Source organism: Paenibacillus turicensis (genome assembly GCF_050461185.1).
GTDB lineage: Bacteria > Bacillota > Bacilli > Paenibacillales > Paenibacillaceae > Fontibacillus > Fontibacillus turicensis_A.
Map to the genome: position 1 here is coordinate 57,672 of NZ_JBCMOR010000007.1, position 57,671 is coordinate 115,342.

General features: G+C 39.9%; 53 protein-coding genes and 1 pseudogene (2 of these 54 cut by a window edge). 16 read left to right on the top strand and 38 right to left on the bottom strand.

The genetic code is table 11. The features are described 5' to 3' along the window. The 7 genes from ABE099_RS12750 to bcp form a co-directional block, all read right to left on the bottom strand. Positions 1-2,158: the 5' portion of a transglutaminase-like domain-containing protein gene (locus tag ABE099_RS12750; RefSeq protein ID WP_430031217.1), read on the bottom strand. The gene continues 326 nt to the left of window position 1, outside the view; the window shows 2,158 of its 2,484 coding nt (coding positions 1-2,158); it begins with the start codon at positions 2,156-2,158; the stop codon falls past the left edge of the window. After that, a complete protein-coding gene (locus ABE099_RS12755; protein ID WP_430031220.1) occupies positions 2,142-3,431 on the bottom strand; it encodes a DUF58 domain-containing protein in 1,290 nt (429 codons plus the stop codon). Before ABE099_RS12755 ends, ABE099_RS12750 begins: the two co-directional genes overlap by 17 nt. Further along, on the bottom strand, positions 3,428-4,396 hold the full coding sequence (locus tag ABE099_RS12760) for an AAA family ATPase (protein WP_430031222.1): 969 nt from the start codon (positions 4,394-4,396) through the stop codon (positions 3,428-3,430). The genes ABE099_RS12755 and ABE099_RS12760 overlap by 4 nt, the downstream gene beginning before the upstream one ends. A gap of 75 nt (positions 4,397-4,471) precedes the next feature. After that, positions 4,472-5,671, bottom strand: a complete 1,200-nt coding sequence (locus ABE099_RS12765) for a polysaccharide deacetylase family protein (RefSeq protein WP_430031224.1) — start codon at positions 5,669-5,671, stop codon at positions 4,472-4,474. 76 nt (positions 5,672-5,747) lie between these two features. Next, positions 5,748-6,170, bottom strand: a complete 423-nt coding sequence (locus ABE099_RS12770; RefSeq protein WP_430031226.1) for an N-acetyltransferase — start codon at positions 6,168-6,170, stop codon at positions 5,748-5,750. A 412-nt stretch (positions 6,171-6,582) separates the two neighbouring features. Continuing rightward, positions 6,583-6,843, bottom strand: coding sequence for a CD3324 family protein (locus ABE099_RS12775; RefSeq protein WP_430031228.1), 261 nt, complete (start codon positions 6,841-6,843; stop codon positions 6,583-6,585). Positions 6,844-7,068: 225 nt separating this feature from the next. Beyond that, positions 7,069-7,557, bottom strand: a complete 489-nt coding sequence (bcp, locus tag ABE099_RS12780; protein WP_430031231.1) for a thioredoxin-dependent thiol peroxidase — start codon at positions 7,555-7,557, stop codon at positions 7,069-7,071. 109 nt (positions 7,558-7,666) lie between these two features. Here bcp and ABE099_RS12785 point away from each other — a divergent pair, with 109 nt between their 5' ends. Next, complete coding sequence (locus ABE099_RS12785; protein WP_430031234.1) at positions 7,667-8,782, top strand: LCP family protein; 1,116 nt, start codon at positions 7,667-7,669, stop codon at positions 8,780-8,782. Positions 8,783-8,869: 87 nt separating this feature from the next. Continuing rightward, complete coding sequence (locus ABE099_RS12790) at positions 8,870-10,186, top strand: glutamate-1-semialdehyde 2,1-aminomutase (protein WP_430031236.1); 1,317 nt, start codon at positions 8,870-8,872, stop codon at positions 10,184-10,186. A gap of 150 nt (positions 10,187-10,336) precedes the next feature. Here ABE099_RS12790 and ABE099_RS12795 read toward each other — a convergent pair whose 3' ends face one another. The 9 genes from ABE099_RS12795 to ABE099_RS12835 form a co-directional block, all read right to left on the bottom strand. Beyond that, on the bottom strand, positions 10,337-10,867 hold the full coding sequence (locus ABE099_RS12795; RefSeq protein ID WP_430031239.1) for a hypothetical protein: 531 nt from the start codon (positions 10,865-10,867) through the stop codon (positions 10,337-10,339). A gap of 185 nt (positions 10,868-11,052) precedes the next feature. After that, on the bottom strand, positions 11,053-12,969 hold the full coding sequence (locus tag ABE099_RS12800; RefSeq protein ID WP_430031241.1) for an S-layer homology domain-containing protein: 1,917 nt from the start codon (positions 12,967-12,969) through the stop codon (positions 11,053-11,055). A 111-nt stretch (positions 12,970-13,080) separates the two neighbouring features. Continuing rightward, the gene (locus tag ABE099_RS12805; protein ID WP_430031243.1) at positions 13,081-14,361 is read right to left on the bottom strand and encodes a GDSL-type esterase/lipase family protein; all 1,281 of its coding nucleotides are present in this window, start codon (positions 14,359-14,361) and stop codon (positions 13,081-13,083) included. Positions 14,362-14,539: 178 nt separating this feature from the next. Beyond that, entirely contained in the window at positions 14,540-15,400 is an 861-nt protein-coding gene (locus tag ABE099_RS12810) for an inositol monophosphatase family protein (RefSeq protein WP_430031245.1), read from the bottom strand. A gap of 674 nt (positions 15,401-16,074) precedes the next feature. Next, a complete protein-coding gene (gene fabI, locus ABE099_RS12815; protein WP_430031247.1) occupies positions 16,075-16,845 on the bottom strand; it encodes an enoyl-ACP reductase FabI in 771 nt (256 codons plus the stop codon). 71 nt (positions 16,846-16,916) lie between these two features. Further along, complete coding sequence (gene uvsE, locus ABE099_RS12820) at positions 16,917-17,918, bottom strand: UV DNA damage repair endonuclease UvsE (RefSeq protein ID WP_430031250.1); 1,002 nt, start codon at positions 17,916-17,918, stop codon at positions 16,917-16,919. A gap of 3 nt (positions 17,919-17,921) precedes the next feature. Further along, positions 17,922-18,239 (bottom strand): hypothetical protein, encoded by a 318-nt coding sequence (locus tag ABE099_RS12825; protein WP_210089762.1) that lies wholly within the window; start codon positions 18,237-18,239, stop codon positions 17,922-17,924. Positions 18,240-18,379: 140 nt separating this feature from the next. Further along, positions 18,380-19,495, bottom strand: a complete 1,116-nt coding sequence (locus ABE099_RS12830) for a D-alanine--D-alanine ligase (RefSeq protein ID WP_430031252.1) — start codon at positions 19,493-19,495, stop codon at positions 18,380-18,382. A 30-nt stretch (positions 19,496-19,525) separates the two neighbouring features. Then, positions 19,526-20,521, bottom strand: coding sequence for an amidase domain-containing protein (locus tag ABE099_RS12835; protein WP_430031254.1), 996 nt, complete (start codon positions 20,519-20,521; stop codon positions 19,526-19,528). A 168-nt stretch (positions 20,522-20,689) separates the two neighbouring features. Between ABE099_RS12835 and acnA the strand changes: the two genes are divergently transcribed. Both acnA and ABE099_RS12845 read left to right on the top strand, forming a co-directional pair. Next, positions 20,690-23,401, top strand: coding sequence for an aconitate hydratase AcnA (gene acnA / locus ABE099_RS12840; RefSeq protein WP_430031257.1), 2,712 nt, complete (start codon positions 20,690-20,692; stop codon positions 23,399-23,401). Positions 23,402-23,786: 385 nt separating this feature from the next. Next, a complete protein-coding gene (locus ABE099_RS12845; RefSeq protein WP_430031260.1) occupies positions 23,787-24,434 on the top strand; it encodes a hypothetical protein in 648 nt (215 codons plus the stop codon). 22 nt (positions 24,435-24,456) lie between these two features. Here ABE099_RS12845 and ABE099_RS12850 read toward each other — a convergent pair whose 3' ends face one another. After that, entirely contained in the window at positions 24,457-25,530 is a 1,074-nt protein-coding gene (locus ABE099_RS12850) for a pectinesterase family protein (protein ID WP_430031262.1), read from the bottom strand. A gap of 175 nt (positions 25,531-25,705) precedes the next feature. On the opposite strand from ABE099_RS12850, the gene ABE099_RS12855 reads away from it, so the two are divergent. After that, a complete protein-coding gene (locus ABE099_RS12855; protein WP_430031264.1) occupies positions 25,706-26,608 on the top strand; it encodes a helix-turn-helix domain-containing protein in 903 nt (300 codons plus the stop codon). 5 nt (positions 26,609-26,613) lie between these two features. On the opposite strand, the gene ABE099_RS12860 is transcribed toward ABE099_RS12855, so the two are convergent. From ABE099_RS12860 to ABE099_RS12870, 3 genes are all read right to left on the bottom strand, one after another. After that, on the bottom strand, positions 26,614-27,045 hold the full coding sequence (locus ABE099_RS12860; protein WP_430031266.1) for a hypothetical protein: 432 nt from the start codon (positions 27,043-27,045) through the stop codon (positions 26,614-26,616). An 18-nt stretch (positions 27,046-27,063) separates the two neighbouring features. After that, positions 27,064-28,164, bottom strand: coding sequence for a ribosome small subunit-dependent GTPase A (gene rsgA / locus ABE099_RS12865; RefSeq protein ID WP_430031268.1), 1,101 nt, complete (start codon positions 28,162-28,164; stop codon positions 27,064-27,066). 424 nt (positions 28,165-28,588) lie between these two features. Then, a complete protein-coding gene (locus ABE099_RS12870; protein WP_430031271.1) occupies positions 28,589-29,113 on the bottom strand; it encodes an NAD(P)H-dependent oxidoreductase in 525 nt (174 codons plus the stop codon). 380 nt (positions 29,114-29,493) lie between these two features. Here ABE099_RS12870 and ABE099_RS12875 point away from each other — a divergent pair, with 380 nt between their 5' ends. The 3 genes from ABE099_RS12875 to ABE099_RS12885 are packed head-to-tail and all read left to right on the top strand — an operon-like array spanning position 29,494 to position 32,641. After that, complete coding sequence (locus ABE099_RS12875; RefSeq protein WP_430031274.1) at positions 29,494-29,880, top strand: GntR family transcriptional regulator; 387 nt, start codon at positions 29,494-29,496, stop codon at positions 29,878-29,880. A gap of 11 nt (positions 29,881-29,891) precedes the next feature. Continuing rightward, positions 29,892-30,995, top strand: coding sequence for a DUF1648 domain-containing protein (locus tag ABE099_RS12880; protein WP_430031276.1), 1,104 nt, complete (start codon positions 29,892-29,894; stop codon positions 30,993-30,995). Between the two features lie 59 nt (positions 30,996-31,054). Then, a complete protein-coding gene (locus ABE099_RS12885; protein ID WP_430031278.1) occupies positions 31,055-32,641 on the top strand; it encodes a stalk domain-containing protein in 1,587 nt (528 codons plus the stop codon). Between the two features lie 4 nt (positions 32,642-32,645). On the opposite strand, the gene ABE099_RS12890 is transcribed toward ABE099_RS12885, so the two are convergent. From ABE099_RS12890 to ABE099_RS12900, 3 genes are all read right to left on the bottom strand, one after another. Further along, the gene (locus ABE099_RS12890; RefSeq protein ID WP_430031280.1) at positions 32,646-33,299 is read right to left on the bottom strand and encodes a GGDEF domain-containing protein; all 654 of its coding nucleotides are present in this window, start codon (positions 33,297-33,299) and stop codon (positions 32,646-32,648) included. Positions 33,300-33,370: 71 nt separating this feature from the next. Beyond that, positions 33,371-34,036 (bottom strand): uracil-DNA glycosylase, encoded by a 666-nt coding sequence (locus ABE099_RS12895; protein ID WP_430031282.1) that lies wholly within the window; start codon positions 34,034-34,036, stop codon positions 33,371-33,373. A gap of 80 nt (positions 34,037-34,116) precedes the next feature. Further along, a complete protein-coding gene (locus tag ABE099_RS12900) occupies positions 34,117-34,872 on the bottom strand; it encodes an IclR family transcriptional regulator (protein WP_430031284.1) in 756 nt (251 codons plus the stop codon). A 557-nt stretch (positions 34,873-35,429) separates the two neighbouring features. Between ABE099_RS12900 and ABE099_RS12905 the strand changes: the two genes are divergently transcribed. After that, positions 35,430-36,440, top strand: a complete 1,011-nt coding sequence (locus ABE099_RS12905; protein WP_430031286.1) for an alpha/beta hydrolase — start codon at positions 35,430-35,432, stop codon at positions 36,438-36,440. A gap of 65 nt (positions 36,441-36,505) precedes the next feature. Beyond that, positions 36,506-37,624 carry a Fe-Mn family superoxide dismutase gene (locus ABE099_RS12910; protein WP_430031288.1) on the top strand — a complete coding sequence of 373 codons (1,119 nt, stop codon included), beginning with the start codon at positions 36,506-36,508 and terminating at the stop codon, positions 37,622-37,624. A gap of 569 nt (positions 37,625-38,193) precedes the next feature. Here the strand turns inward: ABE099_RS12910 and folE are convergent. From folE to ABE099_RS12940, 6 genes and pseudogenes are all read right to left on the bottom strand, one after another. Beyond that, positions 38,194-38,787, bottom strand: a complete 594-nt coding sequence (folE, locus tag ABE099_RS12915; RefSeq protein WP_430031290.1) for a GTP cyclohydrolase I FolE — start codon at positions 38,785-38,787, stop codon at positions 38,194-38,196. Positions 38,788-38,897: 110 nt separating this feature from the next. Beyond that, positions 38,898-39,131 (bottom strand): YneF family protein, encoded by a 234-nt coding sequence (locus ABE099_RS12920; protein ID WP_430031292.1) that lies wholly within the window; start codon positions 39,129-39,131, stop codon positions 38,898-38,900. Positions 39,132-39,256: 125 nt separating this feature from the next. After that, positions 39,257-40,294: an HD-GYP domain-containing protein gene (locus tag ABE099_RS12925; protein WP_430031294.1), complete on the bottom strand. Its 1,038-nt coding sequence runs from the start codon at positions 40,292-40,294 to the stop codon at positions 39,257-39,259. A 25-nt stretch (positions 40,295-40,319) separates the two neighbouring features. Further along, positions 40,320-41,507 (bottom strand): annotated as a pseudogene (queG, locus tag ABE099_RS12930) (tRNA epoxyqueuosine(34) reductase QueG); the annotation flags it as partial. A gap of 152 nt (positions 41,508-41,659) precedes the next feature. Beyond that, positions 41,660-42,220 (bottom strand): signal peptidase I, encoded by a 561-nt coding sequence (gene lepB, locus ABE099_RS12935; RefSeq protein ID WP_430031296.1) that lies wholly within the window; start codon positions 42,218-42,220, stop codon positions 41,660-41,662. 138 nt (positions 42,221-42,358) lie between these two features. After that, on the bottom strand, positions 42,359-42,793 hold the full coding sequence (locus tag ABE099_RS12940) for a GNAT family N-acetyltransferase (RefSeq protein WP_210089785.1): 435 nt from the start codon (positions 42,791-42,793) through the stop codon (positions 42,359-42,361). A 534-nt stretch (positions 42,794-43,327) separates the two neighbouring features. Here ABE099_RS12940 and ABE099_RS12945 point away from each other — a divergent pair. Both ABE099_RS12945 and ABE099_RS12950 read left to right on the top strand, forming a co-directional pair. Next, complete coding sequence (locus ABE099_RS12945; protein WP_430031572.1) at positions 43,328-43,942, top strand: superoxide dismutase; 615 nt, start codon at positions 43,328-43,330, stop codon at positions 43,940-43,942. Positions 43,943-43,970: 28 nt separating this feature from the next. Beyond that, on the top strand, positions 43,971-44,162 hold the full coding sequence (locus ABE099_RS12950) for a hypothetical protein (RefSeq protein ID WP_210089786.1): 192 nt from the start codon (positions 43,971-43,973) through the stop codon (positions 44,160-44,162). A 103-nt stretch (positions 44,163-44,265) separates the two neighbouring features. On the opposite strand, the gene ppdK is transcribed toward ABE099_RS12950, so the two are convergent. The 5 genes from ppdK to ABE099_RS12975 form a co-directional block, all read right to left on the bottom strand. Continuing rightward, a complete protein-coding gene (ppdK, locus tag ABE099_RS12955) occupies positions 44,266-46,956 on the bottom strand; it encodes a pyruvate, phosphate dikinase (protein WP_430031298.1) in 2,691 nt (896 codons plus the stop codon). Positions 46,957-47,020: 64 nt separating this feature from the next. After that, positions 47,021-48,022 carry a class II fructose-bisphosphatase gene (glpX, locus tag ABE099_RS12960; protein WP_430031300.1) on the bottom strand — a complete coding sequence of 334 codons (1,002 nt, stop codon included), beginning with the start codon at positions 48,020-48,022 and terminating at the stop codon, positions 47,021-47,023. Between the two features lie 41 nt (positions 48,023-48,063). Beyond that, positions 48,064-48,864, bottom strand: a complete 801-nt coding sequence (locus tag ABE099_RS12965) for a pyruvate, water dikinase regulatory protein (protein ID WP_430031302.1) — start codon at positions 48,862-48,864, stop codon at positions 48,064-48,066. A gap of 16 nt (positions 48,865-48,880) precedes the next feature. Then, on the bottom strand, positions 48,881-49,552 hold the full coding sequence (locus tag ABE099_RS12970; protein ID WP_430031304.1) for a helix-turn-helix transcriptional regulator: 672 nt from the start codon (positions 49,550-49,552) through the stop codon (positions 48,881-48,883). Between the two features lie 76 nt (positions 49,553-49,628). Continuing rightward, entirely contained in the window at positions 49,629-50,819 is a 1,191-nt protein-coding gene (locus tag ABE099_RS12975) for an MFS transporter (protein ID WP_430031306.1), read from the bottom strand. A 167-nt stretch (positions 50,820-50,986) separates the two neighbouring features. Between ABE099_RS12975 and ABE099_RS12980 the strand changes: the two genes are divergently transcribed. Beyond that, positions 50,987-51,562 (top strand): TetR/AcrR family transcriptional regulator, encoded by a 576-nt coding sequence (locus ABE099_RS12980; RefSeq protein WP_430031308.1) that lies wholly within the window; start codon positions 50,987-50,989, stop codon positions 51,560-51,562. 112 nt (positions 51,563-51,674) lie between these two features. On the opposite strand, the gene ABE099_RS12985 is transcribed toward ABE099_RS12980, so the two are convergent. After that, entirely contained in the window at positions 51,675-52,832 is a 1,158-nt protein-coding gene (locus ABE099_RS12985; protein ID WP_430031310.1) for an MFS transporter, read from the bottom strand. 138 nt (positions 52,833-52,970) lie between these two features. Here ABE099_RS12985 and ABE099_RS12990 point away from each other — a divergent pair, with 138 nt between their 5' ends. Further along, on the top strand, positions 52,971-53,522 hold the full coding sequence (locus ABE099_RS12990) for a hypothetical protein (RefSeq protein WP_430031312.1): 552 nt from the start codon (positions 52,971-52,973) through the stop codon (positions 53,520-53,522). A gap of 33 nt (positions 53,523-53,555) precedes the next feature. Here ABE099_RS12990 and ABE099_RS12995 read toward each other — a convergent pair whose 3' ends face one another. Both ABE099_RS12995 and ABE099_RS13000 read right to left on the bottom strand, forming a co-directional pair. Next, positions 53,556-54,230 carry a 4'-phosphopantetheinyl transferase family protein gene (locus ABE099_RS12995; RefSeq protein WP_430031315.1) on the bottom strand — a complete coding sequence of 225 codons (675 nt, stop codon included), beginning with the start codon at positions 54,228-54,230 and terminating at the stop codon, positions 53,556-53,558. 19 nt (positions 54,231-54,249) lie between these two features. After that, positions 54,250-54,462 (bottom strand): hypothetical protein, encoded by a 213-nt coding sequence (locus ABE099_RS13000; protein ID WP_430031317.1) that lies wholly within the window; start codon positions 54,460-54,462, stop codon positions 54,250-54,252. 354 nt (positions 54,463-54,816) lie between these two features. On the opposite strand from ABE099_RS13000, the gene ABE099_RS13005 reads away from it, so the two are divergent. Both ABE099_RS13005 and ABE099_RS13010 read left to right on the top strand, forming a co-directional pair. Next, positions 54,817-55,383: a papain-like cysteine protease family protein gene (locus ABE099_RS13005; RefSeq protein WP_430031319.1), complete on the top strand. Its 567-nt coding sequence runs from the start codon at positions 54,817-54,819 to the stop codon at positions 55,381-55,383. A gap of 49 nt (positions 55,384-55,432) precedes the next feature. Then, positions 55,433-56,197, top strand: coding sequence for a hypothetical protein (locus ABE099_RS13010; RefSeq protein ID WP_430031321.1), 765 nt, complete (start codon positions 55,433-55,435; stop codon positions 56,195-56,197). Positions 56,198-56,293: 96 nt separating this feature from the next. Here the strand turns inward: ABE099_RS13010 and ABE099_RS13015 are convergent, their stop codons facing one another. Further along, positions 56,294-57,671 carry the 3' portion of a glycoside hydrolase family 1 protein gene (locus ABE099_RS13015; protein ID WP_430031323.1) on the bottom strand. It continues 83 nt past the right edge of the window, so only the last 1,378 of its 1,461 coding nucleotides appear in the window; the start codon falls outside the window, past its right edge — the gene reads right to left on this strand; its stop codon occupies positions 56,294-56,296.

Sequence of the window (57,671 nt, forward strand, 5' to 3'; positions counted from 1 at the left end):
GCATGCCTCCGTACAGCGTCATTCCAGCCATGACTAACCACAACATTATAGGTATAGCAACAACAAAAGTTACCGCTATAGGGTGACGCAAAATATACGCTAACATCGCTTCACTCATATCTGTTATTTTTTTCAACGCCGCTTGGAATCCTCCACTTCCACTTTCCCACCAAGAGGTTAAGCTAGTCCATATGTTACCAAGGCTTGTCCCCTTCCACTTTTCCCTTGTCTTGCTAATCCCACTCATTAACTCATCCCTGTTCATCACTGATGTTTTTCCATCATAACCAGGTGTGGGGTCAAAAGGAACAAAACCAACTCCTTCAAAATAAACCTCCACCCATGAATGTGCATCAGCATAGGAAACTAAATAACGATTGTCGAAGCTATCTCCACTTATTGGCTCGTGAGTCCCCTCGTTTTTTTCCGAGGATGAGGTTATTAAGGAACCAGGTGCAAATCCTTTAACCCACCTTGCTGGAATTCCGCTACTTCTTAGCAATACAACCATTGAGGTCGAGAAGTGATCGCAATAACCAACCTTTTGTTCAAATAAAAAATGATCAACAAAATCCTGTTTAGCGGAAGGGGGTGTTGTTTTTAGTTCATAACGGTAGTTTTTCTCTAAATAGTGTTTAATCGCCATTACTGCATCATATCTGTTTGTTGTATTAGAGGTCAGTTGCTCAGCTAAGCTTAAGACACGTTTAGGCAATGCCTCAGGGAGCTGTAAATAATGCTGCTTCACCCACGCAGGATCTTCCCCTGTCTTTTGCTGATCTTGCTCTTTTTGCTCAATTCTCTCATTTCGCCTCAAATCCTCACTCACAATCGGTTGCGGTGCAACAGCGATATCATACGATTGATACGACTTCACCATACTGCTGGGCTGTGCTGAAATTAAGGACTGACCCATGGCATCATATCGAATGGAAACATTAAGATGCTCACGACTAGACTGACCACTATATAATGTAGGAACGCGAAGCGGAATCCCTCCAGTAAATAAAACTTGCTCCTGCTGAATTGGATTTATAAAAAAAATACGTTGCACAATTTCTGGTTGCTTTATAGCGCCTTCTGTCCCTAAGCCTAACTCTGCTTGTGCATCATTATTTGTAACTAACGTCGAGGTGGTCATAGATTGCCAGCCTTGGCCGTTATAGTAGTCCTTGCTTTCCCCCCGCCAATAGGTGGGCATAGGAGAACTGGCTATAAAATAAGGCTCATGACGTAAAGTTAGGGGTGCACCAAGCACGCGATCATTTTGACTGTAACCTGATTCACGTTTTGCATGGCTTGAATTAGATTGCAGGTTTTTTGACTCACTCCATGTACTAAAAGCTTGCATCGTTTCCTGCCATGAATAGGGTACCGATTTAGTAACATGAAGCTGCTTGCTCATATAAATTGCACCTGTAACACAACACAATACAATGATCATACTACCAAGAAGCCAACGTCTAGCTTGTAAGGGATACTCTGAAGGCATGGATGAGGCTTTATTTTCTTCTAGTGACATCCCAAAAACAAACAACCAAGCCTGTATTAACAATCCCTCTGCGACTGCACGATACAAGCTACCTAATATGAGAGCTTCGGTATAGGTCTGCAATAAAATGAGATAAAAAATTGTAATAAAAAGAAACAATACAATACTCTTTTTTCCAGAGACTAGCTTTTGTACAGATAAAACAAGCATACTCCAGCCGATAAGCAACACTAACGCCCTGCTCTCCGCACTCAGATTATGCCAATCTCCTGTATTTACAATATTTAATATGTCTTGCTCTACAGTCGTAAAGAAATCCCAATACCACGCAAGCGAAATTCCATGACCATAGATCATCATCAACACAATGGCTACATAGGTTAAAGGCAAAATACTATTTAATGCAATGGGTAGCTTAAAGGAGCCGGTTAGTAACAAGCAAGCGGTCAAAACCATAAACCACCTAACAATAACGACCTCTCCACCATCTGCTAGATTAGTAAGAGGAATTAGCCACTCCAGAAATATAGCACATAGCAGCATTGTTATAATGAGGCGGTTTAAGATTTCATTAAGCGATAAATTGAAACCCTTCGATTCAAGAAACTTAGGTGGTTTTGATGACTCAGGCGACTTAGGTGACTTAGCTCTAGGCACTACTGACATCCCCAGCACCTCCTGCATCAATACTGAGAATCGACAATTCTGTCACTTGAATAGGGGTAATTAAAACGCCCGCTTGCTCCAATATTAATCGATAGTTGCTCTCATTTATGTCCTCGTTAGCTGACTCATATTCTTGTTGGTCGCACCACAAGTTTACTTTAGCGCCTAGCGCTATAAAATGAAGAAGCTGCTTTACAACACTTTCTGTCACATGCCCGGTGATCATCGTAATTTGCTTTAAGCCTATCCCATTAAATGAAGGTAAAGCTTGCTGAGACATTGTAACCCCAGCTAGATGCACCAATACTTGTTGAAGCTCTGCCCGATGATTCACTGAACAAGGCTGCTTCATATTGTTATCCATATAATAGATCGACTTGTTGTCCTCTTCGATTTCACCTCGGAGCCAAGCCGTAGCGACAGAAACAAAAAACTCAAATTGTTCTTCAGCAGTAATCCCTTCATGTGTATCCCTATAAGCCAATTGATCGCGATTTAACCATATTAATTTTTCACTAAAGTAACTAAATTCACTTTGACGTGTCAAAAGGCTCCCTCGCTTAGCAGAGCTTTTCCAGTGTATATTTTTGATCGGGTCACCTGCTTCATAGTGACGTAATCGTTCCTGTGCTACTGCTTGTACAGGTAACATGGAGCGAATACGTACCGTGGATTGGTCACTACCAATCCCCCGATAAGAAATACTTTCAATACCAACCATCGCTGGCTGAACTATACAGGTGTCTTCCATCCTAATAGCTAATTTGCGTGTAAACCATCCAAAGGCATCGCCCCAGCCGAGCAGGACATATCCTCCCTGATACACGCCTCGTTTCGCATCTTTAATGACATATTGACCTCTATAATGACGGCGAAACCCACTCCATCTTAGCTTACCTTCCGGTTTTAACTCCGTATGCGGCTGTACCTGAACCATTTCTGACTCAGGATAATCCTCAAGCTCTAGCCATAAAGGAACTAGTCCACCTGACAATGTGATCTCAAAAGTAACAATGATATCCTGCCCCGCCATAGGCAGTTGTGGTGTCCATTGACGCAACACCTTAGCAGACCTTGGACCAAGCCACTTCATGAAAAAACCTTGTAATAACACAAGCATACCTACAGAAAGTAAAAATAAAAATGCCATTCCACCTTGCCAGCCATATAAAAAAGCCATACTGGTCACCCAAAGCGAAGCGATACACATCGTCTTCAAACCGCTGTTCATCATCTTAATGCTACTTCTCGTACTTTTACTGTTACGTTTCACAGTCCGCCCCCTCCAACCTTGCGAAAGAGAGGGATCGTTGCTTTCTCCAGCAGTTGCTGTAGCACATCTCCTTGACTCATTCCGCTTAATCTGGCTTGAGGATGTAATACTAAGCGATGTGTTAATACAGACGGCGCCACCGCCTTCACATCATCTGGAATTACAAACATTCTTCCTTTTAAATAAGCGGAAGCCTGTGCGGCTCTCATCCATGCTAATGTTCCACGAGGGCTAATGCCCAATGCGATCTGAGAATGTGTACGAGAGGCCTGAGCAATTTCTACTAAGTAACTCTTAATGACATCTTCTACAAACACGATCGAAGCCTGACGCTGCATACTCACTAATTCTTCTGGTAATAGCGCAGGCTTGATATTTACAATGGCCTCATCTGAAGGAGGTAATCCGAGCAAGCTCATTTCTTGCTCCTTTTGCGGATATCCTAACGTCATTTTCATCATAAAACGGTCTAGCTGTGCCTCTGGCAAAGGATAAGTTCCATCATGTTCAATCGGATTTTGGGTTGCTAACAGCATAAATGGTCGCGGTAAGGCATACGTTCGTCCATCTACTGTAGCCTTGCGTTCCTCCATCGCTTCTAAAAGCGCAGATTGCGTTCTTGGTGTGCCACGATTAATTTCATCAGCTAGTAAAATCGTTTTAAAAATAGGACCCGCACGGAACTCAAATTGTCCATTATGTGGATGATACACAGAAACTCCCGTTACATCCGAGGGCATTAAATCAGCTGTAAATTGAATTCTACCAAAATCACCACCAATACAAGCTGCCAAGGCACGAATGAGCATCGTTTTCCCAACGCCAGGGACATCCTCTAGCAATACATGTCCACCTGCAAGCATGGCGGTGAGCAGTAGTTCAACTCTGCTTCTTTGACCAACTACAACGGCATCTATTTTAGAAATCATTCGCTCTAATAAAATACAATAGTCCTCTTGTCTCATAGTCTATCTCCTCCATTCTACGAATCACACTATTAAGTAGTGTTACCAATGGTAGAAGGAAATAGACACACGATTTTAAAACGCCTTAACTATCGTTTCCTGTGGGTTAACTTTAACAGATTTGATATCATGTCCACTTGCCGCAAGTAAAACACGTAGAGATACCCAATGTGTATCGTTTTTATTATCGACGGTGGTTGAATACGTTACTCTTCCTTTATTATGTGACTCTGCAACAAGGCTACCCTGCTCAGGATAAAGGGTTAGCTTCGAGTCTCCCCACATTACAGTCACCGTCTTCGTGATGCTATCCCACATTACCTCTCCCCCTAAACGCTCCATCATCGCACGGATCGGCACTTGATAACGACCACCTTCAAATTCATATTCTCCTGCCGCCAGCTTAGTTTGAATCCCTCCTGCCTCAACATGTAATGGATTAGAAGTCGTAAACAACGCTGCGTTAGGAATAATGTTACGCGTAATCCATTCCTGCGATGGGGAAGTGGAATCACTATACTTTTGAGTGGAGGAAACGGTAAACTGAACAGGCTTCATCCCTGCATTTAGCGTCCCAAAGGAATAACCTTGCTGTTTATAGTATTTAATAATGGCAGGTAATGCCTTTACCGTCTCTTGATGACCTGCACCATCATGCATAAGTACAACCATTTCATTTTTCAACTGGGAAGAAGTAATGTTTTTGATAATTTCAGCAGCGGGGACACCTCTTCGCTTAGAATCACCACTATCTACATCCCAGTCAAACACCTTATAACCTGCTTGGGCTAGTAAGGAAAAAGTTTGCTTATTGAAATGACCATACGTTCCACCTGGGGCTCGAAGTAAAGCAGGCCGTTTATCGGTAATCTCCCTAACAATTTCTTCTGTCTGTTTAATCTGCTTCCAAAATTGTCCGAAATGCTTATATAGCTCACTATAATTATGGTTAAACGTATGATTGCCGATGACATGACCACCGTCTGCAATTTGTCTAATGATTTCTGGAGAGGTTTTGGCTTGACTACCTAATACAAAAAAGGTCGCTTGGATTTTGTGCTGAGCTAAAATAGTTAACACATCTGGAGTTAGCTTACTTGGTCCATCGTCAAACGTTAAGTAGACGATTTTGGGATTGCTTTTTGTATTTGAAGCTGCTTGCGCCTTGGCAAACAGCTTGTCTGCTTGAGAGGAAAAAACGAGGATGGAAATGATCATAACGATGACACTTTTTACGATGAACGACTTCGACTGTTTATTCATATTTTTATTCATATATTCTACCTCCGCTCTTTTGATAGAGTATATGAATTGTGCTAGAGAAATAGACTATATGAAATTACGTCGTTTTCTACTTTTCCCATACCATGAAATATTCCTGTTGCTGCGTATCTTCATTTTGTTTTGTTTGCTTAATTTGAAAACCATTTTTTTCATAAAACTTCACAGCACTTTCATTTTCCACATACACATCTAACGCTAAGGAACAATATTTCTGTTTACACGCTTCAATCAGAGCACGACCAATCCCTTGACCTTGATATTGCTTATCTACAAATAAACCTGCGATATAAGATTGCTCTACAATCCCGATAAATCCCTTCACAACCTCTTCCTCATAAATCAATATCTCTGCATCAAACAATGCACCTTTTACGGCCTCAAAGTTGTCCTTCCAAAAGGACGCAGGCACAAATGGATGCGCATCTATATTCGTCTCAAGCCAAATTGACATAACCTGATCTAGTTTCGAGTGCTCAAATGGTTTAATCATAATTATTAACCTCCTACTTTCATAAATATTAACCCTATAACTAGGTGAGTCCCCAATATAACAAATCCGAGGAATCATTCTCAAGCTACAAGTTAATTCTGTGTTAATTAGGCTCTATTTAGAAATTAGCACTTGATAACGACTGGAGGCATGTAGCTACGCTCCAGAGCGTTCTTGCGATTGTTGTTAAAATGAACTTCCTTTTATTGAAGTATATTTAATGGATGGAAGTTAATTTTAAGAGACAATCTTAAGAATCGCTCTGTCTCTTCGCTCATTCGGTTAGCGTCAAGCACTAATTATCCTTTATGTAATATTCAATTTGATTATAAAGAAAGGAGACTCTACCTTTGGAACAACGTTCCGTTTGCAGAATCCCCTTTAGGTTAATAATACTTATACCATTCCCAATCTAACGATATATTATTTTCTTCACCGCATAGATGGAGATAAAATATGTCTCTGCTAATTGTTCAATAGTAGCGCCTTGCTGATAGGCGGCGATAATCTTTTGATTTCTCAGATCAAGCTCTTTTCTAATCCCCGATCGCTCTCCCCAGCCTTTGCGTTTTTCCTTCTTCACTGGAATATATAAATACCCACCATGCATATAGTTTTGTATTTCCTCGATCAAGCTTTCGGGGAGAATAAGCTTTGCGTTTGTATATTTCATTGTTTGGCTTCCTTCCTTGATTAAATTCATCAAGTTGCAAAGCCAGTAATGAGTTAAAAGCGACTTCATTACTCCATGCAGATGTCGCTACCTCTATGGCCTTGCATGGAGCCTTACCAATCTAAAATGGACTACCATACCGTTCACCACCTTTATGATATTTCAAACAACACTTTGGATTGTGGCATGTGCTCTCTAAGCATCGTTAAAGTTTTTTTATTAGAGTCATTTATTAGAGTGATTTAGTTCCTTTACTGCTTCTACCACTTCTTCTACGTGTCCTTTGACAGATACTTTACGCCATTCCTTAACTAGCACACCTGCTTCGTCGATAAGAAAGGTAGAGCGAACAATGCCCTCATATTCACGTCCATACATCTTTTTAAGCTGCCACACTCCAAATTGCTCACTTACGACATGCTCTTCATCAGATAACAACGGAAAGGTGAGCGTATGCTTTGCTACAAATTTATCATGACTGCTTACTTTATCTCCACTAATTCCAAGCACGACAGTGTTAAGCTCAGCAAAGATTGCACTTTGATCTCTAAAATCACATGCCTCTTGTGTACAACCTGGTGTAGCATCCTTTGGATAAAAATAAATCACTACATTTTTTCCTTTAAAGCTGTATAGTGAAATGGATTCTCCACCTGATGCTGGCAGGGTAAAATCAGGAACAACTTGTCCAATCGTAATTTGATGGTCTGACATAAACGCAAACACTCCTTCATAGTTATTTTTAAAATTGCTTGTAAGTGTAAAAAAAATTATACTAACATAGTAGTATTTTATCGTTTTTATGCGAAAGGAACGAATTTTAATGACAAAACGCTCGAAAAAAGTCATAATCTGGTCCATTGCTGGTGTACTTACAGTAATTTTGGCTGGGTTAGCCTACTATTTTATCGCAATTTATAACCAAGTAGATAATTTCAAAAAAGAAGGTAAAGATTCCCCCTTCTATAAAGTTCAGCCAACCGATGTCAAAGTGCCTGAGCCACCAAAATGGGAAGGTACAGAACGTGTTAACATTTTGTTAATGGGTGTAGATGCGCGTGGACTGCAAAAAGGCGAGATCCCTCGCTCTGATACGATGCTAGTTGCCTCCATTGATCCTGTTACAAAACGTGGTTCCCTCTTCTCTATTATGCGTGATACGTACACCAAAATACCAGAGCATGGCACAGAAAGAATAAATGCTGCGATTACACATGGCCCTAACACGGCGATGCAAGCGGTATCTGATTTATTAGGCATCCCGATTCAGTACTATGTTTATACTGACTTCCAAGGCTTTATTGCGTTAGTTGATGCTGTTGATGGCGTTGATTTTTATGTTGAAAAAAATATGAAATATACAAGTAAAGCAGATAAACATGAATATGATATTGATCTTAAAAAGGGCATGCAGCATTTAGATGGTAAAACAGCGCTACAATATGTACGCTTCCGTCACGATAGGATGAGTGACTATAGTCGAACTGAACGTCAACGTAACTTCCTACAAGCCATAACGAAAAAGCTAAAATCAACGACGACGATTATGAATTTACCTAACATATTAGAAAAAGTAAATCCTTATATCGATACAAACTTATCTGTTAATGATATGTGGAAGCTTGCTACAATTGCCTATGATGGTACAATGACTGCAAGTGAACAAATTCCACCGATGTCCCTTTTAGTAGAAAAAACAGTAGGTGGCGCACAAGTGTTAGGCGTCCGAGATGAGGAAGAACTGAAAGCCTTTGTTCAAGAACAGCTAAATAAAACAGAGGATATTAACAAGCAGGAAGAACAGTCTGAGGACAGCAACGGTACAGTAAATAAGATGACCGATAATAATAACGCAAATCAAACAAAGGGTAGTGGCTCAAATGGCAGCTCATCCCCCGACTCATCGAAGTCAGGAACAGCCCCCTCCTCTTCACCTTAATGTATTAGTGTGTTAAGTATAGACAGAGGCAGGTGTCACTTTAGCAATTTTGTTCGTAAACCCAAGTGAGAAAGGAAGTTTTTTGAAATGAATCGCAGTCAATCAGAACATCTTCACGCTGAAGCATTGAAGCATATTGTAGGAGGTGTCAATAGTCCTTCTCGATCCTTCAAGGCGGTGGGTGGCGGAGCACCTGTATTTATGAGCAAGGCTCAAGGTGCTCATTTCTGGGACGTGGATGGCAATCGTTATGTAGACTACTTAGCAGCATATGGTCCAATTATTACTGGACATGCTCACCCTCATATTACCGAAGCGATTACAAAGGCAGCCGCTAACGGTGTATTGTATGGCACACCAACTGAGCTTGAAATCAAGCTGGCGATGATGCTTAAAGAGGCGATCCCTTCTATGGACAAGGTTCGTTTCGTGAACTCAGGCACAGAAGCTGTCATGACCACAATTCGTGTGGCTCGTGCTTTTACGAAGCGGAATAAAATTATTAAATTTGCTGGCTGCTACCATGGTCATTCTGACCTTGTATTGGTTGCCGCTGGTTCTGGACCCTCTACGTTAGGCATTCCTGATAGTGCAGGAATTCCAGCAAGCTTAGCACAAGAGGTCATTACTGTTCCATTTAACGATGCAGATGCCCTACAAGCTGCATTAAGCAAATGGAGTGATGATGTCGCAGCAGTGATGGTTGAACCGATTGTAGGCAATTTTGGCATGGTCATGCCTAAGGCGGGCTTCTTAGAGGATGTGTGTCGTCTAGCTCATGCTAACGGATCTTTAGTCATTTACGATGAGGTGATTACCGCCTTCCGTTTCCATTATGGATCTACACAGACTTACGCTGGACTTGCTAATCATAAAGAAATCACCCCTGATCTAACTGCATTAGGTAAAATTATTGGTGGTGGATTACCGATTGGTGCTTACGGTGGTAGCAAGGAAATTATGGAGCAGGTTGCCCCACTAGGCCCAACCTATCAAGCAGGTACGATGGCAGGAAACCCTGCTTCGATCTCATCAGGGATTGCTTGCTTAGAAGTGTTACAGCAGCCAGGTGTATACGATGAAATGGAACGTTTAGCTACTCGCTTAACGACAGGTTTAGCAGAATCAGCAGGTCGTCATAACATTGATTTAACCATTAACCAAATTCGTGGTGCTTTCTCTACGCATTTCTGCAATCATCCTGTTACAAACTACGATGAAGCACAAGATACAAGCAGCGAGCAATTTGCTTCCTTCTTCCGTCATATGTTAGACCGAGGTGTCAACCTAGCCCCTTCTAAGTATGAAGCGTGGTTCCTAACTACGGCGCATACTGATGAAGATATTGATTTCACGCTTGAGGCAGCTGAGGCTTCCTTTAAGGCGATGAAGTCGGAGTTTTAATGCCGTTTAAGGAATAACATAAAATTTGAGACTAACTATTATAAGTCGCCAAAAAACTAGATTGTATCAGATATTCACGTCAGGAGAGCTGCTCGTTAGGAGCAATCCACGTGTAATCGTGTGTAATCTGGTTTTAAAGGCGATCTTTTTTTATTCATTTGGCACAAAATAACGACCAAACCTATTTCGCATCATTTTTTGTGTCTCCAGTGCCTCATCGTAAGAAGATCCCGATACGATATAATAGATCAAATCTTTATTTTCTGCCAATCTGGTTCCAATATTAATATGCTCAAAGGAGTCATCAAACCAGATAAGTCCTAAATTATCATAAGAATCGAAAAGCTTTACTTGCTTGTAGTAAGTTAGGCTACTCACATTAATCCCTTTTATTTTTTCTGTAATGTAAATATCAAATGTCTCTTTCTCTTTAGTAAACTCCAAATTATCTATAATGATTTTGCCCTTAAATTTGTGTTGTTTGAACAATGGCTGGTACAGCACCCCTGAAACTTTAATTGAGGTTTGTTGTGTGGAAGTAGAGTCATTTTCATAAAAGCTTACTGCTGAGACTATGATGTCTATTTTTTTAGGAAATTGATAAAAGCTAAGGAAAATTATCGTTATGATTGCTAAAACAATAATGAAAGGAATTGATTTTTTAAGTATCCTTAATTTCATTACCCACCTTCCATCCCTTCAGCACTTTTAGTAAAAACTTTTCAATGAATCACTCAACTTGAGAAATCTATATTGTTATCGTATCCCAGATATTGGTTTTATTCAACGACATCTCTTTATATAACGCTTTTTATTTTATGTAAAAAAGACAGATCACAGTTATACTGGAATCTGTCTTTTCACCCCTACTCCAATGGCGTAGTTTCGGCTTGTGTAGATGGAGTAGTATAGTTTACTTTGTATACGACTTCGGTAGACTTACCGTATTTATTTGTCGCAACAAATTTAAAAATATTTTCGCCTTGTGTTAAGTTGGCAGTGTAGGATTTGCTGTAAGTAGATAATTTCTCGTCATTCAAATAAAGATTTACGCTGGGATCATTAGCATCTGATAAATTCCAGCTAATTGTAATTCTCTGAGATGTGGTGGTCTCTGGGGCATGCGTTAGTGCAAAAGTAGGCGCTGGCGGCTCAAACGTAATACTTTTTGTTACTTCTGTCGTTTTACCGAGCTTATTTACACTTTTCACCTTAATCGTATTGATCCCAGGTTGCAGATTAATGAACGTAGATTTACTATAGCTGCTCTGTTCCTCTTCATTAACATAAACTGTTGGAGAAATATCGTTAGCATCCTTAACTGACCACGTGAGTTTAATAGACTCTTTAGTACTTATTTCAGGTACGTCCCCTACAACTAAAGCTGAACCGCCTACATTAAAGGTAACAGATTTGACTACTGTTGTTGTCTTCCCTGAATTATTAGTGGCTTTAACTGTAATTTGATTGAGTCCTTCCTTCAATTGAACTGAAGTCGAATTCCTATAAGTGGACTGCTTCTCACCATTCACATACACGACTGGAGAAATATCGTTTTTATCCTTGACTGTCCAGTTCACAGTGATTGATTCTTTATCTGTTGTTTCAGGTACATTTTCAACCGACAATGTTGGGCCACCTGTTGTTAATATAACTTGCTTTTTCACTTCAACAAATTTTCCGTCTGAATTTTCCGCACGAACAATAATCGTGTTGCTACCTTCCTGAAGCTGAACCGTGGTGGATGAAGCACTACCCCACTGCTTATCTCCATTTACATACACAGTTATATTACCGTTATTAGCGTCCTTGGCGGTCCAAGATACCTTGACCGATTTATTATCAGTTTGCTCTGGAACCCCTTTAACCTCTAATGTTGGTCCACCCTTTTCAAATACTACCTTTTTCGTTACTGTTTCCGTTTTACCACCAGGGATACGGGCAACGATAGTGAACGTATATGTTCCTTCTTGCTCTAGCTTAACCGCCCAGCGGAATTGACCTTGGACAACCTCAACTGGTTTGTTGTTGATAGATACGGACGCGCCCTTATTTACGTCACCAGTGACATACACCGTAGATGTAGAGGTTTTCTCATGTACATCCACATTTAATTCCAATGTAGCTTTGCTGTCTCCAGAAGCGCCTTTAAGTACACGATAAATGAGAGCGGCTGCTTCTGCACGGCTAACAGGAGCATTTGGCTTTAAGGTAAAGTCCTCATAACCAGTCAAAAGCTTCTTTTCAACCGCAATACCCATATAGGTTTCCAAATTAGGAGACACTTCATTACCGTCGTAATAATAATCTAAAATATTTGGATTCTTTAGATCATCTGGCTGATAGTTCATCGTTTTCACCAGCGCAACGGCAACATCCTCACGTGTTGCTTTAGCAGTTGGATCAAAAAAGGCTTGGCCATTTGGCGGATAATATCCAGTCAAGAAATCCTTGGATGCCTCAATTGCGGAAAAAGACCAACGGGATTTGCCCACATCACGATACGATTGTTCAATATCCTCTGCTGGAATATCAAGATAAAATGCCAACATAAGTAGCTGAGCGAACTGTTCACGCGTCACTGGCTCAGCAGGCTTAAATGTTTTATCCTCAAAGCCTTTAATTACACCTAGCTGAACTAAACTATGAATTTCATCCTTAGCCCAATATGTATAACTTACATCTCTAAAAATATAATAGCTTTTCGCGTAAGCTGAGACACTTGGAATCATAAGTGAAAATACTAATACCATTAGTAATATTTTTATTTTGGATTTTTTCATTCCTTCTCCTCCATTTTCTTTAATAGGGACTATTTTACTATAAACTACTCTATTCGTCGATAAAAATAGGAGGATCGGATCATCTAGCAATGATTAAAGCTCTTAATTTATTTAAAATATAAACACCGTTTTCATATGGTCACTATATTTCATTTTTAAGCCTAATTGCTCTGTAATCCATTGTAACGAGATATAGGTTATTGCACCTTGCTTTACTTGCCTGCCTTGCTCTCCTTTGTTGCCTTGTTTGCTATTTTTGCTATCGATTAATAACGCATGATCTTGCTCTTCAATATGATTCGTACGTTCCATTGTTGTTACCTCTTGAAGCAGCTCTTTGCCTTCAAATTGTATGCTGATGCTTTTAGTCGTATTTTTCCAACCTACACTTCCACCTAATCCGTTTATTAGCTCTGACACAGGCACATAAATAACTCCATTAGCAAATAAAGGAGATAACACAGGGGTTAATTTCAACTCATGTCCCCTAAAAACGATAGCTAGTGGTGATTTTCCTTTACTCCCAGCCGTATCTAAATAGTTCCCCCAGATTAACGAGCTTATCTCCTTAGCAATAAGCTGATATCCCTCTTGATTCGGATGAATATCACGATGGGTATCAATATGTGTATAAACAGACTCCTTCCCTTTAAACAGGTTAGCTAAATGCACGACCTTCACCTGCCTATTGTTTTTGCGAAATTGGCTTGCTACCGTTTCCGTTGATTCGCTAAATTGCTTCATGCTGTCCTGTAAAAATGGATATAAGAAGCCTACTGTCTTTTGAGGAATTGGCTGATATTGATCCGCAACAACAATTTTGGCTGTAGGATTTATGGCATAAATAGTTTCAATTATTTTTTGTAAGTTTTGTTTATAAGCAGCTATGGCAGCATTTACGTCTGACTTGAATTGTGTAAGGTTAGATAATTTAAGCCTTGTTATTACCTGAACTAAATCATTTCCACCAATCGTAATTGTGATTACATCTGCGTCTATTAATTTTTGTCTGTTTGTACTAATCCCCTTGGCAAGCTCAACTATACGATCATCATTCAGATTTGCCTGAATAGATTCCGCAGTAACCACCTTACCATTCTGCAATGCGGTCACGTAATTTAATAGACCATTGCTTGTTAAACCAACTACACCTAAATTAATTGCCTTTGTCTCATTATGGAACCAGCCTTGTTCCTCCAGCCGCTCCACAAAGCCATAAGTATCAAAGCCAAGCTCACGATCAGGTTCAAAACCCGCAGTTATGGAATCTCCTAAGGCTACAATGGTGTATGGTTTTAAGTCCGATGCAAGTATAGCTGATGGGATCATCATGTTTGTTACTATTACAATGACTATAATGAGCGAAAATAGCTTTCTTTTTAAATTTAGCAAAATTAGACCCGCTCCTTTTGAACAGAGTTTTGAGTATAAACACTAAAAATAAACGCCCCATAGCAACTACAGGACGTTTACTTTGGTTTTAACAATGATCGGAAGAACCCTCTGTCTTGTAGCCTTCCACCTCTATTATTGTCAACCCCCTAATTTTGATTAGATCCTTTTAAAATAATTACAAACCAGTCGCACCCGCGGCTTCAATTTTCTGCACCAGTTCATCATGAATTTTGCCATTGGTTGCAATCAAGTTACGAACACCTAGATGAAAATCGTTGCCTAACGTATCAGTTACTTTACCGCCAGATTCTTGAACGAGCAACACACCTGCTGCAATATCCCAAGAGTTTAAACCTACCTCGTAATAGCCACTTAGCCTTCCAGCAGCCACATAAGCTAAATGCATCGCCGCAGAGCCCATCGCCCGCAAGCTACGCGTCTGATCCGCTAAAGCATTAATCGCCTTCATATTCAAAGGCAATGCATAATCACGATCGGGATTGAAGCCAATCGCTAGTACGCTGTCGCTTACCTTTTGCTCAACAGAGACTTCAGACTTTACGCCATGGATATAAGCACCTTTGCCCTTTTCAGCGACAAACAATTCATCACGCATCGGGTCATAAATGACACCAACAATTAACTCGCCTTTATACGCAAGGGCAATCGATACACAAAAATAAGGAAAACCTTGCACAAAGTTGGTCGTTCCATCAATCGGATCAACAATCCATAAATATTCTGCATCAAGTGCATTTTGTAACGCCTCAATGGATGCTGCTGAACCTGGCTCTACACCTTCTTCACCAAGAATCGTATGATCGGGAAAATGGGTTAGAATTAAATTACGGATCATTGTTTCCGCACCTTTGTCCACATCTGTAACTAAATCCTGTGACGAAAACTTCGTAGATAATTCCTTCACTGCGCCTAAACGACTCTTAATCCATTCTCCTGTTTTAGCTGCACTATTAATCGCCACAGCAGTTGGACTTTTACTTCCTACTACATAAGGAACCTTATCAATTAAATCCAATGCTCTCACTCTACTTTCTATAGTAAACTTGAATTTCAAAACAATATTTTGGCTCTATTTAAAAATTAGTACTTGACTACGATAGGAGTCTGATAGCTACGCTCCAGAGCGTTCTTGCGATTGTGTTAAAATCATATTCCTTTTTATTAAAGTCTATTTATGGATGGAATTTGATTTTAAGAGACAATCTTCAGAATCGCTCTGTCTCTTCGCTAGTTTGGGTTAGCGATCAAGAACTAATTTCAAGATTGAGCCAATATTTTTAAGAAAATAATAACATTAAATTTCTAACACTCTTAAATTTTTCAAAAATTTCTAGGTCATTTTAAAATCAGAACTAGACAATAAGCTAACTTAGCAAGGAGCAGGTCACTTGAGGTCCAATTTCATCAGCTCAACACATTTTTAAAAAACGTGGAACCTTAGCAGCGGTTGATACTCTCTGCTACGTAGCCTCTTACCTCTTAGATTGTCTAGTATTGATTATAGTATTGAGCCAATTTCCAATCATAATCTCTCTATTAAATATACGTTAAAAGAGTTTCAAAGTTGACGTCCTTTGTCTGTACTACGACATAAAAAAGGCGTTCTGGCTCTATTTGCACAAAAAGCCCGTACCCTTTCATAAGCAATGCCTACCTTGGGACGAACTTTTAATGTGCTAGTATGGGGTATTAAGCCCCTACAATATTATATCCACCATCTACAAAAATAACTTCACCAGTAATCCCTCTGGAAAGCTGACTCATTAGGAACATCGCTGTATCTCCAACCTCAGCCACCTCTGTTGTACGACGAAGTGGTGCTTTTTCTTCCACCTGCTTCAAAATAGAATTGAAGTCGCTAATTCCTTTAGCGGCAAGGGTACGAATTGGTCCAGCGGAAATCGCATTAACACGAATATTTTGAGGACCAAGGTCATTTGCTAAATAACGGACAGACGATTCAAGTGCTGCTTTTGCCACACCCATCACGTTATAGTTACGCATTACACGTTCAGCACCCATATACGTCATTGTTAAGATGCTGCCGCCTTCGGTCATTAATGGAGCCAATTTTGCAGCGACTGCCACTAATGAATATACGCTAATGTTTTGGGCAAGGGCAAAGCCATCACGAGATGTCTCCACGAAACCACCTGCTAAATCCTCTGCTTTAGCAAAGGCAATGCTGTGTACAAGACCATGTAACACACCAAATTCATCCTTGAGCTTCGCTGCTAACGTATCAATTTCGCTATCCTCTGCCACGTTACAAGGTAAAATAACAGACCCTGGAATAGTGTCGGCTAGTTTACGTACACGACCTTCTACACGTTCACTCTCGTATGTAAAGGCAAGACGTGCTCCTTGAGCAGCTAAGCTTTGAGCAATCGCCCATGCGATACTGCGATCGTTGGCAACACCCATTACAATAATATTTTTTCCAGCTAATAAGTTACTCATCAAAACGCCTCCTCTTTTGCTTTATTTCAAAGCAATGCTTGTGTCCAACTTACCGTATTTACAGCTTATTTTCAACCTTTAATCACTATGGTTGCCTCATCTATAATCTCAACGCCCTCATTATGAAATTCCGCCAAATCCGCCATTAGAGTAAATAAAGCCCCATCCTTAAGCTTCGCCTCTAACATTACATCCACCTGCTTCGTAGTAGGTGCAATTTTGCGCAAAAAATCAAGCAAGGGAGTTACGATTACATGATCAGCATGTCCTCTAGGATCGCTTACACTTTTAGGGCTAGATGTATGAATTTTAGGAGGCAAAGGTTGATCAGGACTTGAACCAGCCTGAGCATAGGGGGTTGTCCATGTCTTAGCGATATCTTTCCATAGATCAGCTGGAGATTCCCCGTCATTGTTTACCCATTGATGGTGAATATCAAGCACCATAGGGATACCTAGCTTTTTACATATATCCAACGTTTCAACAGCGTTAAAGGTTTTATCATCATTTTCAAAGGTAAGCCTTTCCTTAATCTCATCAGGTAGTGCGGTGACATTCTCAATAAAACGCGACGCCGCCGAAGGCTTGTCTCCATAAGCGCCACCAACATGGATATTATTTTTAGCTTGTCCACTTAGACCCATCGCTTGGAGCATAGCGACATGATGCTCTAAGTCACGAATTGAGTTACGAAGCACCTCTGGTCTTGGTGTGCTTAGCACTGTGAAATGATCTGGATGAAAGGAAACTCGCATCTCATGCTTTTTTACGAAATCGCCAATCTCTTCAAAGGCGTCCTGCAGCACAGGATATGGATTCCAGTCCCCAAGCTCACCGTGTGTTGCAAGTGGAATAAGCTTCGAGGAAAATCGATACACCTGAATTCCATGTGCTGCATTATGCCTAAGCAAACGTAAGGTGTTATGCAGGTTCTCACGCGCAATTGACTCTAAACGTCGCAAAGCAGCGGCGCGATCCTCAATACCTTGAAACGTCTTGAACGTCATCGTTCTGGAGGGTGATGCATGCTGAACCGTAGTAGACATAGCGACATAACCAAATCGGACAATCACCTTTTACTCTGCCTCGCCAAAAAACATTTCATAAGCTAAAGCAGTTTGAATCGCTGCCTCTTCCTCCGTAAGCTTACGCACAAGCTGTAGCTCCACAGATGTAACCTCTTCGCCATTAAAATTAATTTCAGCAACACTCGCTGTAATTTTAACAATAGCAACTGCTTGATTATCTAGTGAATATGCAATCACCTTTTGGCCGGTTGGGTACACACGTAGACCTTTTTTGAGCATTTTTCCACGACCATACTCCAAAAGCTCATATAACTCTTGTTCATTTTTAAATTTACATACTGAATTAAACTCTGTGGCAAATCCCATGGATACTGCCTCCTTTTTGGTTTCTAGTGATGTGAATGAAGTGTGTCTACTATATTATCAGCAAATTTACGGCTACACTTGCCACGCTAGCTGGTATTACCCTAAAAATCTTAAGCAATCCCAAGAGTTTGCTTGTGTTCCTATGCAAGTAACTCCTTTTCAAAATGAAGCTCCTTACGAACGTTATAACGCTCCATCGCTAACGAAATAAGGCGATCGATTAATGCAGAATAACCTACCCCTGTCTCTCTCCATAGCAGTGGATACATACTATATGAGGTAAAGCCTGGCATTGTATTTACTTCGTTAATCCAAATTTGCCCAGTTGACTTCGTAATAAAGAAATCCGCTCGACAAAGCCCAGTACATGCCACTGCTTTAAAAGCGGCTACTGCCAAATCACGTACTGCATCAGCAACCTCAGTATCTAGTGGAGCGGGGATCAGCATTTGTGATTTCCCATCAATATATTTTGCTTGATAATCGTAGTATTCGCCCGAAGAAACAATTTCACCAGGTACAGAGGCTAATGGTTCATCATTCCCTAATACGCCAACTTCAACCTCTCGCGCATCAACAAATTCCTCAACGATGACCTTCAAGTCATATTTAAACGCATATAAAACCGCTTGCTCTAATTGCTCACGATTATTTGCTTTAGAGATACCTACGCTAGAACCAAGATTGGCTGGCTTGACAAAGCAAGGATAACCAAGCTCATCTTCCACCTGCTGGATGTAAGTATAACTGTTCGCTTGCCATTCTGAAGCGGTAAAATAACAATATTTACATTGCTCTAAGCCTGCTTCTGCAAAAAGCTTTTTCATGATTACTTTATCCATTCCTGCCGCAGATGCAAGCACACTTGCCCCAACATAAGGTAGGTCAGCCATTTCAAATAAGCCTTGAATTGTGCCATCCTCACCAAATGTACCATGTACCAATGGGAAAGCAACGTCAATCGCACCTTGACCTGTAGCTAGTTTGCTAAAAAGAAGCTCAATCGCTGTTGAGGTCTGATCTGAGCTCCCCTGATCCCCTTGATTCTCAAGCTTTAACTCCCCTAACTCATCAAAAGCTCTATTGCGTGGTTCCCCTACACGCCATTGTCCTTCCTTGGTCACATAAAATGGACGTAGCTCATATTTATCGTAATCAAATGCTGCGGCTACCGAAAATGCCGTTTGCAATGATACTTCATGTTCACCAGACTTACCACCGTAAATCAATCCAACCTTTAATTTATCCAAACCCATGTTTTTAACATCTCTCTTCTATGTTTTTAATTAGAACCAATCCGCAATATGGAAAAAGCGATATACTGTTTGTTCTGTCCAGGCGTAGGAATCTTTATAATCCCAGTAACGATGCCTGCTAGGTACAGTATTGGCATTCACAAGTGGCATTCCGCCAGCGTCAAAGGCAGTCACAATTGTACTATGCTGGTACCGTCCGTCACCATCCCAATCATAAAAAATGACGTCACCAAGCTCTAACTGCTCTGCACGTTCAACTACGGTAGCTCTTAGTCCTGTCGTGCTCGTGGACAAATACCGCTCTAAAGCGGCGGATACAGCCCAGCTAAAGCTCCACTGCTCTTGCCCATTTACATAACCTTTGTACCACCAACCTGTTTCCCTTTTTCCAGTATAATTTATTGGGGCTCCACCTGCAAAGAGGCATTGAGAGACATAGTTCGTACAATTGACTTCAAATTCCGCAAATTCAGGATTAAAGCTATCCCACCATCGATCTGCATACGCTACCGCATCCTGACGACGATATGCGATGCTTCTACCACTGTAGCCTAATAGCCCTGTATTTAAAAATGGCGCGGGGATACGTGTTGGCGTTTCTTCATTTAAGGGTTGCACAGGTGGTTGAGGCACACTTTTCGCTTCTGGTACAAAAATAAATACCTTTGTAATTAACCAATCTTGCCCATCTCGTTGCAAAATAAGCTGGTGATGCTCAACAATTTGCTCCTGATGCGATATGCCTCCTTTTTCATAGGAAGTATTTCTCGCCAACTGCAAATCAATTTCGACCTCCCCTTCCCCTCGCTTCGACTGAGAGAGCAGCTTCGCCTTCGTCTCATTGCGTAAAGGGGTTGCACCACGAGCCTCATACCATGAAGATAATCTAGCCTTACGATCCCCACTTTTAAGCAAATAATTAAGGTCCGTAATCTTTGTTTCATTTTGTCTTGTTTCATAATTAACCTGATCCCGATTATATTGATTCACGTACATCGATAACGTTTGTCTCCAGCCTTCATTCATCAATATGCCCTCCTCCCTAATTCCTTCCATGTATATGAAAAAAGCAGAGTCAGTATGAAGAACTGGCAGTAAAAAGTTCTTTACTAAACCATTGAAACGACATTATACTAATTATAGTGTGTTTTTTGGAATTGTGTTTCACAGAATGAAACTTAGGAGGTTTTTTGAATGTCCAACACTTCTTTTTTTTCCATATCCCGTCCCCTTGAGGTAAACGGGAAACAATACCATTATTACGATTTACAAGCTCTGGAAGAGCAAGGATTCGGAAGTATTTCTAAATTGCCTTTCTCCATTAAAGTGTTATTAGAAGCCGCAGTCCGTCAATTTGATGGTAGAGCGATTACAGAAGAACATGTAAAGCAAATCGCCACTTGGGGTGATGCAAAGGATCATAACAAGGAGATTCCGTTTATTCCTGCGCGTATCGTTCTTCAGGATTTTACAGGCGTACCGGTTGTTGTTGATCTTGCTGCCATGCGTGATACAGTCAAAAAAGCAGGTGGCGATCCGAAACAAATTAATCCACTTGTCCCTGTAGACCTTGTTATTGACCATTCTGTCATGGTTGATGCCTTCGGAACACCAGATGCGCTTGAATATAATATGAACGTTGAGTTTGAACGGAATGAAGAGCGTTACCGTTTCTTGCGTTGGGCGCAAACGGCGTTTGATAATTTCCGTGCAGTTCCACCCGCTACAGGAATTGTTCACCAAGTTAACCTTGAATACTTAGCATCCGTAGCAGCTACAAAAACGGTAGATGGCAAAACGTTAGTATTCCCTGATTCCCTTGTTGGAACAGATTCCCATACTACGATGATCAACGGACTTGGTGTCGTTGGTTGGGGTGTTGGTGGAATTGAAGCCGAAGCAGGTATGTTAGGTCAGCCATTATACTTTGTAACACCAGAGGTTATTGGCTTTAAGCTTAAAGGCTCCTTGGCAGAAGGCGCTACTGCTACTGACTTAGCCTTAACTGTTACGCAAATTTTGCGTAAAAAAGGTGTTGTTGGTAAATTTGTTGAGTTCTTTGGACCGGGATTAGCAAATATTAGCTTGGCAGACCGTGCGACAGTGGCTAACATGGCACCTGAGTATGGTGCAACAGTAGGTTACTTCCCAGTAGATGATGAAACACTAAACTATTTAAGCAGCACAGGTCGCTCTGAGGAGCAGGTTGAGCTTGTGAAGCAATATTACAAAGCCCAAGGCATGTTCCGAACAGCGGCAACACCTGATCCAACCTTTACAGATATTATTGAATTGGATTTAGCTACGGTTGTACCGAGTCTTGCAGGACCTAAACGTCCGCAGGATCGGATCGAGCTTACAAACATGAAGCAAGAATTTAATGATATTATTCGTACCCCGATTGACAAGGGTGGTTATGGATTAAGTGAAGATAAATTAAATGAAGAGATTCAGATTACGCACACAGATGGCAACACAAGCAAGCTAAAAGCTGGCGCTGTCGTGATCGCTGCAATCACAAGCTGTACAAACACATCGAACCCAAGTGTAATGGTCGGTGCAGGCCTTCTTGCGAAAAAAGCAGTACAGCGTGGTTTAACCAAACCTGGTTATGTAAAAAGTAGCTTAACGCCTGGTTCACTTGTTGTTACTGAATACTTGCAAAAAGCTGGCCTAATTGAACCGCTTGAGAAGCTTGGATTTAACGTGGCTGGTTACGGCTGTGCAACTTGTATCGGTAACTCTGGCCCTCTTCCTGAAGAGGTAAGTGCTGCAATTACTGACAATGATCTAACTGTAGCCGCAGTCTTGTCTGGTAACCGTAACTTTGAAGGACGTGTACACGCACAGGTAAAAGCAAACTATCTTGCTTCACCACCGCTTGTTGTGGCTTATGCGTTAGCAGGAACAGTAAACATCGACTTGCAAACAGAGCCGTTAGGTTATGATCAGCAAGGTGAACCTGTATATTTGAAGGACATTTGGCCTTCTTCCCAAGAAATTAAGGAAACGATTAACGCTGCGTTAGATGCTAATATGTTCCGTAGCAAATACGAAAAAGTGTTTACCCAAAATGAGCGTTGGAATGCGATTGATGTGCCTAAAGGTGAATTGTATGAGTGGGATAATAAATCAACGTATATTCAAAACCCACCATTCTTTGAGAAAATTACAGATGGCTTGCAGGATATTTGTAATATTAAAGAAGCAAAAGTACTTGCTCTACTAGGCGATTCTGTAACGACAGACCACATCTCTCCAGCAGGTAGCATTGCACCATCAAGTCCAGCAGGCGAATACTTGAAGGATAACGGTGTAGAACGTAAGGACTTCAATTCCTACGGTTCCCGCCGTGGTAATCATGAGGTGATGATGCGTGGTACTTTTGCCAACATCCGTATACGTAACTCTGTAGCTCCTGGGACAGAAGGTGGCGTAACGAAATATTTGCCTAAAGACGAGGTTATGTCGATCTATGACGCTTCCATGTTGTATCAAAAGCATGGTCAAAACTTAGTCGTAATTGCAGGCAAAGAATACGGTACAGGAAGCTCACGTGACTGGGCAGCCAAAGGAACCTACCTGCTTGGTGTAAAAGCGGTTATCGCAGAAAGCTTCGAGCGTATTCACCGCAGTAATCTTGTTGGTATGGGTGTGTTGCCACTTCAATTCCAAGAAGGTCAAAGCTGGAAGCAGCTTGGTATTGATGGCACAGAAACGTTCCACATCCATGGCTTGAATAACGAAGTACAGCCAGGTCAAAAGCTTAGTGTCACCGCAGTACGTCAAGATGGCAGTGGCTTTGATTTCACTGTTGTGGCTAGATTAGACAGTATGGTCGATGTAGATTACTATCATAACGGTGGTATTTTGCAAACTGTATTGCGTCAAATGATCGGGCAATAAGCTACTAACAAAAATTAGTGGTTGAAATGATGTAGATGGTAGCTACGAGACAGAGGGTTCTTCCGATCATTGTTAAAACCAGATTCCTTATTATTCATAAACCTTGATGGTTGAAATCCGGTTTTAAGAGATGAACGTTCCTCTTCTCCAGAATCCCTCTGTCCCTTCGCTAGGTTAGGGTATTATCAACCAATAATTTTAATGATGAACCTTATTTAATAGAATTAAATAATAATTTAAAAGGCGATGCATTCCACTGTAATCTTACAGGGCGCATCGCCTTTTTCACGCAATTTTCAACCTTTTTTTAGTTTATAGGGTGTTTATTGGAAATTTTTCAATGAATCTCTCGTTTATATACTTGTAACGCATAGGAGGGAAACATATGAAAAATAGAAAAAATAGATATAGGAGAAACGTTACTGTTATTGCAGCTACACTACTCATCATTTCGTTATTCAAATTTGCAAGTGATAAAGGAGAGACAGAGGCAAACGGCGTAAAATATATTAATTCTTCGGCAAAAGTGATCAATTACTTTGATTTTAATGACCTAGAAACCTCCACAGAATTGATTGTAATTGGCACTAAGGATCGTATTGAGAATGAGTATATTGAACGAGATGATATGGGAGATGTTATTGGTTATGGTACAAAATCGGCAATAAAAATTAATAAAATTTTTAAATCTAAAAACAAAGAGATTACGATTGGTAGTTATATTACTGTCCTTGAAAATGGTGCAACAGAACAAACGAACAAAGGGACTATAGTTTATGGGGTCGAAGGCTACCAGTTAATGAATGAAAAGGAAGAGTATCTTCTTTTCCTAGATAAAAGCCTTACCGACCCCAATCTCTATTTTATAAAAGGTGTTTATTATGGAAAGATACCTTTGAAGCAACCAAGCAAGAGTAAACTACAAAGTAAAGATGATGCTAGCCCTTATGATTTTCAATATAAAGGTGAAGTCACAGAGAAGTTAGAACAAATCTTCACGGATGCATTAATCAAATATAAAAATGAATTATGAAATGTAAGACTGGCCAATACCATCATTTGTATGGATTCCAGCCATCATTCCCAGCCAGAACGGAATACACATTAATGCCTGATGCCTGTTGCGGCGATAATGTACTAGCCCATCTCACACGTGCTCTTTTATTCCAGCCTGGACCACTATTGTTAAACTCAGCATAACGTGCTGTTTTTTCATTCGCTGCATCGTTCCAGTTGTTCCAGCCTTCAGGTCTGATATGGCCATCCATCCAAGTCGTCATAAATATCACTGCACTATACGGACGCCATGGACGACCTAAATAAACCTGATAACCTGCTCCAGGGGTTTGTGTTAGTCTACAATCAATAAATACGTAGCCGTATTTTGCGCCTGCATCGGTGGAAGCCGCTGTTATATACCCATTTCCAACACTTCTAATCTCACTATTTTTAAATACAGCGGTAGCACCACCAAAAATAAAGTCAACGGTCCCTTCAATGTAGCAGTTTTCATACAACTGTCTGCCGCTATGAGCATATAACGTATCTTGATACCCTAACATACGAACATTACGGAACGTTGCACGGTCACTAGCGACATAAATGGCAACGGCTTGACCTGCGTTTCGACCAGCAGTGTTGCTGAAGGTTATATTTTCAGCATGAAAATCCTTGGAGCGAACCGTTGTGCTTGCACTTTTTGTTGTTCCCCCTGCGCTACTATTTGTATCATTAAAGGTCAATATTGTGTTGCTAGCTGATTCACCTATAAGCCGAATACTTGGTTTGGAGGAAGGAATATTAATTTTCTCATAATAGGTTCCCTTTTTAATTTGAATTTTGTATTGGGTGTTGCCCCCCGATGGAATGGAATTGATGGCAGATTGCACGGTTTTAAATTGACCCGAGCCATTACGATCCACAACTATTGTTTTTTGAGTAGCATTTATTGTGGCTGCATTAAATACTATTGCTTCCGATGGCTCTAGTGAGGGTACTGGCCCCATCGCCTCCACTGCCTCCATAGGTAAAACTAGGCTGCATAACATAATCAAAAGTGCTTGTGTAACTAACCTTCTTTTCCAACTTGATTTTTTACTTGTAGGCAACTTGTCCGTTTTCAACCTCATCATATACACCCTTTCAATTTACATAATTAGATTTAATTTACATTTACCTTCGTTTTTAAGTATAGTACAGATAGGTAGATTAAATTTTGTATATCTTGTTATGAACACGTTTTCATTTTGCTTTTTTTGTCATGTTAAGAAAGACAATGTTGAGCCTCAAAAGGAGAATTGCGATATGATTACGTTAAATATGCCCGCGCCTGACATTTCTATTAATACACATACCTTCTCTATTAAACATCTTCAAACTCACCAAACTCTTCATACTAGGCCGCAGCAAGGGGAACATTTCGTCCCAACTTCCCCCTCCTATGAAATTAATTATGTACTTCGTGGAACAACAACCTGTTGGATTCCCAATAAGGCGGTCACCTTAAAGCAAGGAGATCTATTACTTATACCTCCTTTCCACCTAAATCACACTAAAAAGCAACCCCATTTCGAATCTCCCCAACCTGACCTCTGTGAGCAAATACATATTAACTTTGCCGCTGCTTTTATAGAAAATGATCTATCACGTTCATCTCTACCTTTATTGGAAGACACAAAAAAACCATCTATCGTTCACTTTAACTTAAACGAACAGATGGCTATAGAAGAGTTATTTTTTAAAATATTAAATGAAACGAACACTTCCGAAATTGGAAGGATTGATATGATTAGAGTGTTACTTATTGCGCTTCTTATTCATATTTACCGTATACAACAACAACAATTACAAGCTAGTAAAGAGAGAACTAACCAACATCCTCTATATTCAGTCATTACTGAAATAACTTCCTATTTAAATTTGTATTTTTATGAGCAACATACATTGGACAGTTTAGCACAAGCTTTTTATGTTAGTCCCTCTCATTTGAGCCGAGTATTTAAGCAAATTACTGGATATCGTTTTTGTGATTACCTGCAAAATATCCGAATTCGTGAGGCAAAAAAACTACTGCGAGAAACAAATTTACCGATTCATGTCATTAGTGACCTCGTTGGTTATACACATACTTCAAACTTTAATGTTAGCTTCAAAAGAATATTAGGACACACTCCAAGGAACTATCGGAGAGGGTACAAGAAGCTATAGAACCATTACAGGTCAAAATACCACACCAAAAATGCATTAAAGCTATCCCATTGTGGCTTTAGCTCACCCTTTTGAAATCGATACCACTCTTCGCCTAAGCTAAGCCGTAAAACCGCACCACTTTGACGATGATAGAAAAAGCCGTATTCTCCTTCAAAGCTATCTAGTGGAATATAAGCTTCAGGTAAGTGTAAAGTCTCATGCGCACTTGTCACATTAAGCGTATAATTTGTGTTTACCATAAACCAGCCAATATGATATAGCTCTTTATTTCTACTTAAAAAGGTAGGTCCATCCTCTACATGCAAATAAAACTTAGCAAAGTCAGAATCAGGCGGAATATTTAGCTTCATTAAAGCTTGCTCATACTCCTGTGAAGCGTCCTCATACCACCAGTTTTTACTTTTACAAAAATCAATTAGTTGTTGAGATAACATCAATACGCTCCCTTCACTTTATTCCCAGTCCTGTGGAGTGAGTTTACGAGATTTATTAGGCTTTTTCTTAGTTCCTTTTGCCTTCATCATCTCCTGCTGACGTTGCTTATTAGCCTGAAATTTGAGCTCGCGTGAGGTACGATGATAATTTGCTAACCGAGAGGGTTCAAGCTCTCCTTGTTGAATAGCATTTTGAACCGCACAACCAAGCTCCTGTTCATGCTTACAGTCACGAAACCTACACAGCTTAGCTAACTCATCAATTTCTGTAAATACATTTGATACCCCAGTTCCCCCATCATCCCATAAATGTAGCTCACGCATTCCAGGTGTGTCAATCAAAGCTGCACCACTTGGTAAAGTGAAGATTTCGCGATGTGTTGTTGTATGTCTACCTTTACTATCCTGCTCCCGTATATCCTGTGTCAGCTGGATTTCACTGCCAGACAATCGATTTAACAAGGTTGATTTACCACAACCCGACGAGCCAGTTAAAGCACAAGTAACTCCCGATGTTAAATAGGAGTCAAGCTGCTCCATCCCTTCATTTTGCAAGGCACTAACCGCAATAACATCTACACCAACCGCTGTTTGCTTCACTTCTGCAATATAGTCTTCAAGTTGATCACATAAATCTGTTTTACTAAGTAAAACAACAGGTGTAACTCCACTATTCCAAGCCATAATTAAATAACGTTCTAATCTTCGTAAATTAAAATCATGGTTTAAAGCCATTACCAGAAATAACACATCTACATTTGAAGCAACGATCTGCTCCTTAATTTCGTTACCAGCCGCTTGTCTAGAAACCTGACTATAACGTGGTAAAATATGATGAATGCTTGCGGCTCCATCTCCTTTTCTAATTTCCACCGCTACCCAATCACCTACAACAGGCAACTCTTGCGCTCCTCCCTCTTGAATCCCATATCTGAATTTACCCGTTACTTCTCCCCACAACTCGCCTTCAGAAGTAATTAACGTATATTTCTGACCATAATCCGCAAGTACGCGTGCAGGCGACAATGTAGCGCTACTACCGTAATGCTCCTTCCAACTACTACTTACATGTAAATTCCAACCATAACGTTCTAATGTTTCCTCTGTAAATTTATCCATAAATCCTCCCTTTTTTTGCAACACAAAAAGACCGCGAAAATCACACCTCGCAGTCTACTCTCATTGTTACACACATAAAAAAGACCGCAAAAGCGTTAGCTCTCCCGGTCTCATTGACATTTAGAATTTAGCAAATCGTAATTACTAAATAGTAATTTAGTAAATTAACTCACTTTAAATCAACATTTAAATGAATTGGGCTTGAGCTATTTAATGAAATTGTATAGGCTACCGACATTGTAACAATCACGTTCATTTTCACCTTTTTCATTTCACACAGCTCCTTCCTAAATTCATTTATAGTGTTAGTTTATTCAGTACAAGAAATAAAGTCAACACATCTGCGCCCAACTAAATGATTATAGCCATTTTTTACTGGAACTAGCCCAAACGAGCGTATCGTAGCTTCCAGCTTCAATTGTTGTCAAATACTGATTATCTTACCCACATATGGCTTTACCGCAACCTCCAGCTCTTCATCTGTAATAACAGAAGCTCCGTATAATACGTTGTGTGGTAATAATTTCATTTCGATTAAGTTACTTGTTGCCTCGTAAGGTCTTAAAAGCTCTTCGATTGTAAATTTGTTACGTCCTTCTGGTGTATAGTTTTCCTTCACGCTACCAGTAGTGATCGAAATTAGCAGCTCCTTGCCCCGAAGTGCAACCGCTTCTGGAGAACCATATGCCCAGCCATAAACAATGACCTCATCAATCCACTTTTTCAAAAGGGGTGGTGAGCTATACCAATAAAAGGGGAATTGAAACACAATACGATCATGAGCTTCAACAAGGGCTTGCTCTCTTGCAACATCAAGCTGCTCATTTGGATAAGCTTCATACAGATTGTGAATCGTCACATCTTCTTTTCCTTGTAATTCGTTTACTACTCTACTGTTCAAGCGGGATTGCTCAAAATGTGGGTGAGCCAAAATAACTAGTGTACGCATACATAATCCATCCTTTCTAATATCACTATTATATCGCAATTTAATCTACAACAAACGGTTTTACTCGCAAGCATCAATAAAATCAAATTGATTCACAGTAGGTCTGGTGATAATGTGTATAAATTGTTAACATCATTATCAATATTTAAGTAAATTAAATAAAAAATTTCATTTCTGTGGATAATTTCAATTTTACACTTTTTATTATCCACAAAAATGACATAGAAGAAGTTACTTTAATTTATTTATCCACAACACCTTTTAATAAAGGTTATGGAATGCCTTTTATTCATTATCTTTGTATAAACTTCAAAATTATATTGTATTTTCCCCTCTATCTGTTATAGTTGATATATAACAGTTAACATGGAGGCTTAAAAATGATTATTAACTTAGATATGCAATCCGAGCTTCCTATTTACTCTCAGCTTGTTTATCAAATTATAGAGGGTGTCGCGAGTGGGGAATTACAGCTTGGGGAAGCATTACCGTCTGTCCGAAACTTAGCGGCAGACATAGGTGTAAACCTGCACACCGTAAATAAGGCTTATACCCTGCTTAAACAAGACGGTTACATTCAGATTCATCGACAAAAAGGGGTTGTTGTTAACCCTGAGGGCATGCCACCAATCACTGATGATTTCCTAAATAAGCAACGTCAGGAATTAAGACCAATCATTGCCGAAGCATTGTGCCGGGGGATGAGTAAGGAAGAGTTAGGCACCGTATTGAGTGATATATATGAGGAAATTAAACATCCCTATTAGGAGTGATTTTGATGCAACTATTTATTTTATTACCCATTCTATTTATTATTGTTCCTTTAGTGCTGATGCTCTCCTTTATCCCTTATATGACAAGAGAAACCGTCAGCTTTGGTGTTACGGTTAGTGAATTTCATTATTTTAGTCCAACCTTACGTGCACTTCGGCGCAAGTATGCTGCTTATAGTCTTATTGGAGCTAGTGTGATTATACTGTCCTGTCTTTACTTTCTAATCTCACAAAGTGAGCAATCAAGATCCATTATTAGTATAATTGGTGTAGTCGTCTTTACTGCTTATTATGTTACATTAAATATTTTATTTAATTATAAAATGAAGTTAATCAAGCAATCCCTTCCGGTTCAAGCAACAACGACGCAAAAAATAATGGTAGATACTTCTTTTCGACAGCAGAAATTAACGCATTCTAATTATTGGTTTGCTATTCCTTTTACGATTGTCATCATTATGGCAATCATTACGCTTCTTAACTATGATGCCTTACCTAATGTCATCCCAATGAAATATGATTTACAAGGTAACGTAACCTCAAGCACATCCAAAACCTATTTATCTGTAATGGGATTAAGCTTGGTGCAGCTTGCAACAATTGGGTTAATGATGTTTGTGAATTGGAGTATTAAAAAAAGTAAACAACAGTTATCTGTAACTGACCCTACTACGTTTGCGGTAAAAAACATAAAATTCCGTAGAAGATGGTCATTATTTACGATTGTTACTAGCTTTTTACTCACCCTTTTATTCGCGATGATTCAAATTAATATGATAGTTCCAAATCCGTTACTTTTAAAGTTGGTAAGCTTCACCATACCAGTTCTCATTATATTAGGTGCCTTACTTATTTCTCTACTAAGTAGACAAGGTGGAGGAGACCTCCGTAAGCCTAACAACGAAAAGGAGTTATCCCAATCACCCCCAGTTAATGATGATATCCATTGGAAGCTAGGATACATTTATTTTAATCGTAACGATCCTTCCTTTTCGATCGAAAAACGGAATGGAATTGGTTGGACTCTTAACTTCGCACATCCATTAAGTTGGGTAATTCTAATTGCAATTATTGCGTTCATCATAATAAGCTCACTTCTTAGTAAGTAACTTATTTTGAGATATATTATTCATAGTATTTAGATTTTTAAATTTGGGGAGGTAACAAAATGAATTCTTGGAAAAAGCTATTCGTATCTGTAATGTCTGTCTGTATGCTAATACCTATCTCTTCGCTATCAGCGGCAGAGCTAGGTGAGCAACCAGCAAAATCACTTGTCCCTATTCGTGCATTTGCGCAGGACAATGGAGCAAAGCTGTCATGGGAAGCATCAACTAAGAAAATTACATTAGAAAAAAACAAAACTACACTGGTACTAACCATTGGAAAGAAAGATGCAGTTTTAAATGGTAAAACATTATCACTTGAGCAACCTATCCAAGTTACGAAAGGAACAGCTTATGTGGACGAGGACTTTATGAAGCAAGCATTAGCAGAAGCACCTGAGGATATTTTTATTGATTTGTTAAGTAAAGGTGAGGGTACTGAGGCAGCAAAATATGTTAACACTAATGCAGCAGAGGCACTTCCTACCCCTTTACTTAATCAGTTATGGAAATCGTTAGAGCAGCAATTAGGACCAATAACAAAGCAACCTACTTCAAAAAAAGTGGCACAAGATAGCGTTCATCGCAATATTACTTATACCTTTACTTCCAAAGCTAGTCCGCTAACTGTAATCGTTAGAATGGATGCAAATGGGCTTATAGATGATTTATTTGTATCCCCTGCAACACCTGATGTTTATCAAAAGCCAAGCTATGATCACCCTGATGCTTATACAGAAGAGGCAATTACGGTTGGGGAAGGTAAATTTGCTTTACCAGGTACTTTAACGTTACCGAAGGGCGACGGACCTTTTCCTGTTGTCATTCTTGTACATGGTTCAGGGACCAATGATCGGGACGAATCCATCGGTGGAGGAAAACCTTTCCGTGATATTGCAGTAGGTCTTGCTTCTCAAGGCATTGCAACAGTAAGGTACGATAAATTAACTTATACGCACAGTTATAAGGTTGCAGCACAACCTAAGTTTACTTTAAAGCAAGAAACAGTAGATGATGCAAACCGAGCGGTACAATTTATAAAATCCAATAAAAAAATTGATCCTAAGGCGATTTTCGTAGCGGGGCATAGTCAAGGTGGATTTGCATTACCTTTAATTATTGCAAACGATACAGAGCATGATATTGCTGGTGGAATATCAATAGCAGGTCCAAGCACCTCCTTTGCAGATGTTCTTATCGAGCAGACAGATGGTTTAGTCGCTAGAGCGAAGGAGCTTGGCATTGACGCAAAGCCATATGAACAACAAGCTAAATTTTACCAAGGAATCGCAACGATGGTGAAGGATACGAAATATTCAAAAGATAATCTACCTAAAGATTTCCCAATTCCATCCTCATATTGGTGGTTTGAGCAAAGAGATTATGTGCCAACAGAGTTAGCTAAAACACAAAATACACCATTACTCATTCTTCAAGGGGAAAATGATATACAGGTGTCCATGAATCAATTTAAAGGTTGGAAAACAGCATTACAAACTCATACGAATGTAAGCTTCAAAAGTTATCCTAACGTCAATCATATTTTAGCAAGCTATGGCAAGCCATCAATCGGTCAAGAATATTTACAGCCTTCAAATGTGTTTGAGCCAATCATTCAGGACATTGCTAAATGGGTATTACGCAAGTAGTGATTTAAAGGTCGAGCCGCTTTTTATTCATCTTATGGAAGTACATGTTTTGATCTGCAATATGAACCAGCTTCTCTAAGCTTGGTTTATCGCTAGAATACACCGCAGTTCCAATAGATAAAGACGCATTTGACCAATTATGAGCCTGAAAAGTACTCTGGATATCATCTTCAATGCGTTTCACTAATAGCTCTAATTCTTGTGAGCCAGAAGTTAAGCCTAAGATGAGAAATTCATCGCCACCCCATCTGGCTCCAAGATCTCTTTTACCAATATTCCGTAAAATAATGTCAGCCACCGTTTTAAGCAAGGCATCCCCTGTCTCATGCCCCAATTCATCATTTACACATTTAAAATTATCACAATCCATCACGACAACAAAAGGCGTTTTTTTGTTCCATTTATGTGATGCAATTAACTTTTTAAACGCCTCCATTATATATCTCCGATTAAACAGCTCTGTAAGTGGGTCCCTTATAGAGAAAAATACAGCTTTATCATATAGCTGGCCACACCAATAAGCTAAGCCTAAAAAGATTGGATAGCCGATTAGCCTTAAATAATCAAATTGATTTGTTCGTACATAGCTGTAAAAAACAGAACAACTATAGCAAATAACGGCAATCACGACCGCAATCCATCTACCTTTATGTCGCATAGGCTCATCCTTATTGTCATATTCGATTAAATCTATTTAATTATGTAGTATAGCAACAAATAATATGGTTGTTAACAAAAAATATTCCAGTCAATCGGTTCAATATGATGCTCCACTAAAAATTGATTAGCCTTAGAAAATGGACGGCTCCCAAAAAAGCCCCGATCCGCCGAATATGGACTTGGGTGTGGAGAAGTAATAATTTTATGTCTAGTCCCATCCAAAAAAGAACCTTTGGCTATCGCATAGCTCCCCCATAAAATAAATACAAGTGGCTCCTTACGCTCGTTTAGTTTTTTCATAATCGCATCCGTAAACGTCTCCCAGCCTAATCCTCGATGTGACGCTGGTTTGCCTTGTCTCACCGTCAGCACGGCATTGAGCATAAGTACGCCTTGCTGTGCCCAAGGTAATAAATAACCTGTGTTCGCGACAGGGACGCCCAGATCGTCTGCTAGCTCTTGATATATGTTCTTAAGTGAAGGAGGTACGCTCACTCCTGGCTTCACTGAGAAGCTCAGTCCATGTGCTTGCCCCATGCCATGATAAGGATCTTGCCCTAAAATAACGACTTTAGTTTCGCTGTAGGGCGTTAGCTTTAATGCAGAAAAGATATATTCCTTAGGTGGAAAGACAGTAAACTGCTTATATTCTCTAGCTAATGTATACCTTAAGTTTTGAAAATAGTCCTTTTGTGTTTCTTCATATAATATATCATCCCAATCGTTGCCAAACACGATATGTCCTCCTAATTTCACAGTATATTTGGTAGCCTAAGGATAACTGTAGTCTTTGAAATTTTTAAAACTGTACTCCTTTACACACGCCAATTTGGTACCATCATGCCCATTTGACGTGCAACCTTAACAACAGGTTCACCGAGCTCCACTAATTTCTCCTCTGTTAGGCGACTGACAGGACCAGAGATGGATAAAGCAGCGACAATTTTACCCTCGCGGTCAAAAATTGGCGCGGATACGGATGCAGCTCCCAGTTCACGCTCCTCATAACTTGTAGCGAAACCTTGCTTACGGATCTGGCTTAATTGACTAGTAAACTCATCTCGATCCAGAGAGACAGGCCAATCTGGTGACAATAGCACTCTATTTTGGATTGCTTCTTCTGCATAGGCCACCAGTACTTTACTAGAGGCACCAACATATAAAGGAAGTCTAGCACCAACTGGAGCTACTCGACGGATCGCTTGATCACTTTGTACTGCACCAATACGCAAGCGCTCCATACCATCTCTTACATATAAGCTGACCGTTTCTCCTAATTGATCACGAAGCATTTCCATTTGGGGCTTCAATAACACTGCTGGATCATCCTCTTGGGATAAATGCTGGGATAACTCCCATATTTTAAGACCAAGACTATATTTCTCAGTGGCATCGTCCCTAGTGACGAAGCCCTTTTCCTCTAGTGTCGTTAGCAAACGATGCACCGTACTTTTATGTAAACCAATTTGTGAAGAAATTTCAGTTAAGCCCAGCTTTCTTGTTTGCGTAAAGCATAATAATATATCAAGCGCCCGTTCCACAGCACGAACAGTCAGTTTCCGATCTTCCATAATAACCTTATTAACCTCCTCTTGTTTCATTACATGAAACTTGGTTACATAAATTATAGAGGAGAAGTGTTTTATTCGTCAATCCACTTTAATATGCTTAACTAAACATCAATATCCGTTGCTCCAAAATTGGCTCAATCTTAAAATAGGTACTTGACAATAAGCTAACGAAGCGAAGGAGCAGGGAGATGGTGGAGAAGCGAACGCGGCCGCCTTTAAGGTCACAATTTCATCCATTCAACACATGTGATAAAGAAAATGGGATCTTAACAGCGGTTGAAGCCACTCCCTGCTACGTAGCCTCTTACTTCATGATTGGCAAGAACCGATTTTTGTTTTGATCCATTAAAAGGAAGTTGATTTTAACATCAATCGCAAGAACGCTCTGGAGCGTAGCTAATTTATTGACCAATGGACATTGACTCCATGTTCAATTTGCTGTAACTTCGTATTATTATAGTTCGACACATTATGACTAAATCCTCATGTTCCTTGGATTGCCCTAGGAAAAAGGACTAGTCTATCCCAATCTTATTTTTATCGTTAGGAGGGAGCGTATGAATCAGATCTCACCCCAAGATCTTCCTTTATCGGCTGGATCTAGAGACGCAAGCTCTCCTGTGCAATTATCAACTCGGCGAATTTCACTGAAGCATATTGTGGTTGCTTTATTGCTATCCATTTTATTTTTCTTAATTTTTTGCTTCATCTCGTTACATGGATATATTGCATGGGTGTTGTCTAACCCTACTGTTGCCCCAATTTATTCCAATCCGAAGTTATCCAAAAACTTGGATTATGAAGATGTTCGTTTCTCTGCGGCTGATGGTAGTCGTTATATGAACGGCTGGTATATTCCTGCTGAAAATGCAACTAAAACGATTGTATTCAGTCATGGTTATGGTGCAAATCGGGAAGAGTCCTGGATACCAATGTATGATTTAGCCCACTATGCCCACAGTCTAAAGTTTAATGTTTTAATGTTTGATTACGGGTTTGCTGACCATAGCAATAGTGAGGTCGCTACAGGTGGGAAAAAGGAATCGCAGCAGTTGCTTGGAGCAATTGAATTAGCGAAGCAAAAAGGAGCAAAAGAAATCGTTGTGTGGGGCTTCTCCATGGGGGCAGGTACTGCACTACAAACAGCGTTGATCAGCCCTGACATTGATGCGATGATTTTAGATAGTACTTTTCTGCTTGAGCCAGATACGATGTACCATAACATTAGGCAAAACATTGCTCTACCCCGTCATCCTTCACTTGAGATTATCGGGATGCTACTCCCAGTATTAAATGGTACCAGCTTAGGGCAAATTCCTTATCAGGAAGTAAAGTCAAAGGACTATCCATTTCCAACCTTATTTATTCATGGCACACAGGATGTAAAAGCACCTTATCCGATCGCTGAGCAATTAGCAGCTAATCAAACCAATCCGAAGTCAGGAGTTTGGATCGTAGAGGGCTCTCATCATGAACTTATTTTCCGTGAACATCCAAAAGAATATTTACGTAAAGTCTCTTCCTTTCTTGGTAGTATTAATCCAAGTACAGAATCACAAAAGGAATAGACATAAAGTGGGCCTCCCTTCGAATAAGTTGATAGAAACAACTTTTTCTTGAGGAGGCTTATTTTATGTCTTATAGGAACGAACCCGACCATTGGGTTCGCATTCTGGAGGAAATAAATTTCTGGAAGATCCAAGAAACGGAACATGCAAGATTAATCCAATCCTCCACCCCTGATTTAGAAGAGCCCTTTGTCAATTTATTAAAGGAATGGGAACAGTTATTTACGACAACATCGCGTGCTGCTGCCACTTTACTGCAAACTACAGGCACTACCGCGGTAAGAGAAACTGAATCGCTTTGGGTTGAAAATGCCAAACATTTGTTACAGGTTGCGCTGGAGCAATCCGATCAATTTGCAAGACAGCTGCATAACTTAACGAATCATAGCACAGCTGTGCAAAACCAACCGCTTGGTCAATCCTTGATTGGACACGTCATTTCAGAATCACAATACTTTATTACTTCTGCGGACTCAATTTCAAGGACAAATGAGGCGCAGCAAGTAAACGCATTCCAAACTTTAGAGACTCCTTTAACAGAAACTAGAAGCCCACAGCCTGTTCCAATTGGCGGGCACACCCTTCCACCACTTCCTTACGCTTATAACGCTTTAGAGCCTTATATTGATGAGGAAACGATGAGAATTCACCATGATAAACATCATCAATCGTATGTCGATGGACTAAATAAAGCAGAAATTAAACTACAGGAAGCAAGGAAAAGTGGGAATTTCGACTTAGTGAAGCATTGGGAGCGCGAGCTTGCCTTTAATGGTGCCGGTCATTATTTGCATACGATATTCTGGACAATTATGAGTCCAAATGGAGGCGGTAAGCCAGAAGGTGATTTGCTTAAAGCGATCGAACGTGATTTCGGAAGCTACGATGCCTTTAAGAAGCAGTTTTCTAAAGCGGCGGAAAATGTTGAGGGTGGAGGTTGGGCAATCTTAGTATGGAGCCCACGAAGCCATCGACTAGAAATTCTAACTGCCGAGAAGCATCAAAATTTGTCCCAGTGGGATGTCGTTCCGTTGCTTGCACTTGATGTATGGGAGCACGCTTATTATTTGAAGCATCAAAATGAGCGCGCAAAATACATTGAGGATTGGTGGAACGTAGTCAATTGGCCTGAGGTTAGCTACCGTTATGATTATGCTAAGCAGCTGATGTGGACACCGTATTGAAAAATCAGTGGTAGACAATGATGGGGTGGTAGCTACGAGACAGAGGGTTCTTCCGATCATTGTTAAAACCAGATTCCTTATTATTTCATGATAACTTGAGGGTTGAAATCTGGTTTTAAGAGATGAACGTTCCACTTCTCCAGAATCCCCCTGTCCCTCCGCTAGTCTGGGATGTTGTCTACCACTAATTTATATGATGAGTCAAACAATCTAAATCAGTACCACCTGCTTAACAGGGGTTTTATATTCGGCGCGTTAAATCACTCGACTAGCTAGAGTTTAAACGAAATAAAGGACGGCTGTTCATACGTAGCCGTCCTCCTTTTTCTTCTTCCCCAATTCAGGTTCATGAATTTAAAATTAGTAGTTGATAAACACCCCAGTCTAGCGAAGAAGCAGAGAGGTTCTGGACAAGTGTAACGTTCGTATTTAAAACCGGATTTCAACAATCACCGTCATATAGACAGAAATCTGATTTTAATAACGATCGGAAGAACTCTCTGTTCGTAGCCCTCCATCTCCAATGTTATCAACTACTAATTTTTTAATTGCACCTGAATCCCTTATGTCTACTCTTTAATTAGAGATAAGAACTCTGCTCTGGAGGCTGCATGGGAACGGAAGCTCCCGCGAACCGCAGACGTAATCGTCTTACTGCCAGGCTTCTTCACACCTCGCGAGCACATACATAGGTGTTCACCTTCTACAACCACCATTACGCCATTTGGTTTTAAGGCATCATCCAAAATATCGGCGATCTGTGAAGTAATTCGCTCCTGTACCTGCAAGCGGCGTGTAACGACTTCAACTAATCGGGCTAACTTGCTTAAGCCAACAATTTGTCCACTCGGAATATATCCAATATGCACTTTGCCAAAAAAAGGAGCCATATGATGCTCACATTGACTGTAATACACAATGTCCTTTACAATGACTAGCTCCTGATGATTTTCCTCAAAAGTAACACCTAATACTTCAACGGGATCAATGCCATACCCGCCAAATATTTCCTCATACATTCGAGTAACTCTGGCAGGCGTTTCAATTAAACCTTCACGTTCAACATCTTCCCCTACGAGCCTCAGAATCTCTCTAATATGATGTTCAATCTGAGCACGATTTTCACCCACGTGCTTATTGGTATAATCCTTTAGTCCTGACATTAGAGGTCACTCCTATTCCTTAGGAAAACATGTTGTAAAAATCAAGATAATTACAAAACACTTTATCTGAGATAGTTTAGTTTGCCATTATTCGCCATTGCTTGTTATTTTTATTTTTTACGGTTTTTTGCACCTTGTGGCATATTCTTTTGGTTTTTCATCATCTGCTGCGCTTGCTGCATTTGCCTGTTATTGAGGTTATACCCCATTTGCTTCGCCATTTGTTGCAGCATTTGTGGATCACTTTGCATTTTGGTAAGCTGACGCTTCAAATAGAATACGCCAATTGCAAAACCAGCAATCAACCCTACAATTAGAGCAACAATTCCTACTACATAAATCATCACTTCATCCACCCTTAAGCTTAATTTAGATATGCTAAAACAAGCTTATCATATCATTCCTAATATAAGACAAGCAATTGCTCTTTTTTTATTTTAAGTCACTCTTTTTTCACTTTAAGTCAAATTCAGGCTAAGACGGCATCAATAAATACCGTAGTCTCTACCGCAAGATCCACTTCCTTGACGTCCATCTCTTCGCCCACACCACGAATAATACGGACAACCGGTCTACCTGGCAACCCACGGTGCTGGCGGACGACAACGCCATTTTCCTTTGTAGACAACCTGACTCCAGTCCCATTTGGATATACAGAAATAATTCTAGTAAATTCAATTAACACATCTCGATCCAATTCCTTTTCCGAGAGCGCCATTAATTCCTCACAAGCCTCGTGTGGCATAAGTGGACGTCTACCTGTTTCACCACTACCTCCTATTAAATTATCATAGAGGTTAGCAACAGCCACAATTTTAGCGTATAAATGGATTTCATCTCCACTTAATCCTCGTGGTATACCACTCCCATTTAAGCGTTCATGATGTTGGAGGGCAATATGCGCAATCATTAAGCTGAGATCACGCTTTTTCTTAATCATTTCAAATCCTCTCCACGTATGATGCTCCTTCACACCTGCTATGTTTAGATCGTCTGGATGCTCCACCGACTTACCGATATCATGGAGAAGTGCGCCAATTGCTAAATCCTTTAGCTGAGAAAAATTAAGCCCCATATTAATCCCCATCATAACGGATAAGAGGCATACGTTCATAGCATGTAAATAATGAGCATTATCTACGGTTCGAATATCTGTGAGCTGAAGCAATACTCCCTTTTGATTCAGCACTTCATTTAACAATGTATCCATACTGCTAAATATTTTTTTAGTGCTCCACTCTTTTCCTGACCTTACTGCTCCTTGAAGCTCGTTCATTTCTTTATAGACCTGAACCTTCGTTGTCTCATTAACAACATCTTCAAGCTCCACATCTGGCAAATCGTTATCTTTGACATAAATCATCGTGACACCGATTCGTTTTAGCGTATTAATCATGTAGACAGTGAGCTGTATACCTGCGGATAGCAACACCGTTCCATTAGCAGAGTACACTGTTTTCCCTAAATATTGCCCCGGCTCAATATCATCAACATTTAAAAATCTCATGGTCTTATCCCCCTGCGACCTATTCTTGTTGATCGTTCATGGCTTGCGTTTCTAAACGCTGTTTTGCGATATGCAAACGCCCAAGCACTAATTCATCTTGCTCTACCTCAAGTGCTTGCTCCACTGCTTCCAGCGCTTCTTGCCCACCAATTCGACTTAACGACCAAGCCGCTGTGCCACGCATAAATGCTCTTGGCTCCTTTGTCATAATTTCGATAAGCTTAGGCACGGCTGCCTTCTCCTTAAAGTTACCAAGGGCGATTACAGCATTACGCTGAATTGGATTTTTGCCTCTCCATGCTGCAGCACTAATGCCAAACTTCTCTTTAAATTCTCGATTACTTAAATCAAGGATTGGCATTAATAATGGCTTAACGACTTCTGGATCAGGCTGAAGCTCTGGCCGATGGGTCCAATACTTCCCTTTATTTTTAGGGCATACAATTTGACATGTATCGCATCCGTATAAACGATTCCCCATCTTAACCATAAATTCCTCTTCAAGTAGCCCTTTATGTTGTGTCTGAAACGATATACACCGTTGTGCATTCAGCACACCAGGCTCAACTAATGCTCCTGTCGGGCAAGCATCTAGACATTTTGTACAATCTCCACAATCCTCCGTCACAGGCGTGTCAGGGGAAAATGGGATGTTTGTAATTAGTTCACCTAGATAAATCCAAGAACCCCATTTGGGCGAAATAATTAAGCAGTTTTTCCCTCTAAAGCCAATCCCAGCACGATGCGCAACAGCACGATCCATTAACGCACCTGTATCTACCATATTCACTAGCTTTGCTTCCGGTACTCGTTCAAGGATAAACGTCTCTAACCTTTGCATCGCCTCACGTAAAACATAATGATAATCTCGTCCCCACGCCGCTCTTGCTAGAATACCACGTCGTTCACCTGGTTCTGATTTAGGAGGCTTTTCCATCTTAGAAGGGTAAGCGACAGCGATCGAAATTAACGACGCAGGCGTGCCATCAAAGGACAATTCGGGATAAATACGCTTTTCTATATCAGGCTCCTCAAAACCCGACTCATAACCCTTCTCACGACGATCGATGAGTACCTGCTTTAAAGATAAAAAAGGATCTGCTGAAGCAAAACCAATATCATCAATGCCTAAATCAAAGGCAGCGGCTTTAATTTCCTGCTTTAGTTGCTCCCAAGAGCTCGTTTTTTGTATCGGTGTGGTTGTTGTCGTCATTCTGCTTTTTTACTCCTCCTTCACATAAAAATTCATTCTATATCACATCTAAATTTCATTTTAACTAGTTATCACCATAAACAATCGCCTTATTTATTAACATAGATAATTGGCACTCTTCACTATAGACAAACCACACTATCTATTATCGGTTACAAACTACGAATTGTATAAATTGGCCATATTATAAATTCAGCTCGTCCAACAATATCTTCCCTTTGTACACTACCAAAATACCGGCTATCCTTACTTTTTCCCGCATGTCGATTATCCCCCATTACAAAAAACTCACCTACTTGAAGCTTAATAAGGGGCATATCCTCATCCTCAATTTGAACATCCGTATAGGGCTCATTTACAATTTCATTATTAACATAGAGCTTATGATTTTTTATTTCAACCTGATCGCCTGGAACACCAATAATACGTTTTACTAAAAAGGAATTGTTTTTATCTTTAGAAGTAGGGTCCTTTAATACTACAATTTCACCATGCTGTGGCGCATAAAAATAGTAAACTACCTTATCTATAAACATTCGTTCTTGATTAGCCAATGTCGGTAACATCGATTGCCCTTTTACTACAGTTAAATTAAATACGTATTGATTTAAGAGTAGCATGATTACAAATGCGATTATACATGTTTTCAAAATAAAGAATAGGTCTCTTCGCCACTTTTTTTGAGGTACTTCGTCACGATGTTCTTCAGGCATACCCAGTCACTCCCTTACGAGAAATGGAATATTTTCACAATAGAAAAGCATATCCTTCACCCATAAAATGAGCAGAGGATATGCTTACTAAAAAAACATTACGATGAAAGACATCTGTTGACACTGATATTGCCATGATTATGACAACGATTGAACCGCCGCAATATTTAGCTTCTGAAATGCCTCAAGAAACTTGTTGGCACCGTAGCCCATTGCTTCATAAAGTGGCATAACAGCCTTGTTGTGTTCATCTCCTGCAATTACAATACGACGAACATTACGTTGTTGGAATCGTTGCTCCATTGCGGTGACAAGTCCCTTGCCTACGCCACGTCTCCGATACTCAGGGTGCACAGCAGTACGATAAATGCAACCAAGATTGTGATCAATGGTTCCAATTAATACGCCTACAATCTCATCCTCAACATCAGCAATCATGATTAACTCTGAATCCCAAGACAACTGTCTAGCAAACGCACGTTTCGTATCTTCATAACAATCTTCCGATAAGGCAACCTGCAAAAGCTCCATCACTTGACTAGCATCACTCAACTGAAAGGAACGAATACGCATGCTTTGATCTCCTTTTTTCACGCAAGATAAAATCATTAAACTAAACAACTACCAACAATTATGCAAACGACAACTATGCAAAAAATAAAATTGATGAAACAAAGTAAAAAAAAACGAAAACATTTTATTCGTCTATTTAAATGTTTAATTGACATATGCAAAATATTGGAACGCTAAAGGCTACCTATGTTTACATGAATTAAACAATTGATTCAGACAAAAACTGCTTTCTTTGTCCATTAAACCATATAAATCACCATAATACATCATTTTTCTCGTGAAAGCGCTTTATATTAAGCGTTTACATTTAAACTTTCTTAAAAATCTTCATATATTGGAAATAAATATGTATAAAAAGACGATTTTTGCCAAAAATAGGTCTGATCATTGGAGGTGATTTACATTTCGAACTGGATAAAGTGGCTTTCCATTTGTTCCTTATGTTTTTTGTTAAGTGGATGTGAAAAAGACATGACTGCAACCACGGAGCAAGCTTTACATGTATTTAACAATCAAAAGGAGGTTTCACCTACGGTGCCCTATCAACTACCAGCATTACCCTATAAAGCAAACGCATTAGAGCCTTATATTGATGAACAAACGATGAACATTCATCATGATAAGCATCACAATACTTATGTTACCAATTTAAACGCAGCACTTGAAAATGCTCCAGAGCTTCAAGGCTTAACTGTAGAGGCATTGATTTCAGATTTAAATAAAGTACCTGAAAGTATCCGTATGGCTGTACGTAACAATGGAGGGGGACATGCTAATCACTCCTTGTTTTGGACGATTTTGAGTCCACAAGGTGGCGGGGCTCCGACAGGAGAACTAGCTAAAGCCATCGACACAGAGTTAGGTGGATTCGACAAGTTTAAAGAGGATTTTGCAAAAGCCGCGACAACTCATTTCGGTAGTGGTTGGGCATGGCTCGTGGTGGGACAAGACGGCAAGCTAGCCATTACAAGCACCCCCAATCAAGATAGCCCTCTAATGGAAGGCTTAACGCCGATTCTTGGGCTTGATGTATGGGAACACGCCTATTATTTAAAATACCAAAATAAACGTCCTGACTACATTGTTGCCTTCTGGAACGTTGTAGGCTGGGACGAAGTTAACCGCCGTTATTTAGGGGCGAAAAAGTAATTACTTTTAAAATAGGAGGAATTTTCAGATGAGCCCAACTAACGATCCACAGGAATGGCTAGCAGCTAAAAATGCATTAAATAAGCAAAAAGAGGAATTTGCGAAGTTTGTTCAGCACCAAGCCGAACCGACTGTGTCTAAAGATGAAGAAATTAATGAGCTTCATCGTTTAACCGATGAGCAGAACAACATGAAGGACGTTGAAAACCGCCGCACCTGAATTAAACGGCTCCCCACAGTAGACAGGAAGTTATACATCCTCATACTGTGGGGAGCCCTTGGTTTTTATCACGGTTAATTATATCTTTGATCTATATAATATATCATTTCTCATCAGCAGCAAGCGCTACTTGTGCAGCGGCAAGGCGTGCAAATGGAATACGCATAGGTGAACAGCTCACATAATTTAATCCTATTTTGTGACAAAATGAGATACTATTAAAATCGCCACCTTGTTCACCACACAGCCCAATCTTCAGCTTAGGCTTACCTGTTCTTCCTTTTTGAACAGCCCAATCAATCAGTTGTCCAACACCTTTACTGTCTAAGGTTTGGAAAGGGTTGCTTGCTAAAATCCCATTATCTAAATAATGCTTAAGGAAGGTTCCTTCTGCATCATCACGACTGTAGCCATAAGTCATCTGTGTTAAATCATTTGTGCCAAAGGAGAAAAAGTCTGCATACTTGGCGATATCCTCTGCTAAAAGTGCAGCGCGTGGTACTTCAATCATCGTACCAACAGAGTATTTCACGTTTACATAATCAGGGCCCAAAATTTGTTTAGCAACCTCATCTGCCATCTCACGTAACCATTTAAGTTCATTAGAATCTCCAACTAATGGCACCATAATTTCTGGCTGGACTTCAATCCCCTTCTTAAGCACCGTCAAAGCAGCACGGAAAATCGCTTCTAGCTGCATATCATAAATTTCAGGAAAACGTATTCCCAATCGACAGCCTCGAAGACCTAACATCGGATTATTTTCTCTTAATTCACGTACCTTTGCTAACATGCACTCCAATTCAGCAATTTGTTGCTTTACTTCGTCTTGATTGACATTGGCTTTATTCAGCTCCGCCAACTGTCGCTCAAGCAGACGTTCATTAGGCAAAAACTCATGTAGTGGTGGGTCGAGCAAACGGATCGTAACAGAGCAACCTGCCATTGCCTCAAAAATTTGTTCAAAATCTGCTTGCTGCATTGGGAGCAAACGTGTAAGCCATTGAATTCGTTCTTCACGGTTATCTGCTAAAATCATTTTTTGTACAATCGGTAAACGCTTATCAGAGAAAAACATATGCTCTGTTCGGCATAACCCAACGCCCTCTGCACCTAATTTCCTTGCCTTTGTAGCATCCTTTGGACTATCTGCGTTAGCATATATTTTAAGAGTACGGATTTCATCTGCTACCTTGAGCAGCTCCTCCAGCTCTGGGCTCAGTTCTGGCTCAGTTAATGGAAGTAAGCCATTAAATATTTGCCCAAGGTTACCATCAATCGTTAATTCATCACCCTCGTGCAGGGTAAGTCCACCAAGCTGTATTGTACGGGTTGCCTTGTTGATACTCAAATTGCTACAACCACAAATACATGGTTTTCCCATCCCTCTAGCAACTACGGCAGCATGACTTGTCATTCCACCCTTCGCAGTGAGTACCCCTTCTGCTGCCTCTAAGCCGTGGATGTCCTCTGGTGACGTTTCCTCTGTTAGCAAAATAACTGAGCGTCCTTCCTGTGCCCATTGCACTACAGTATCTGCGTCAAGGCAAATGACGCCAGTAGCCGCGCCCGGTGAGGCAGGTAGACCTGTGGATAACGCGGTTAGACTCTCAGATGGCTTAATAGTCCGATGCAACAATTGATTTAGATGCTGCATATCAATACGTGATATCGCTTGCTGAGGGGTAATTTGCCCTTCATGCAACAAATCCATCGCAATTTTAACTGCCGCTTGCGCTGTTCTTTTGCCAACACGGGTTTGCAGCAAATATAAGCGATTTTGCTCAACTGTAAATTCAATATCCTGCATATCCTCATAGTGCTCTTCCAAAATCGCAGCCGCATTTGCCAAATCCGCAAAAGCCTGAGGGAATAAACGTGACATTTCCTCAATTGAAGATGGTGTACGAATGCCAGCCACTACATCCTCACCTTGTGCGTTAACTAAAAATTCGCCGTAAAGCTGACGAGAACCTGTTGCAGGGTTACGTGTAAACATTACACCTGTTGCACTATCTTCCCCACGGTTGCCAAACACCATCGCTTGGATATTGACCGCTGTCCCTTGATCTTCCGGAATCCCATATAGCTTACGGTATACTTTAGCACGAGCATTCCCCCAGCTTCGGAATACTGCCTTCACCGCCAAGTGTAGCTGAGTATATACATCCTGCGGGAATGACTCTGTGCCGTATTGTTCAATTACTTTTTTATAAGATTCTATTAATTGCTTCCAATCCTCACTTGTGAGTTGCTGATCATTATCTTTCTGTATTGAAGCCTTTAACGCCTTTAGCTCATCCTCAAACCGCTCATGAGGAACATTAAGCACGATATTTCCAAACATCGCAATAAATCTACGGTAGCAATCATAAGCAAAGCGTTCATCCTTGACCCACTGTGCTAAAGCAATAACAGTCTGATCGTTCAAACCAAGATTAAGAATCGTGTCTAGCATGCCAGGCATTGAATTTAAGGAGCCAGAACGAACAGAGACAAGCAATGGCTGCTCCATACTGCCAAACTGTGCATTCATCTCTGCACCTAGTCGTTCTACACTACTGTCAATCTCATTGAGTAATTGTTGCTCCAGATACCCACCTGTTTTAATAAAATCTCTACACACCTCAGTTGTAATTGTAAATCCAGGGGGAATTGGCAAGCCTAGCTTCGTCATTTCTGCCAAATTAGCACCCTTCCCACCGAGTAGATCCTTCATTGTGGCATTGCCTTCTTGGAAGAAATAAATACTTTTTCTCTGTTCTTTGATCTTTACACTAGTTTGAGCGTTCATGCTGTTCATCCCCCAGTTATAAATTTGAACAAATCATCGAAGCTTCTATCTATTTTCAACTCACTTAGATTGCTTTTGCTTGCTGCTGCACAACCTGAGGTTGTGGAATCGAAATGTTTTTACTAGGCAAATAATGAATACTGCGAATATAGCGAATCGTACGGCTTTGTGCCCGCATAATGACGGAATGCGTCTCAGCATAATCTTTGTTAATTTGACGAACTCCACTTAAAAAATCACTAGAGGTCACCCCTGTAGCAGCAAATATAACATCTCCATCCCCAACCATGTCTCGCTGTGACAGTACACGAGAAGTGTCAGTTATGCCCATCATGAGACAACGTTGTTGTTCAAATGGACCTTGTGGCAATAACCGCCCTTGCATTTCGCCTCCGAGACAGGTTAAAGCTGCTGCCGCAAGCACACCTTCCGGTGCTCCCCCTGAGCCAAGATACAAATCGACATCACTGTCTGGAAGGGCAGGAGCAATTGCGCCTGCTACGTCTCCATGACTAAGTAATCGAATTCTTACTCCTGCCTCGCGTAAATCCGAGATGAGTTTGGCATGACGCTTACGATCTAACACCATCACCGTTAATTCAGATAAGGATTTACCCAAATGATGCGCAGCTTTGTTTAATGTTGTATTTACATCATCATCTAACGACAGTAATCCAGCCAACTTAGGACCACATGCCAGCTTCTCCATATAAATATCTGGTGCATGTAAGAGACTTCCCCGATCTGCAATTGCAATGACAGATTGAGCATTTTGTAGCCCTGCCGCCACAACCTCAGTCCCTTCTAATGGATCAACTGCAACATCAACCTCAGGTCCATTTCCATCTCCGACCTGCTCACCAATGTATAACATTGGGGCATCATCCATTTCTCCTTCACCAATAACGACAGTGCCCTTGATGGCAACCGAATCAAACATAGAACGGATTGCAGTCGTTGCCGCATCATCTGCTGCATTTTTATCCCCTCTGCCAATCCAATGAGACGAGGCTAAAGCCCCTAACTCTGTCACCCTTACAATTTCTAATGCTAATTCGCGTTCCATCTGCCATTCCTCCTCATATCACTCGGTTATTATTTTATTGCCTAAATGTACCCCATAATGATCCCTGCAGTTTCTTCGATTGCTTTTTCTGTAATATCGATAACAGGACATTGCAGTTGTTTAAACAATGCTTCTGTATAGGTTAATTCCTCCTGAATGCGCTCAAGTGTTGCATATTGGGAGCCAAGCGGTAAGCCTAACGCCTTTAACCGTTCTGTTCTTATGCCTAACATCACTTCAGCAGACATCGTAAGTCCGATAATCCGTTCAGGTCGTAATGCTAACAGCTCAGGTGGTGGTGCAATTTCTGGTACTGGAGCATAATTGAATACCTTTTTGCCACGATGTGCTAATAACATCGCGAGTGGTGTTTTAGAGGTACGAGAAATACCTACTAAAACTAGATCCGCTTGGGGCAATGACTTCAAATTACGTCCACTATCACATTCAACCGTAAATTCAATGGCCTCCATACGATCAAAGTAACGATCGTTTAACTGATGTAACATACCTAGTCGCTGACTTGGTGCATCGTTAAACGTATCAATAAACGCTTCTAGCATCGGTCCCATTACATCCACAATTCGCAAATTTAATCGCATCGATTCCTCACGAATCATTTCCCTTAGCTCTGGCTGAACAAGCGTGTAGGCAACAAATCCGCGGTACCCGGCCGCCTCCTCCATTAATGCCTTTAACTCATCCTCATGGCGTACATTTCCATACCGTTTAATCTCAACGGCTTGATGCTCAAATTGATGAATCACCGCTTCAACTACCGCCTCTGCTGTGCCACCAAGTGAATCTGAGCAAATCGTAATACGGTGTATAGGTTGCTCCATGTGTTTGCTCTCCCTCCTAGCCTCCATTTGTTTCTGAATCCAGTATTAGCTTTACGATGGAGGTTTTGGTTAAGCGACCAACCACCTTCATCCCTTCACTGCCATCTTCTCCATCTATGGGAACAACGACAGGTAAACTATCGATTTCATGCATGATCATTTTGTGTGCCGCATCTAACGCTGTATCTTCAGGATGAACGGTAATCACTTTCGGTTGACGTGTCATCACCATGCTAACTGGCATGGAAGCCGCCGCTGGGTTACCAAGAGTCACCTTTAAAAAATCTTTTCGTGAAGTCACCCCTGTTAAACGCTCCTCTGCATCACATACAAACAATGTCCCTACGTCCTGCAAAAATAACGTAACCACCGCATCTTGAATCGTTGTTGTCTCTCGAATAATGATCGGCATGCTTTGAATTGTTTTAACTAACGTATCGCTAAGCTTAACCCCTAAACGGTTCACACTACGGCTTCCAGGTGAATAACCTACCTTTGGTTTCGCATCAATATGCTCTAATCCAACCAAAAGCGTCAGGTCGGAACGAAGTGTTGATTTCGTTAAATTCAGTCGCTCAGCAATTTGATCGCCAGTGATCGGCGCATATTTATTTACAATCTCCAATATTTGCAACTGCCTTGGTGTCAGTTTAATAATCGTAACCTCCTTTACAGCACGTTTAATCATCGTATCCATCTCATTAAAACATTTTATAAATTATATAATACACATTATTTCAGAAAAAACAATTATATAATGCGTATTATTTAATATTTTTTTCCGTAATATAATATATAAATGCTAAAATTGGGAGTATAAATCCGATAATCGAAGAGGTAACCCATCCACCGGAAGCATACGCCCAACCTCCTAATGCCGATCCTATTGCGCCTCCTCCAAAAAAGATTGCCATAAACAGCCCATTTACACGCCCTCTTATCTCATCGCCTAGGGCATAGATGGCTTGTTGCCCAAGCACAAGATTACCTGACACCGCCATATCCAGAGTAATGGCCGCGATACAAAAGAATACAAGTGAAGCCACCTTATTTCCTGTCGCAACATGGGTAAGTACAAATGATAGGGCTGCAAGTATAATGGCGATGCCTGTAAGCTTTTTCGTCCAGCCCTGATCTGCCATTCTACCCGCAATCGGTGCAGCAACAGCACCTGCAACCCCTAAGAAGGCAAACGCAGCAATTCCCGTCTGAGACAGATGGAAATGATCACTTAGCCACATCGGTACAACTGTCCAAAATAAACTGAAGCTACCAAATAAGGCGGCTTGATACAACGATCTTCTGCGTAATATAGGTGTTGTTTTAAAAATGTCCCACAATGAGGAAATCATCATATAGTAATTACCTTGATTTTGCGGTTTTCTTTGTGGAAGTTGCCAATGTAAAACCATCATAAGAAAGACCATAACAACAGCAGAGCATATAAAAACAACTTGCCAGTTCCACAGGCCTGCAATAAGGCTTGCGATGGGTCTTGCGAGCATAATACCTAACAAAAGTCCACTCATTACATTTCCAACAATTTTACCTCTTTCTCCTTCTGAGACGAGATATGCTGCAAGGGGCACTAATATTTGTGCAGCAACAGATCCTATCCCAATCAGCACTGCAGAAATTAAAAAAATTGTTGCACCAGTGGTAAAGGCTGCTACAAACAGTCCAATCATAGCGATTGATAACAATAATAAAATTAAGCGACGATTCTCTAACACATCACTTAATGGCACAAGAAGTAACAATCCTGCTGCATACCCTAACTGTGTCATTGTTACGATCAAGCCTGATAAGCTTGAAGAGATACCTGTAGAAGCACTAATAGGTCCAACTAAAGGCTGAGCGTAATATAAATTCGCAACAATAAGACCACATGCACCTGCCAATAAAAATATAAGCCAACGAGATATTTTGTTTTCATCTGCCAATTGCACTTTCATAGTAATTCCTCCAGTATGCTTAATTAATAAACTGAACGTTTAGTTTATTAAAAGTATATTCCTCAAATTTATTTTGTCAACGTATTGATTTCAAAATAATTCGGTATAAAATATAATAAACGTATCGTTTATAAATAATAAAAATTGCATGATAAATGGAGGGCAACATGGAAAAAAAGCTAGGACGACCTCGCAGTGAAAAAACAAAACAAGCCATTTTAACCGCAGCCTATGAGCTGCTACTTGAACAAAACTTCAATACAGTTACAGTGGAAGGGATTGCTGAAAAAGCCGGTGTTAGCAAAGCAACCATATATAAATGGTGGCCTAACAAGGCGGCTGTCATATTGGATGGCTTTTTTGCAGCAACAGAATCCATGCTCCACATCCCAGACACTGGATCAACGAAAGATGATTTATTTATTCAAGTGAATAGCTTGGCTGAATTTATCACTAGTCCTAAGGGAAAAGTGATTGCAGAATTAATTGCAGAGGGACAATTTGATCAAAAAATTGCGGAGGAATACCGAAACAGATATTTTACACCTCGCCGTCTTATTTCACGAGAAATTCTTGAGCGTGGAATTGCTAGAGGAGAGTTACCTACGAATTTGAATATCGGGCTGAGTATTGATTTAATTTTTGCACCGATTTTTTATCGGATATTAATTACAGGTGAAGCTGTGGATGCTACTTTTGTTGAGAGTTTAATCAATTACGCTATGAACGGGATTGTCCATTAGTTGAAATGGATCACTTGGGCTTAAAGGGAAAACATGACAAAACAAGCCTAATTCTCGTTGATTGTTATCCAAACGGGATTAGGCTTTGAAGTAAACTTAATAAAAGCTCATACTAAGCAATCATTTTGTCCCTCGTATCATCTTGATTTCGAGGAATTAAATATAACGCACATGGTATAAACAAGAGCATTAAAACAGCAAACGTAATATATGGCACATTAAATCCAAAGGCATCAAATAAATAACCTCCTAATGCAGAACCAGCCATCCATCCCAGGTTATTGCTAATCGAGAATTTTCCAAAGGCGTCCCCAATCTGTGCCTGTGGTGTACCTTGTATAAATAACGCGTCTATCGCATAACCCTTAACAGAAGCAAATATATCAAATATCGTACAAACAATTGCAAAAATAAGTAAGGTTGGCGAAAAGGCAAGTCCTAAGGCGCCTATACTACAGGCTAAGGTAGCTACAATGATTGTTTTACGATACCCTTTGCGATCCCCCACCCTTCCTAGCTTTGCATTAATAAATGGGAACAGGATCATCGGAACGAGGAACACAATCGTCATTAGCTCCATGCTTGCATCGTATACCTTTTGCATATATGGAATAAAAATAACACCCGACATGCTAGCTACAGCACAAATATATAAGTTTAGCATCCAGATTTTACGTTGCTTCAACGATAATTTTGCTTTCTGCTTACTTGTGTTTACGAGCCTCTTAGTTTCCTTAGGCAATTTAAAGGCATATAACGCCGCTAATGCTGCACCACCACCACAAATCATAAACAACACATTCCAGCCTTTAATGAAGTCATAGTTGGTTAATACCAAATAACATATACCTACGCCAATCAGTCCACCAATTTGCCCTTTACTATCGAAGAATCCCATCTGCTGTCCAAAGCTATTATTGCTATCGGAAATGAGACCTACGGTTGCCATAGTAAGCAAAATTCCTGAAATCCCATTAATTACTCTCGCCAAAATAATAATGGATAATTGCGTAGCCACTGAAAACATAAAATAGGTGACAGCAAAGCACAAAAATGAACTTATAAAAATAAAACGCCGGCTATAACGATCTGATACTTTACCTAATATAAGCTTCATAATGATTTGTGAGCAGGCAAGCGCGGAAACGGTCATTGAATATTGAAATGTGGTGTAGCCAAGTTCGTTGGTGTACATTGGAAGTAAGACCCCTAAAAAAATGTTAGGTAGAGCGATGAGTATTAGGGGAAGGGATAACTTCTTTGGATTCATAGAGCACCTTCTTGGGATTATTTTTCCCTAAAAATCTTTAATCTGTTAAATTACCATAATATTCATTATATGATAGAATTATTAATAGTTCATTGTACTAATATGTCCATTTTAAGAAGGAAAACTGGAGGGTTAATTTTGAAAATTAATGCTATGAAAAATAATTCAAAATTACGAACTAAGAAAATAGTAATATGCCTTCTTCTAAGCCTTTTGCTCATCCCCATAACAGGTTGTAGTCCCAATATTTTAATTAAAAGCGATGAGCAAATTGCTGCTAATTTTATTAGATTACTTGGCTATACGATTGTTAGCTATGACGGAGAATCCCCAAAATATACATTAGATCGAGAATTGCTGAAAAATCTAGGTGAGTTCAAGCTCTGGGGGGTTCAAAAAACAAAACCTGAGCAATATATTGGGAAAGAGATTCACACTTTTAAATTTACGGTTACCAATCATCCACTTCAGAAAATATTTTCTCATGATTTATACGATATTTTAGTTACAGTTATGATTGTTGACCATAATGTTATAGGTGGAACATCATTACCAAATTATACAGTTGTTAAAACTGTCATGGCAGGAGGTGTATTCTCAATACAAGGAAAAGATACGGATAAAATAAAGGGAATGAGTTATGATGAATGGTTAGACTACTGGAAGGAAAATTTTGGTTTTAAAGATTAAATTATAGGTGTCAATCATCTCACCCTTTCTATTTTATTTAAGAAAAGCTTCTACAATAAACTTTATATCTAAAATTTCAATTCCCTCACATAATTCGTCCACATCTACACAGGTTGTGATGACATAACTTTGATCAAGCATAAAACGTTGAAAAAACCATAACTTATCTTCTATTGTTTTTACTCTAGCCATTTCTTTGTCTTTGACAGTTGAAAAGCTATCCAGTGGGATAGATAACCCTTTGCCTACAGCCTTCACATAGCTTTCTTTAGCAGTCCAAATTTCATAAAAATGTAAAGACTGATTGTCTTCTTCGGATCGGCTTGTTATTGATAAGAATTCTTCATGGGAGAAAAACCTTTGAGCAATTCCATGATCTACCCTCTGTATATGTTCTATGTCCGCCCCAACCTGTTCAGATGAACTAACTACTAGGACAACCCATTCTCCACCGTGAGAAATATTAAAGCCCATTTCCTTATCCAAATTAACTAAACTAGGTTTTCCATAAAAATCTCTTGAAAAGCTAAGATCATTTGTAGGCTTATGCAAAAGTTCAGATATCACAACTCTAGTTAAAATATCTCCAGTAACCCCTCGCAATGTATCTGCTAAATGGTGAAACCTTCGCAACTTTGTAGTTCTTTCAGTAGGAAGCTTGTTGTATAGTGCATCTAAATATGTAAGAGGAAAATCTGTTATTTTCACAGCATAGGTTCGTAGCATACTAAACCAGCCACTCCTTATCTAGCTTTATTATCGTTTCAAAGTTCCCGATATTCCCTTCTAATTCACGATTAAATATTAATACTTTTTTTGATTTTTCATTATTTATTTGTGTCATAAATAGAGCATGAGCTTTCTCACTACGAATAGTTTTGTATTTGTCTATACCTATGAGCTTTGAAAATTCAAAGTGTTTAAAGTTAGTATTATCCATATTCTCATCTGTATTCCATAAACTTACTTCTATTTTCTCATACGTTTTTACCTGTCCATTTTAATCCATTATTTCATCGTGATATTTGGTCATAAAATTGGTATATGTCTCTAGCATTAGCTTTCCTTTCTAGTATAATTTAGTCTTTATATAATAATATATTTCTTTAAATAATAAATCCATATCTAACCATTATTTGCGATAAAGAGATCATTCAATTAATAAATGTGTATACAATCTTTAATTTCCACAAAAAATGTTTAATTTACTAATTTCCACAAAATTCTTAATATGATAGTATTATCAATAGATTTTTCGGCCGATAAATCAATACATTAAGAAGGGTTTGAAAACATGAAAAAGATAAAATTGAAAACGCTTTCTATTATTATGTGTTCGATTATGTCCCTTTCTTTATTTGCAGCTAGTGTATACGCAGCTTCTGGGGCTATGATTCATGATGTAACTGCCCAACAACAAGAAGGCGACTATTTATGCTGGGCAGCTGTCTCCAGTATGGCTGGAAAATACTTAGGGAAATCTAATGCAACCCAATACAACATTGTAAAAAACGTCAAAGGCGTGTATATGGACACTGCCGGAACGGTTTACGATGCACAACAAGGGTTATCAGGATATGGGATAAGCTCTTCCGCCTCACTTTCAGTCCCCTCCTACAACACGATTGTAAGTAATATAGACAACTACTCTAATGTTTTAGCTTTTACGAGTCGGACTGGTTCTTCGATTGGTCATGCATTTGTGATCAAAGGATATTATTATAACACCTCTAATAACACTCAAAATTTATATTATGTAGATCCAGCAGATGCTTCTAGCAACATTTCAAGCTACTCTACCTTCAAAAGCAATTCAACACAGAAATGGGTCAATACAGTAAGTAACATAAAACTAAAATAATTCCTGAAAAACTTGCACTAAAAAATTGAAGACTATTGGAGGGGTAGTTTTGAAAACTCGCGTAATTATATTAACGATTTTATTTGCGATGATAACGTTGGGCAATGCTGCATATGCGGATTCAGGTTTAGAGAAAGCGGATGCAGCGATTACGAACGCAATTCAAGAAGAATTCAAACAATTTTATGCCGAATCCCTTGAATCACAAAAAAGTGAGTTTCATGGCGAGGGGAAAGTCAGTTTCCGTGAAGCTACTCTTGGGGAAGGTATTGCGTATTATAAGCTAAATGTCCAAGGCGATGAAGTGTCGCATGAATTGTTTGGTTACAAATTCCCACTATACCTTGAGGGAGAGCAGGTCGCCGTGGTTGATGCTACCTCAGAGTCAGGTGTATGGAAAATTTTCAATATTAGTAACCATAACAATTTTGACAATACAATTAAGCAATTAGAATCTGATTATGCAAATCAAGGCAAGATCGAGCTCATTGATGATAAACGTTATGATTTAAATTACCTCTATACTGAGAATGCAAATAATGAAGAATATATCAACTTAACTAATAATGAAAATGTAACACCTACAGAAATAATGAACATGGTTAATGACTCAACAGACGCTTCAAATGATGTACAACAAAAAACTCGTGATGGAGCAATTTTAGTTGGTGGTGGTTCTAACCTCTCTGCTTCTACTTCTAGCCACACTTCCCTATTACAACCCACTATTTTATTTGGTTTATCTCTTCTCTTTGCAATTCCTGTTTTTGTATTAATGATTAAAAAAAGAAAAGCTACAAGCAAATTGAATTAAACATGATAAAAACAGGTCGGGACTGAAGTGCTCCTAACCTGTTTTCCTGTTAGTACTATGTTAGTACTATTCTAGTTTAATTTTTAGTGATTTACATCAATCTAGCTTTTCTCCATTCGACTCAATCACTTGTTTATACCAATAAAAGCTTTTCTTCCGAGAGCGATCTAAAGTCCCCTTGCCTTCATTATCCTTATCGACATAAATAAAGCCATAACGCTTCTTCATCTCGCCTGTGCCTGCACTTACAAGGTCAATACAGCCCCAAGGCGTATAGCCAATTAGCTCAACACCGTCTACAATAGCTTCTTTCATATCTTTAATATGAGCACGTAAATAATCGATGCGATAATCATCCTGAATGGAACCATCTGGCTCAACAGTATCAACGGCACCTAGACCATTTTCAACGACCATTAACGGAATTTGATAACGGTTATAAATGTTGTTTAGCGTCCATCTTAGACCCGTTGAGTCTAGTGGCCACCCCCACTCACTTGCCTTTAAATATGGATTATTAATACCTAATGCAAAGTTGCCACTGATCATTTCCTGATCAGGATCAGCACTTACACAAGCAGAGTAATAGTAGCTAAATGTATAGAAATCTACACAACCTGCCTTCAAAATCTCCTCATCCCCAGGCTCCATCACAATGTTAATATCGTTGTCATGGAAATAACGTTTAGCAAAACCAGGATAAGCGCCACGAACTTGTACATCGGAACATAAGAAATTGCTCATATTATCCTTTTGCTGAGCCAATAGTACATCCTGCGGATCACACGTTAATGGATAAGAGCACATATAGGCAATCATACAGCCAATTTTGAAATCCTTATTAATTTCATGCCCTAGCTTTACAGCCTTCGCGCTTGCAATAAATTGGTGATGTAACGCTTGGAACAACTTTTGTTCCTCGATTCCCTCTATATCTGTAAAGGAGGAGTTGCCCTTTGGCATCATCGCACCTGCAACAAAAAATCCAAATTTCATCGATAAAATATTTATCTCATTAAAGGTCAACCAATATTTCACGACATCTTTATAGCGGTTAAAAATCACTTCACAATAACGCACATAAAAGTCGATGACTTTCCGATTAGACCATCCATTATATTTTTGAGCTAAAGCATACGGTGCTTCATAATGAGAAATCGTCACAAGTGGCTCTATGTTATATTTTTTTAACTCCGCAAATACTTCATCATAAAATTTCAAACCTTCTTCATTAGGTTCAGCATCGTCACCATTGGGGAAAATTCTTGACCAAGCAATGGACATTCTAAACACTTTAAAGCCCATTTCTGCAAACAGCTTAATATCCTCCTTAAAACGATGATAATAATCAATCGCTTCATGGCTTGGGTAATTTGCACCTTCTTCAAGCTCTAACGTAATGGTTCTTGGTATGGTATGAGTTCCCGCTGTAACCATGTCGGCTGTACTAAGCCCTTTACCACCTTCGCGGTAT

What these genes read in the sequence shown, in the direction of transcription:
- ABE099_RS12900 (WP_430031284.1), bottom strand. Translation starts at nt 34,872, where the DNA reads ATGGAAGATCGGAAACTGACTGTTCGTGCTGTGGAACGGGCGCTTGAT.
- glpX (WP_430031300.1), bottom strand. Translation starts at nt 48,022, where the DNA reads ATGGAACGCGAATTAGCATTAGAAATTGTAAGGGTGACAGAGTTAGGG.
- fabI (WP_430031247.1), bottom strand. Translation starts at nt 16,845, where the DNA reads ATGAGTAACTTATTAGCTGGAAAAAATATTATTGTAATGGGTGTTGCC.
- ABE099_RS12760 (WP_430031222.1), bottom strand. Translation starts at nt 4,396, where the DNA reads ATGAGACAAGAGGACTATTGTATTTTATTAGAGCGAATGATTTCTAAA.
- ABE099_RS12940 (WP_210089785.1), bottom strand. Translation starts at nt 42,793, where the DNA reads ATGCGTATTCGTTCCTTTCAGTTGAGTGATGCTAGTCAAGTGATGGAG.
- ABE099_RS12845 (WP_430031260.1), top strand. Translation starts at nt 23,787, where the DNA reads ATGAAAAATAGAAAAAATAGATATAGGAGAAACGTTACTGTTATTGCA.
- ABE099_RS12785 (WP_430031234.1), top strand. Translation starts at nt 7,667, where the DNA reads ATGACAAAACGCTCGAAAAAAGTCATAATCTGGTCCATTGCTGGTGTA.
- ABE099_RS12835 (WP_430031254.1), bottom strand. Translation starts at nt 20,521, where the DNA reads ATGAATGAAGGCTGGAGACAAACGTTATCGATGTACGTGAATCAATAT.
- ABE099_RS12890 (WP_430031280.1), bottom strand. Translation starts at nt 33,299, where the DNA reads ATGCGACATAAAGGTAGATGGATTGCGGTCGTGATTGCCGTTATTTGC.
- ABE099_RS12950 (WP_210089786.1), top strand. Translation starts at nt 43,971, where the DNA reads ATGAGCCCAACTAACGATCCACAGGAATGGCTAGCAGCTAAAAATGCA.
- ABE099_RS12875 (WP_430031274.1), top strand. Translation starts at nt 29,494, where the DNA reads ATGATTATTAACTTAGATATGCAATCCGAGCTTCCTATTTACTCTCAG.
- ABE099_RS12765 (WP_430031224.1), bottom strand. Translation starts at nt 5,671, where the DNA reads ATGAATAAAAATATGAATAAACAGTCGAAGTCGTTCATCGTAAAAAGT.
- ABE099_RS12790 (WP_430031236.1), top strand. Translation starts at nt 8,870, where the DNA reads ATGAATCGCAGTCAATCAGAACATCTTCACGCTGAAGCATTGAAGCAT.
- ppdK (WP_430031298.1), bottom strand. Translation starts at nt 46,956, where the DNA reads ATGAACGCTCAAACTAGTGTAAAGATCAAAGAACAGAGAAAAAGTATT.
- ABE099_RS12975 (WP_430031306.1), bottom strand. Translation starts at nt 50,819, where the DNA reads ATGAAAGTGCAATTGGCAGATGAAAACAAAATATCTCGTTGGCTTATA.
- bcp (WP_430031231.1), bottom strand. Translation starts at nt 7,557, where the DNA reads ATGTCAGACCATCAAATTACGATTGGACAAGTTGTTCCTGATTTTACC.
- lepB (WP_430031296.1), bottom strand. Translation starts at nt 42,220, where the DNA reads ATGCCTGAAGAACATCGTGACGAAGTACCTCAAAAAAAGTGGCGAAGA.
- ABE099_RS12905 (WP_430031286.1), top strand. Translation starts at nt 35,430, where the DNA reads ATGAATCAGATCTCACCCCAAGATCTTCCTTTATCGGCTGGATCTAGA.
- ABE099_RS12910 (WP_430031288.1), top strand. Translation starts at nt 36,506, where the DNA reads ATGTCTTATAGGAACGAACCCGACCATTGGGTTCGCATTCTGGAGGAA.
- ABE099_RS12825 (WP_210089762.1), bottom strand. Translation starts at nt 18,239, where the DNA reads ATGGGATTTGCCACAGAGTTTAATTCAGTATGTAAATTTAAAAATGAA.
- ABE099_RS13000 (WP_430031317.1), bottom strand. Translation starts at nt 54,462, where the DNA reads ATGGATAATACTAACTTTAAACACTTTGAATTTTCAAAGCTCATAGGT.
- ABE099_RS12830 (WP_430031252.1), bottom strand. Translation starts at nt 19,495, where the DNA reads ATGGGTTTGGATAAATTAAAGGTTGGATTGATTTACGGTGGTAAGTCT.
- ABE099_RS13005 (WP_430031319.1), top strand. Translation starts at nt 54,817, where the DNA reads ATGAAAAAGATAAAATTGAAAACGCTTTCTATTATTATGTGTTCGATT.
- rsgA (WP_430031268.1), bottom strand. Translation starts at nt 28,164, where the DNA reads ATGGATAAATTTACAGAGGAAACATTAGAACGTTATGGTTGGAATTTA.
- ABE099_RS12925 (WP_430031294.1), bottom strand. Translation starts at nt 40,294, where the DNA reads ATGAGATTTTTAAATGTTGATGATATTGAGCCGGGGCAATATTTAGGG.
- ABE099_RS12985 (WP_430031310.1), bottom strand. Translation starts at nt 52,832, where the DNA reads ATGAATCCAAAGAAGTTATCCCTTCCCCTAATACTCATCGCTCTACCT.
- folE (WP_430031290.1), bottom strand. Translation starts at nt 38,787, where the DNA reads ATGTCAGGACTAAAGGATTATACCAATAAGCACGTGGGTGAAAATCGT.
- ABE099_RS12980 (WP_430031308.1), top strand. Translation starts at nt 50,987, where the DNA reads ATGGAAAAAAAGCTAGGACGACCTCGCAGTGAAAAAACAAAACAAGCC.
- ABE099_RS12880 (WP_430031276.1), top strand. Translation starts at nt 29,892, where the DNA reads ATGCAACTATTTATTTTATTACCCATTCTATTTATTATTGTTCCTTTA.
- ABE099_RS12770 (WP_430031226.1), bottom strand. Translation starts at nt 6,170, where the DNA reads ATGATTAAACCATTTGAGCACTCGAAACTAGATCAGGTTATGTCAATT.
- ABE099_RS12795 (WP_430031239.1), bottom strand. Translation starts at nt 10,867, where the DNA reads ATGAAATTAAGGATACTTAAAAAATCAATTCCTTTCATTATTGTTTTA.
- ABE099_RS12885 (WP_430031278.1), top strand. Translation starts at nt 31,055, where the DNA reads ATGAATTCTTGGAAAAAGCTATTCGTATCTGTAATGTCTGTCTGTATG.
- acnA (WP_430031257.1), top strand. Translation starts at nt 20,690, where the DNA reads ATGTCCAACACTTCTTTTTTTTCCATATCCCGTCCCCTTGAGGTAAAC.
- ABE099_RS12850 (WP_430031262.1), bottom strand. Translation starts at nt 25,530, where the DNA reads ATGAGGTTGAAAACGGACAAGTTGCCTACAAGTAAAAAATCAAGTTGG.
- ABE099_RS12965 (WP_430031302.1), bottom strand. Translation starts at nt 48,864, where the DNA reads ATGGAGCAACCTATACACCGTATTACGATTTGCTCAGATTCACTTGGT.
- ABE099_RS12970 (WP_430031304.1), bottom strand. Translation starts at nt 49,552, where the DNA reads ATGATTAAACGTGCTGTAAAGGAGGTTACGATTATTAAACTGACACCA.
- ABE099_RS12855 (WP_430031264.1), top strand. Translation starts at nt 25,706, where the DNA reads ATGATTACGTTAAATATGCCCGCGCCTGACATTTCTATTAATACACAT.
- ABE099_RS12775 (WP_430031228.1), bottom strand. Translation starts at nt 6,843, where the DNA reads ATGAAATATACAAACGCAAAGCTTATTCTCCCCGAAAGCTTGATCGAG.
- ABE099_RS12800 (WP_430031241.1), bottom strand. Translation starts at nt 12,969, where the DNA reads ATGAAAAAATCCAAAATAAAAATATTACTAATGGTATTAGTATTTTCA.
- ABE099_RS12870 (WP_430031271.1), bottom strand. Translation starts at nt 29,113, where the DNA reads ATGCGTACACTAGTTATTTTGGCTCACCCACATTTTGAGCAATCCCGC.
- ABE099_RS12860 (WP_430031266.1), bottom strand. Translation starts at nt 27,045, where the DNA reads ATGTTATCTCAACAACTAATTGATTTTTGTAAAAGTAAAAACTGGTGG.
- ABE099_RS12920 (WP_430031292.1), bottom strand. Translation starts at nt 39,131, where the DNA reads ATGATTTATGTAGTAGGAATTGTTGCTCTAATTGTAGGGTTGATTGCT.